This is a genomic window from Streptomyces sp. NPDC053432 (assembly GCF_055585365.1).
The window spans coordinates 226,361-283,629 of sequence record NZ_JBVJKF010000008.1; the positions used below are offsets into that span (position 1 = coordinate 226,361).

At 72.8% G+C, this 57,269-nt stretch carries 44 protein-coding genes and 1 pseudogene (1 of these 45 cut by a window edge); 26 read left to right on the plus strand and 19 right to left on the minus strand.

Annotated elements, in window-relative coordinates; translation table 11 throughout:
• Both pulA and ACZ6Y1_RS16230 read right to left on the minus strand, forming a co-directional pair.
• On the minus strand, nucleotides 1–3,260 hold the 5' portion of the coding sequence (gene pulA / locus ACZ6Y1_RS16225) for a pullulanase-type alpha-1,6-glucosidase (protein ID WP_469628818.1). It extends 2,140 nt beyond the left edge of the window; 3,260 of the gene's 5,400 nt are visible here — the first part of the coding sequence; it begins with the start codon at nucleotides 3,258–3,260; its stop codon lies off the left edge, out of view.
• A 72-nt stretch (nucleotides 3,261–3,332) separates the two neighbouring features.
• Nucleotides 3,333–5,042 carry a carbohydrate-binding module family 20 domain-containing protein gene (locus ACZ6Y1_RS16230; protein ID WP_469628822.1) on the minus strand — a complete coding sequence of 570 codons (1,710 nt, stop codon included), beginning with the start codon at nucleotides 5,040–5,042 and terminating at the stop codon, nucleotides 3,333–3,335.
• 249 nt (nucleotides 5,043–5,291) lie between these two features.
• Between ACZ6Y1_RS16230 and ACZ6Y1_RS16235 the strand changes: the two genes are divergently transcribed.
• Entirely contained in the window at nucleotides 5,292–6,026 is a 735-nt protein-coding gene (locus ACZ6Y1_RS16235; protein ID WP_469628825.1) for a GyrI-like domain-containing protein, read from the plus strand.
• A gap of 332 nt (nucleotides 6,027–6,358) precedes the next feature.
• Here ACZ6Y1_RS16235 and ACZ6Y1_RS16240 read toward each other — a convergent pair whose 3' ends face one another.
• From ACZ6Y1_RS16240 to ACZ6Y1_RS16260, 5 genes are read right to left on the minus strand one after another with little or no spacing between them, the layout of a single operon-like run.
• Entirely contained in the window at nucleotides 6,359–7,381 is a 1,023-nt protein-coding gene (locus ACZ6Y1_RS16240; RefSeq protein WP_469628828.1) for a LacI family DNA-binding transcriptional regulator, read from the minus strand.
• Complete coding sequence (locus ACZ6Y1_RS16245; RefSeq protein WP_469628833.1) at nucleotides 7,369–8,964, minus strand: glycoside hydrolase family 13 protein; 1,596 nt, start codon at nucleotides 8,962–8,964, stop codon at nucleotides 7,369–7,371. The genes ACZ6Y1_RS16240 and ACZ6Y1_RS16245 overlap by 13 nt, the downstream gene beginning before the upstream one ends.
• 46 nt (nucleotides 8,965–9,010) lie before the next feature.
• Entirely contained in the window at nucleotides 9,011–9,982 is a 972-nt protein-coding gene (locus tag ACZ6Y1_RS16250) for a sugar ABC transporter permease (RefSeq protein WP_469628836.1), read from the minus strand.
• A 2-nt stretch (nucleotides 9,983–9,984) separates the two neighbouring features.
• Nucleotides 9,985–11,013, minus strand: coding sequence for a carbohydrate ABC transporter permease (locus tag ACZ6Y1_RS16255; protein ID WP_469628838.1), 1,029 nt, complete (start codon nucleotides 11,011–11,013; stop codon nucleotides 9,985–9,987).
• 9 nt (nucleotides 11,014–11,022) lie between these two features.
• Nucleotides 11,023–12,297, minus strand: coding sequence for an extracellular solute-binding protein (locus ACZ6Y1_RS16260; RefSeq protein WP_469628841.1), 1,275 nt, complete (start codon nucleotides 12,295–12,297; stop codon nucleotides 11,023–11,025).
• 223 nt (nucleotides 12,298–12,520) lie between these two features.
• Here ACZ6Y1_RS16260 and ACZ6Y1_RS16265 point away from each other — a divergent pair, with 223 nt between their 5' ends.
• From ACZ6Y1_RS16265 to ACZ6Y1_RS16275, 3 genes are all read left to right on the plus strand, one after another.
• Entirely contained in the window at nucleotides 12,521–14,332 is a 1,812-nt protein-coding gene (locus tag ACZ6Y1_RS16265; protein WP_469628844.1) for a glycoside hydrolase family 13 protein, read from the plus strand.
• A 26-nt stretch (nucleotides 14,333–14,358) separates the two neighbouring features.
• Nucleotides 14,359–15,399 (plus strand): LacI family DNA-binding transcriptional regulator, encoded by a 1,041-nt coding sequence (locus tag ACZ6Y1_RS16270; RefSeq protein ID WP_469628847.1) that lies wholly within the window; start codon nucleotides 14,359–14,361, stop codon nucleotides 15,397–15,399.
• Between the two features lie 102 nt (nucleotides 15,400–15,501).
• Nucleotides 15,502–16,392, plus strand: coding sequence for a phosphatase PAP2 family protein (locus ACZ6Y1_RS16275; RefSeq protein WP_469628851.1), 891 nt, complete (start codon nucleotides 15,502–15,504; stop codon nucleotides 16,390–16,392).
• Nucleotides 16,393–16,515: 123 nt separating this feature from the next.
• Here ACZ6Y1_RS16275 and ACZ6Y1_RS16280 read toward each other — a convergent pair whose 3' ends face one another.
• Nucleotides 16,516–17,391 (minus strand): hypothetical protein, encoded by an 876-nt coding sequence (locus ACZ6Y1_RS16280; protein WP_469628854.1) that lies wholly within the window; start codon nucleotides 17,389–17,391, stop codon nucleotides 16,516–16,518.
• 279 nt (nucleotides 17,392–17,670) lie between these two features.
• Here ACZ6Y1_RS16280 and ACZ6Y1_RS16285 point away from each other — a divergent pair.
• Nucleotides 17,671–18,005, plus strand: a pseudogene (locus ACZ6Y1_RS16285) (DUF3626 domain-containing protein); the annotation flags it as partial.
• 410 nt (nucleotides 18,006–18,415) lie between these two features.
• The gene (locus ACZ6Y1_RS16290; protein ID WP_469628857.1) at nucleotides 18,416–19,177 is read left to right on the plus strand and encodes a CAP domain-containing protein; all 762 of its coding nucleotides are present in this window, start codon (nucleotides 18,416–18,418) and stop codon (nucleotides 19,175–19,177) included.
• A gap of 3 nt (nucleotides 19,178–19,180) precedes the next feature.
• Here the strand turns inward: ACZ6Y1_RS16290 and ACZ6Y1_RS16295 are convergent, their stop codons facing one another.
• Nucleotides 19,181–20,755 carry an amidohydrolase gene (locus ACZ6Y1_RS16295; RefSeq protein ID WP_469628860.1) on the minus strand — a complete coding sequence of 525 codons (1,575 nt, stop codon included), beginning with the start codon at nucleotides 20,753–20,755 and terminating at the stop codon, nucleotides 19,181–19,183.
• Nucleotides 20,677–22,200 carry an APC family permease gene (locus tag ACZ6Y1_RS16300; RefSeq protein ID WP_469628863.1) on the minus strand — a complete coding sequence of 508 codons (1,524 nt, stop codon included), beginning with the start codon at nucleotides 22,198–22,200 and terminating at the stop codon, nucleotides 20,677–20,679. Before ACZ6Y1_RS16300 ends, ACZ6Y1_RS16295 begins: the two co-directional genes overlap by 79 nt.
• A gap of 115 nt (nucleotides 22,201–22,315) precedes the next feature.
• Here ACZ6Y1_RS16300 and ACZ6Y1_RS16305 point away from each other — a divergent pair, with 115 nt between their 5' ends.
• The 5 genes from ACZ6Y1_RS16305 (at nucleotide 22,316) to ACZ6Y1_RS16325 (ending at nucleotide 24,486) form a co-directional block, all read left to right on the plus strand.
• A complete protein-coding gene (locus ACZ6Y1_RS16305; RefSeq protein WP_469628866.1) occupies nucleotides 22,316–22,936 on the plus strand; it encodes a TetR/AcrR family transcriptional regulator in 621 nt (206 codons plus the stop codon).
• Between the two features lie 44 nt (nucleotides 22,937–22,980).
• Nucleotides 22,981–23,547, plus strand: coding sequence for a maltokinase N-terminal cap-like domain-containing protein (locus ACZ6Y1_RS16310; protein WP_469628868.1), 567 nt, complete (start codon nucleotides 22,981–22,983; stop codon nucleotides 23,545–23,547).
• Nucleotides 23,548–23,613: 66 nt separating this feature from the next.
• Entirely contained in the window at nucleotides 23,614–23,823 is a 210-nt protein-coding gene (locus ACZ6Y1_RS16315; protein WP_469628871.1) for a hypothetical protein, read from the plus strand.
• Nucleotides 23,824–24,041: 218 nt separating this feature from the next.
• Nucleotides 24,042–24,185, plus strand: a complete 144-nt coding sequence (locus ACZ6Y1_RS16320) for a hypothetical protein (RefSeq protein ID WP_469628874.1) — start codon at nucleotides 24,042–24,044, stop codon at nucleotides 24,183–24,185.
• Nucleotide 24,186: 1 nt separating this feature from the next.
• On the plus strand, nucleotides 24,187–24,486 hold the full coding sequence (locus ACZ6Y1_RS16325) for a DUF998 domain-containing protein (RefSeq protein ID WP_469628877.1): 300 nt from the start codon (nucleotides 24,187–24,189) through the stop codon (nucleotides 24,484–24,486).
• Here the strand turns inward: ACZ6Y1_RS16325 and ACZ6Y1_RS16330 are convergent.
• On the minus strand, nucleotides 24,450–25,253 hold the full coding sequence (locus tag ACZ6Y1_RS16330) for an LppU/SCO3897 family protein (protein ID WP_469628880.1): 804 nt from the start codon (nucleotides 25,251–25,253) through the stop codon (nucleotides 24,450–24,452). The two genes, ACZ6Y1_RS16325 and ACZ6Y1_RS16330, sit on opposite strands and share 37 nt — an antisense overlap.
• A gap of 155 nt (nucleotides 25,254–25,408) precedes the next feature.
• On the opposite strand from ACZ6Y1_RS16330, the gene ACZ6Y1_RS16335 reads away from it, so the two are divergent.
• A complete protein-coding gene (locus ACZ6Y1_RS16335; RefSeq protein WP_469628883.1) occupies nucleotides 25,409–25,954 on the plus strand; it encodes a SigE family RNA polymerase sigma factor in 546 nt (181 codons plus the stop codon).
• Entirely contained in the window at nucleotides 25,951–26,865 is a 915-nt protein-coding gene (locus tag ACZ6Y1_RS16340) for a hypothetical protein (RefSeq protein ID WP_469628886.1), read from the plus strand. Before ACZ6Y1_RS16335 ends, ACZ6Y1_RS16340 begins: the two co-directional genes overlap by 4 nt.
• A 90-nt stretch (nucleotides 26,866–26,955) precedes the next feature.
• On the opposite strand, the gene ACZ6Y1_RS16345 is transcribed toward ACZ6Y1_RS16340, so the two are convergent.
• Nucleotides 26,956–28,380, minus strand: coding sequence for an acyltransferase family protein (locus ACZ6Y1_RS16345; RefSeq protein WP_469628889.1), 1,425 nt, complete (start codon nucleotides 28,378–28,380; stop codon nucleotides 26,956–26,958).
• 57 nt (nucleotides 28,381–28,437) lie between these two features.
• Nucleotides 28,438–31,425, minus strand: a complete 2,988-nt coding sequence (locus tag ACZ6Y1_RS16350) for a bifunctional [glutamine synthetase] adenylyltransferase/[glutamine synthetase]-adenylyl-L-tyrosine phosphorylase (protein WP_469628892.1) — start codon at nucleotides 31,423–31,425, stop codon at nucleotides 28,438–28,440.
• Between the two features lie 183 nt (nucleotides 31,426–31,608).
• Here ACZ6Y1_RS16350 and ACZ6Y1_RS16355 point away from each other — a divergent pair, with 183 nt between their 5' ends.
• Together ACZ6Y1_RS16355 and ACZ6Y1_RS16360 are read left to right on the plus strand one after the other, a co-directional pair.
• A complete protein-coding gene (locus ACZ6Y1_RS16355) occupies nucleotides 31,609–34,395 on the plus strand; it encodes a PIG-L family deacetylase (RefSeq protein WP_469628895.1) in 2,787 nt (928 codons plus the stop codon).
• A 281-nt stretch (nucleotides 34,396–34,676) separates the two neighbouring features.
• On the plus strand, nucleotides 34,677–36,731 hold the full coding sequence (locus ACZ6Y1_RS16360; protein ID WP_469628898.1) for a PIG-L family deacetylase: 2,055 nt from the start codon (nucleotides 34,677–34,679) through the stop codon (nucleotides 36,729–36,731).
• A 71-nt stretch (nucleotides 36,732–36,802) separates the two neighbouring features.
• Here ACZ6Y1_RS16360 and ACZ6Y1_RS16365 read toward each other — a convergent pair whose 3' ends face one another.
• Nucleotides 36,803–38,164, minus strand: a complete 1,362-nt coding sequence (locus ACZ6Y1_RS16365; RefSeq protein ID WP_376658930.1) for a glutamine synthetase family protein — start codon at nucleotides 38,162–38,164, stop codon at nucleotides 36,803–36,805.
• Between the two features lie 268 nt (nucleotides 38,165–38,432).
• Here ACZ6Y1_RS16365 and ACZ6Y1_RS16370 point away from each other — a divergent pair, with 268 nt between their 5' ends.
• The 4 genes from ACZ6Y1_RS16370 (at nucleotide 38,433) to ACZ6Y1_RS16385 (ending at nucleotide 40,797) form a co-directional block, all read left to right on the plus strand.
• Nucleotides 38,433–38,759 (plus strand): hypothetical protein, encoded by a 327-nt coding sequence (locus ACZ6Y1_RS16370; protein WP_469628901.1) that lies wholly within the window; start codon nucleotides 38,433–38,435, stop codon nucleotides 38,757–38,759.
• A 55-nt stretch (nucleotides 38,760–38,814) separates the two neighbouring features.
• Entirely contained in the window at nucleotides 38,815–39,504 is a 690-nt protein-coding gene (locus tag ACZ6Y1_RS16375) for a DUF3105 domain-containing protein (RefSeq protein WP_469628903.1), read from the plus strand.
• A complete protein-coding gene (locus ACZ6Y1_RS16380; RefSeq protein ID WP_469628906.1) occupies nucleotides 39,501–40,217 on the plus strand; it encodes a DUF305 domain-containing protein in 717 nt (238 codons plus the stop codon). The genes ACZ6Y1_RS16375 and ACZ6Y1_RS16380 overlap by 4 nt, the downstream gene beginning before the upstream one ends.
• 160 nt (nucleotides 40,218–40,377) lie before the next feature.
• Complete coding sequence (locus ACZ6Y1_RS16385) at nucleotides 40,378–40,797, plus strand: CBS domain-containing protein (protein ID WP_469628909.1); 420 nt, start codon at nucleotides 40,378–40,380, stop codon at nucleotides 40,795–40,797.
• Here the strand turns inward: ACZ6Y1_RS16385 and ACZ6Y1_RS16390 are convergent.
• Both ACZ6Y1_RS16390 and ACZ6Y1_RS16395 read right to left on the minus strand, forming a co-directional pair.
• On the minus strand, nucleotides 40,782–41,696 hold the full coding sequence (locus ACZ6Y1_RS16390; protein WP_469628913.1) for an alpha/beta fold hydrolase: 915 nt from the start codon (nucleotides 41,694–41,696) through the stop codon (nucleotides 40,782–40,784). The two genes, ACZ6Y1_RS16385 and ACZ6Y1_RS16390, sit on opposite strands and share 16 nt — an antisense overlap.
• Nucleotides 41,693–42,346 carry a DUF998 domain-containing protein gene (locus ACZ6Y1_RS16395; protein WP_469629129.1) on the minus strand — a complete coding sequence of 218 codons (654 nt, stop codon included), beginning with the start codon at nucleotides 42,344–42,346 and terminating at the stop codon, nucleotides 41,693–41,695. Before ACZ6Y1_RS16395 ends, ACZ6Y1_RS16390 begins: the two co-directional genes overlap by 4 nt.
• Before the next feature lie 759 nt (nucleotides 42,347–43,105).
• Here ACZ6Y1_RS16395 and ACZ6Y1_RS16400 point away from each other — a divergent pair.
• The 3 genes from ACZ6Y1_RS16400 (at nucleotide 43,106) to ACZ6Y1_RS16410 (ending at nucleotide 48,061) form a co-directional block, all read left to right on the plus strand.
• Nucleotides 43,106–44,746: a multicopper oxidase family protein gene (locus tag ACZ6Y1_RS16400; protein WP_469628916.1), complete on the plus strand. Its 1,641-nt coding sequence runs from the start codon at nucleotides 43,106–43,108 to the stop codon at nucleotides 44,744–44,746.
• 103 nt (nucleotides 44,747–44,849) lie between these two features.
• Nucleotides 44,850–46,187, plus strand: coding sequence for a DUF4352 domain-containing protein (locus ACZ6Y1_RS16405; RefSeq protein WP_469628919.1), 1,338 nt, complete (start codon nucleotides 44,850–44,852; stop codon nucleotides 46,185–46,187).
• A gap of 119 nt (nucleotides 46,188–46,306) precedes the next feature.
• Nucleotides 46,307–48,061: an NAD+ synthase gene (locus ACZ6Y1_RS16410; RefSeq protein ID WP_469628922.1), complete on the plus strand. Its 1,755-nt coding sequence runs from the start codon at nucleotides 46,307–46,309 to the stop codon at nucleotides 48,059–48,061.
• 150 nt (nucleotides 48,062–48,211) lie between these two features.
• Here ACZ6Y1_RS16410 and ACZ6Y1_RS16415 read toward each other — a convergent pair whose 3' ends face one another.
• Nucleotides 48,212–49,237, minus strand: coding sequence for an endonuclease/exonuclease/phosphatase family protein (locus ACZ6Y1_RS16415; RefSeq protein ID WP_469628925.1), 1,026 nt, complete (start codon nucleotides 49,235–49,237; stop codon nucleotides 48,212–48,214).
• 298 nt (nucleotides 49,238–49,535) lie between these two features.
• Between ACZ6Y1_RS16415 and panB the strand changes: the two genes are divergently transcribed.
• The 3 genes from panB to ACZ6Y1_RS16430 all read left to right on the plus strand — a co-directional run bounded on the left by panB (nucleotide 49,536) and on the right by ACZ6Y1_RS16430 (nucleotide 52,397).
• Nucleotides 49,536–50,405: a 3-methyl-2-oxobutanoate hydroxymethyltransferase gene (gene panB / locus ACZ6Y1_RS16420; RefSeq protein WP_469628928.1), complete on the plus strand. Its 870-nt coding sequence runs from the start codon at nucleotides 49,536–49,538 to the stop codon at nucleotides 50,403–50,405.
• Nucleotides 50,406–50,535: 130 nt separating this feature from the next.
• Nucleotides 50,536–51,546 (plus strand): ATP-binding cassette domain-containing protein, encoded by a 1,011-nt coding sequence (locus tag ACZ6Y1_RS16425; RefSeq protein WP_469628930.1) that lies wholly within the window; start codon nucleotides 50,536–50,538, stop codon nucleotides 51,544–51,546.
• Complete coding sequence (locus tag ACZ6Y1_RS16430; protein WP_469628932.1) at nucleotides 51,543–52,397, plus strand: ABC transporter permease; 855 nt, start codon at nucleotides 51,543–51,545, stop codon at nucleotides 52,395–52,397. Before ACZ6Y1_RS16425 ends, ACZ6Y1_RS16430 begins: the two co-directional genes overlap by 4 nt.
• A gap of 59 nt (nucleotides 52,398–52,456) precedes the next feature.
• Here ACZ6Y1_RS16430 and ACZ6Y1_RS16435 read toward each other — a convergent pair whose 3' ends face one another.
• Complete coding sequence (locus tag ACZ6Y1_RS16435; RefSeq protein WP_469628935.1) at nucleotides 52,457–56,140, minus strand: AfsR/SARP family transcriptional regulator; 3,684 nt, start codon at nucleotides 56,138–56,140, stop codon at nucleotides 52,457–52,459.
• A 73-nt stretch (nucleotides 56,141–56,213) separates the two neighbouring features.
• Here ACZ6Y1_RS16435 and ACZ6Y1_RS16440 point away from each other — a divergent pair, with 73 nt between their 5' ends.
• Nucleotides 56,214–57,011 carry a site-2 protease family protein gene (locus tag ACZ6Y1_RS16440; RefSeq protein WP_469628938.1) on the plus strand — a complete coding sequence of 266 codons (798 nt, stop codon included), beginning with the start codon at nucleotides 56,214–56,216 and terminating at the stop codon, nucleotides 57,009–57,011.
• Between the two features lies 1 nt (nucleotide 57,012).
• On the opposite strand, the gene ACZ6Y1_RS16445 is transcribed toward ACZ6Y1_RS16440, so the two are convergent.
• A complete protein-coding gene (locus tag ACZ6Y1_RS16445) occupies nucleotides 57,013–57,195 on the minus strand; it encodes a hypothetical protein (RefSeq protein WP_469628941.1) in 183 nt (60 codons plus the stop codon).
• Nucleotides 57,196–57,269 lie beyond the last annotated feature (74 nt).

The following is a 57,269-nucleotide window of genomic DNA, read 5'->3' on the forward strand; positions in this document are numbered from 1 at the left end:
GCCCACACGGAGAGGGTGGGCCGCCCGTCCTTGAAGACCGGGCCGAGGGGGGCCGTGTTCGCGTACAGGTCGTCCAGCACCCCGGCGAGCTGCACGCCGGTCGCGGCCAGCACGGCCCCGTTCGCGGCGCGGGCGCTCGCGACGAGCTGCCCGCGCAGGGCCTCGCGTACGCGGCCCCGGTCACGGGGGTCGACGGTGAAGGCGGCGTACGAGGCCAGGTGCGGGAACTTCTGCTTCTGCGCGGCGGTGAGCTCTGCCTTGGTGAGGCGCAGCCACTGGGCGCCGCCCTCGTCGAGGGTGCCGTTCGCGGCCTTGACCGCGCCTGCGCGGGAGGCCAGGAGCTGCACGGAGGCGGCGGAGGCGGGGGCGTCCCAGGCGAGGGTGTCGCGGTCGATCCACACGGCCCGGGCCTTGGTGAGGTCCAGGGCGGCGGAGGAGCCGGCGGGCTGCGGGAGGAGGTACTTCTCCTTGCCGCCGAGCATCCAGACCTCGTGGCCGGTGGCCTTCAGGTCGAGGGACTGGTCGGAGGGCAGGTCCTTCTCGTCGCCCTTGTGGAGGATGTAGCTCAGGGAGGTCGCTCCGGCCCCGAGCGGGACCTCGTACACCGCGCCGTAGGCATCGGTGCGGACGGGCATCAGCGGCTTGGACCAGTCGGTGGGGTTCGCGGCGCCCGTCCAGACGTGCAGGCCCCAGCCGTCGTAGGCGCCGTCGGGGCGCTGGTAGTGCAGGACTGCCTTGGACGTGTCCTGCGGCGGGTAGCCGGGCCGGTCGGTGCGGGCTGCTTCCGTGCCCTGCTCCAGCCAGATCTCGCCGGTCTTCGTGACGTCGATGGTGCGGTCGGCGGAGACGTCCTTGTTGCCGTCCTTGTCGATGACGAGGTAGCCGACGGAGGAGGCGCCGGGCTTCAGGCGGACGTAGGCGAAGGCGCCGTAGGCGTCGCGGCCGGTGAAGCCGTGGCCGGCGGGCCAGGGCGTCTGCTCGCCGTCGGCGATGTCGCCCCAGGCGTAGAGCCGCCAGTCGGTGTAGTCGCCGCCGGGCCGGTTGTAGTGGACGACGGCGTAGTCGCGCTGGGTGGCGGTGGGGATCGGGGCCGGCGGGGCCTGGCCGGTGACGGACTCGGCGAGGGCGCTCGCGGTGCGGCCCGCGGAGTCGACGACGACGGCCTTGTAACGCAGGGCGGTGCCGGCGGGGGTGGTGGCGTCGAGGTGCTGGGTGACCTTGTAGGGGGCGTGGTCGGCGGAGCCGAGGACCTGCCAGGGGCCGTTTCCGGTCTGGGCTGCGAAGACCACCCGGCCGAGGGCGCCGGTGACGTCGGCGGAGAGCTCGACGGTTCCGGTGGCGCCGGGGGCCGGGGCCTTGAGGGTGAGGGCGGGCTTGGCGGTGGGGGCGGGGAGGGGCGCGGCGCCCTGGAGCACGACGGAACCGGAGGCGGGGACGGAGACGGTGAGCTTGCCGGTGGACGAGGCCCAGGTGAGGGAGGTGCCGGTGGCGCCGTAGAGGGTGCGGTAGAGGGCGCCGGCCGGGGCGTCGAGTTCCACGGTCCTGGCCTCGGGGGCGTTGTTGGCGGCGACGAGGTACTCGGTGCGGCTGCGTGCGTCGGTCCGGGCGAAGGCGTAGACCGAGGCGTCGGCGAGGCGCTCGCTCTGGATGCCGTCGCGCAGGGCGGGGTGCTCCTTCACCAGCTTCGAGAGAGCACTGATCTGCTTGTAGAGCGGGTGTCCTTGATCGTAGGCATCGCTCGCGTGCGTGCGCGCCGTTCCGAGCTGGTCGTCGTCGAGGTAGTCGGCGACCTTCGACGCGAACAGCGGCTGGCGGGCGTCCTTGTCGCCTCCGGCGCCCGTGAAGCCCTGCTCGTCACCGGAGTAGATCACCGGGTTGCCCCGGGAGAAGAACATCAGCTCGTTGGCGAGCCGGTACCGGTCGAGCAGCTCCTGCTCCCCCGCCCCCGGCCGATCCTGCTTCAGGAAGGTCCCGAAGCGGCCCATGTCGTGGTTGCCGAGGAAGGTCACCTGCTCGTAGGCGTTGGCCTTGTCGGAGGTGTACTTGTAGTCGTCCGCGAGCACGGCGGCCAGCCGCCCGGCGCCCGCGCCCTGGGAGGCGTACGCGCGGATCGCGTCCTGGAGCGGGAAGTCGAGGGTGGCGTCGAGCCGGCCGCGCGTGACGTACGGGGAGGTGACGGCCGTGTCGGCGGAGTAGACCTCACCGAACATGAAGAAGTTCTTGCGCCCGCGCTGGGCGGCGTACTTGTCGAGGGCCGTGGCCCACTGCGTCCAGAAGCCGGTGTTGACGTGCTTGACCGTGTCGATCCGGAAGCCGTCGATCGCGAAGTCCTCGACCCACTTCTCGTAGATCTTCTCCATCCCGCTGACGACCTCGGGCCGTTCGGTCCACAGGTCGTCGAGGCCGAAGAAGTCGCCCTGCTCGGAGGACTCCCCGGCGAAGGTGGAGTCGCCCCGGTTGTGGTACATCGTCGGATCGTTGAGCCAGGCCGGCGCCTTCAGGTTCTTCTTCGCGTCGGGCACGAAGGGGGTCCGCGGGAAGGACCCGGTGCCGACGGCCGGGAACTTCCGCTTCCCGTCGGCGTAGTCGGAGTCGTCGAACGGCACCCCGTCCTTCGTCAGGTACGGGAAGGCGCCCTTCGACAGGTACGAGTACGAGGCCTCCCGGTAGTCGACCACGTCGGCGGTGTGGTTGGTGATGACGTCGAAGAAGACCTTCATCCCCTTGCGGTGGGCCTTGTCGATCAGCTTCTCCAGATCGGCGTTGGTGCCGAAATGCGGGTCGACCTGGGTGAAGTCCGTGATCCAGTACCCGTGGTAGCCGGCGGAGACGTCGGCCCCCTTGCCCTGCACCGGCTGGTTCTTGAAGATCGGCGCCATCCAGATGGCGGTCGTCCCGAGCCCCTTGATGTAGTCGAGCCGGTCGGTGAGGCCCTTGAGGTCGCCGCCCTGGTAGAAGCCCTTGTCCGTCGGGTCCAGCCCGGTCTCCAGGCGGCCGCCGGTCAGTCCGCCGCGGTCGTTGCGCGGGTCGCCGTTCGCGAACCGGTCCGGCAGGACGAAGTAGAACTGCTCCCGGGTCAGGTCGTGGCGGGCCGGCTCGGCGGCGAGTTTCGCGTCCGAGGGCGGGGCGGGAGGCCGTACGGCGGCGGCCGCGGCCGGGAGCGCGGGCAGGAGGGTCACGGCCAGGGCGGCGGCGAGGGCTCCTGCGGCTGGGCGTATCAAGGCGGATCTCCTTGTGTACGGATCACATGGACAGCGCATGGACGAGGGCCGCCCGGCGGTGGCGGGGAGGATGGTGCCGGGCGGCCCTGGTTTGTGGGGGGGGCGGGCGGGTCAGCTGCGCCAGGTGTCGTTCAGCGTGACCTTGCCGCTCGCGGGGACGGTGGCCGTGCGGTTGGCGCCGCTCTCCCAGGTGACGTTGCCGGAGGCGTCCTTGCGGACGTACTTGTACGCGAAGGACGTGCCGGCCGGGAGCGTGACGTCGAGCTTCCAGACCGGGTAGGCGGCCGGGTCGAGCTTGAGCGCGCTGCCGGTGTTCCAGGCACCGAGCTCGGCGCGGTCGCCGACGACGTAGATGTCCTGGCCGGGGACGGTGGTGGCGTTCACGGCGAAGGCGGCGCCGGAGGCGGTGGTAGCGGCGGAGCAGCTACGGGCGTTCACGTGCAGCGCGACGGCGGTCCCCGCCCCGAGCGTGGCGGTGAACCGGCCGCCGGAATCGACGGTGACGGCCCGTCCGCTCTGCACGTCGCAGTAGTCGCCGGCCGGGAGGGAGGTCTGGAAGGTCCGGGTCAGGCTGCTCGTCTCGTGGTTGATCGCCACGTACGCCTTGGAGCCGCGCCCGAAGGCGATCTGGTCGCCGCCGTTGTCCCACCAGTCGGTGACGGCCTGCCCGCGGGCGGTGTTGCGGAAGGCGACCATGGAGGAGATCTCCCGCCAGGCGTGCTGGCACTTCCACCCGTCGGAGTAACAGGTGGTCACCGCGCCCCCGTTGGGCGGTCCGGCGTCCTTGTCGGTCCACTCGTAGCCGGAGTGCACGTCCGGGGAGCCGTAGGGCCAGGCCAGCATGAACACGCTGGCGAGGGTGTAGGCGGAGCCGTCCTTGTAGGTGAGGGTGTCGCCGCCGCGCTCGGTGTCGTGGTTGTCGACGAAGACGCCGGACTGCCCGCTCGGCATGTACCCCCAGGCCTCGCCGAAGTTCTTCAGGTAGGCGAGGTTCTCGTTCTGGAAGACGCGCTTGAGGTCGCGGGCGTACCGGAACTCCTGCACGTCGCCGTTGCCGAGGTACTCGGAGGGCGAGACGGCCTCACCGGCGCCGTGGATCGCCTCCTGCTTCCAGTACACCGACGGATTCGCCAGCCGGGACTTGATGTTCGCCAGGTCGGCGGCGGGCATGTGCTTGGCGGCGTCGATCCGCAGGCCGTCCACCCCGAGGGACAGCAGGTCGTTCAGATAGGCGGCGATCCGCCCCCGCACGTACTCCTCACCGGTGTCGAGGTCGGCGAGCTGCACGAGCTCGCAGTTCTGGACGTTCGCCTTGTCCTGGTAGTTGGAGATCGTCGCCCGGCAGTCGTCCATGTCGGAGCCGGAGTAGGTGCCCGGGTAGCTGTACTTCGTATACGTGGAGCCGCCGGTTCCCGTGTAGGTGGCGTTCGCGTCCGCCGGGCCGGCCATGTGGTTGATCACCGAGTCGGCGACGACCTTCACGCCGGCGGCGTGGCAGGTGTCGACCATGTTCTTGAAGGCCGTCCGGTCGCCCAGCCGCCCGGCGATCTTGTAGCTGACGGGCTGGTACGAGGTCCACCACTGGGCGCCCTGGACGTGCTCCTGGGGCGGCGACACCTGCACGTAGCCGTATCCGGCAGGGCCGAGGGAGTCGGTGCAGGCCTTGGCCACGGAGTCGAAGCGCCACTCGAAGAGAACGGCGGTGACGTCCTTCTGGCCGGGGGGCGCGGCGGCGGCCTGCGGCCCGATGCCGGTGAGGGTGGCGGCGGCGAGCGCGGTGGTGGCGCAAAGAGTTGCAGCTCTGACGGCTCTGGCAGGCATGCGGGGGCCTCCTGGCGGAAGAGGTGGGGATGGGAGCGACCGTAGGGGCCGCACACAAGCCCTGCAAGACCTTGCGCAAGAGATTGCAGAATTGTTTCCGAGGCGTGTCCTGCCGCCCGGCCCCGAACTCCGGCCACGGACAGGCCCAGTTCACCCCGCCCGCGCTCCCCGTGTGGAGAGCGAGCTGGACAACTTCATCGCGGCAGGCCGCCGGGCTCCGGAAGCCGAGGGCGGCGGCGTCCTCAGCTGGTGACGGAGTACGTCCGACGCCGTCGGCTCACCGTCGCGGGGGCCGAAGTCCTGGCCGGGCAGCCCACGTTGCTGGAGGTCGCGATCCGCTACGGCTACACCTCCGGGGAGGCCTTCGCCCGGGCGTTCCGCGCCGTGCACGGCATCGGCCCCGGCGAGGCCCGGCGCACCGGCGCGGCTCTGACCTCGCAACCCCGGTTGTCCTTCCGCCTCACCGTCGAAGGGACCAGCACCATGCGCTACCGCATCGTGGAGAAGGAAGCTTTCCGGGTCGTGGGCAAGAGGGCCCGCGTCCCACTGATCTACCAGGGCGTCAACCCGCACATCGCCGAGCACGTCCGGAGCATCCCGCCGGAGAAGACACGGGAGATCGCCGGCCTCTCGGACCAGGACCCGGGCGGCCTGGTGTCGGCGACCGTGCGCCTGTCGGACGGCTTCGAGGAAGGCAGCGAACTCGACTACTACCACGCCGTGGCGACCACCGCCCCCGAGTGGCCCGAGGACCTCGACGTCCTGGACTGCCCGGCGGGCACCTGGGCGGTCTTCGAGAACACCGGCCCGTTCCCGCAGGCCCTGCAGCAGATGTGGGGCGAGGTGGCCGCCCAGTGGATCCCGTCCAATCCGTACGAGTACCGTCCGGGCCCGGAGATCCTGCGGACCCGCCCGTCCCAGGACGACCCGACGCAGTCCCACGCCCAGCTGTGGATCCCGGTGACCCGGACCGGACCCTCTTGATGCGGACATCCGCCCAGGCGGCCGGCAGCCGCTGAGCAATGAGGAGCGCGCGGCGATCTGGGGCGAGACCAGCCCCGGACGGGTCGCAGTCGCCCTCGTGGAGGAGCGCGTAGCGATCTGACGCGCCCATCCCCCCCGCCGGGCTCTTGCGGCCGAGGTGGGGACAGGTCTCGGCCGCCTGCCCGGCCCGGAGGCCGGACGGGCGGTCCGAGGGGCGGCGCGCCCGGCCGCCACACCCCACCCGCATCCGAGGGGGCGGGTGGGCAGGCGCCGACCCCGGGGCGCGGCTCCAGGGGGGTGAAGTCCCGATCGGGCGTGAACCCGTACACCCCCTACGGCGCCTGCCCCGTAGAGCCCCGCACCACCAGCTCCGGCTGGAAGACGTACTCCGTGCGCTGTACCGGGGTGCCCGAGACCGCCTCCAGCAGGGCGCCCACCGCGGCCGTGGCCATCGCGCGGACCGGCTGGCGGACCGTGGTCAGCGGGGGGTCCGTGAAGGCGATCAGCGGGGAGTCGTCGAAGCCGACCACCGAGACGTCCTCCGGGACCCGCAGGCCGCGTTCGCGGGCCGCCCGGATGACGCCGAGGGCCATCGGGTCGCTGCCGCAGACGATGCCCGTGCAGCCCCGTTCCAGCAGGGCCATGCCCGCCGCGTGGCCGCCCTCGACCGTGAACAGGGTTCGCTGGACGAGGCCTTCGGCGGCGGCGCCGGGCAATGCCGACAGGAAGCCCTGTTCCTTGCGCGCCGACGGGACGTAGCGCGTCGGGCCTATCGCGAGGCCGATCCGCCGGTGGCCCAGGTCCTCCAGGTGCCGTACGGCCATCTCGGCCGCCGCCCGGTCGTCCGGGGAGATGAAGGGCGCGTTGACGGCTTCGTTGAAACCGTTGATCAGGACGAAGGGAACACCACGGGCCGCGAGCCGCTGGTAGCGCGCCGGATCCGCGGCCGAGTCCGCGTGGAGGCCCGACAGGAACACGATGCCCGTGACCCCGCGCTCCTCCAGCTGCTCGACCAGCTCGTCCTCCGTCGCCCCGCCCGGGGTCTGCGTGCACAGCACCGGCGTGTACCCGTGCCCGGCCAGCGCCTGCTCGATGACCTGGGCGAACGCCGGGAAGATCGGGTTGGTCAGCTCCGGGATCAGCAGCCCGACCAGGCCGTTGCTGCGCCGCTTGAGCCGTACGGGCCGCTCGTAGCCCAGCAGGTCGAGCGCGGCCAGCACCTTGTGACGGGTGCCGGCCGCGACGCCCGCCTTGCCGTTGAGCACGCGGCTGACGGTCGCCTCGCTGACCTGGGCCTGCGAGGCGATGTCCGTCAGCCGCAGTGGGGAGCCCGAAGGGGAGGTCACACCTCCCACCACACCGTGCTGTCGGCGGGGAGCACGTCGGTGTCGGCCACCTGGGTGCTGGCCAGCAGCACACGCCCACCACCCGGCGCCGGCACGCGGACGTCCGCGGCCGTCGTGTTGGCCGTGCAGACGAAGTCCCCCCGGCGGAAGGCCAGTACGCCCTCCGGGGCCTCCAGCCACTCCACGCCCTCGCCCGCGCCCAGCTCCGGGCGCTCGCGCCGCAGCCGCAGGGCCGCGCGGTAGAGCTCCAGGGTGGAGTCCGGGTCGCCGGTCTGGGCGGCCACGCTCAGGCCGGCCCACTCGGCCGGCTGGGGCAGCCAGCTGCCGCCGGTGCCGAAGCCGTACGGCGCCTGGTCGCCGGACCACGGGATCGGCACGCGGCAGCCGTCGCGCAGCCCGTCCTGGCCGTTGGCCTTGAAGAAGGAGGGGTCCTGGCGCACCTCGTCCGGGAGGTCGGTGACCTCCGGCAGGCCCAGCTCCTCGCCCTGGTAGACGTAGGCCGATCCCGGCAGGGCGAGCATCAGCAGGGCGGCGGCCCGGGCCCGGTCGAGGCTGCCGAAGCGGGTGCGGTGGCGTACGACGTCGTGGTTGGACAGCACCCAGGTGGTCGGGGCGCCGACGGGGCGCATCGCGTCGAGGGACTCGTCGATGGTGGCGCGCAGCGCCTCCGCGTCCCAGCCGGTGTTCAGGTAGTGGAAGTTGAAGGCCTGGTGCAGTTCGTCGGGGCGCAGGTACATGGCGGTGCGGTCGGCGCTGGGGGTCCAGGCCTCGGCGACGCCGATGCGGTCGCCGGCGTACTCGTCCAGGACCTTGCGCCACGACCGGTAGATCTCGTGGACGCCGTCCTGGTCGAAGAAGGGCAGCACCTGGTTGCCGAGGAGCTTGAGCTGCTCGCCGCGGCCGAGGTCGGGCAGGCCGGGCGCCTTGACGAGGCCGTGGGCGACGTCGATGCGGAAGCCGTCGGCGCCGAGGTCGAGCCAGAACCGCAGGATGGAGCGGAACTCGTCCTGGACGGCGGGGTGTTCCCAGTTGAAGTCGGGCTGTTCGGGGGCGAAGAGGTGCAGGTACCACTCCCCGTCGGCAACGCGCGTCCATGCCGGGCCGCCGAAGATGGATTCCCAGTCGTTCGGGGGTTCGCTGCCGTCGGCGCCCCGGCCCGGGCGGAAGTGGAAGCGCTCGCGCAGCGGCGTGCCGGGTCCTTCCCGCAGCGCCTGCTTGAACCATTCGTGCTGGTCGGAGCAGTGGTTGGGGACGAGGTCGACGATGATCCGCAGGCCCAGTGCGTGGGCTTCGCGGATCACGGCGTCGGCGTCGTGCAGGGTGCCGAACATGGGGTCGATGGCCCGGTAGTCGGCGACGTCGTAGCCGGCGTCGGCCTGCGGGGAGGCGTAGAAGGGGCTGAGCCAGACGGCGTCGACGCCCAGGTCCTTCAGGTAGGGCAGTCGGCTGCGAATGCCTTCGAGGTCCCCCATGCCGTCCCCGTTGGAGTCGGCGAAGCTGCGCGGATAGACCTGGTAGATCACCGCTTCTCTCCACCAGCCGGGCAGGGTGCCGGTGGAGGTGGGGAGCGCGTCGGCGAGGTGCTGGGTCATGGTGTCCTTGAAGAGATCGGGCCGGAACGACGGGCGGGCAGGGTGGTCAGCCCTTGGTGGCGCCCGCCGTCATCCCGGCGACGAGGTGACGCTGGGCGAAGACGAAGAAGATCGCTGCGGGGATGGCGATGAGCACGGAGGCCGCGCTCATGGCGCCCCAGTTGGAGGTGTACTGCGTGACGAAGGTCTGCAGTCCGCCGGCCAGGGTGAGGTTCTCGTCGCCGACCATGAAGGCGGAGGCGTACGCGACCTCGCCCCAGGCGGTGATGAAGGCGTAGAAGCCGGTGACGGCGAGGCCGGGCTTGGCGAGCGGCAGGATGAGGCGCCAGAAGGTGCCGAAGGGGTTGAGTCCGTCGACGCGGCCGGATTCGTCGATCTCGACCGGGATGGTGTCGAAGAACCCCTTCATCATCCAGGCGCAGAACGGCACGGCGATGGTGAGGTACGTGATGATCAGGCCGAGGGGCTGGTTGAGCAGCCCGAGGTCGCCCATCAGGTTGTAGAGCGGGACGATGAGGATCGCCATCGGGAACATCTGCGTGATGAGCAGGGTCCACATCAGGGGCTTCATGCCGGGGAACTTGAACCGGCTGACCGCGTACCCGGTGGTGGCGGCGATGAACACGCCGAGGACGGTGGTGACGCCGGCGACCAGGACGGAGTTCCCGAACCAGCTGAGGAAGTGGCTCGACTCCAGCAGGTAGCGGTAGTTGGCGAGCGTGGGTTCCTTGACGAAGTCGGTGGTGATCGCGTACTCGGCCGGCTTGAGCGAGGTCAGCAGGATCCAGAGCACGGGGAAGACGGCGATGACGGACGCGACGACGAGGGTCGCGTGCAGGCCGGCGGAGGCCAGCGGGGACCGGCGGCCCCGGCCCCGCGCGGTGCGGTCCTTCGCCACGGACTTCCCCGGTGCGCTCTTGGTCGCGTCGGACTTCGCCGCTGCTGCCGCGGCGGAGCCAGCGGTCCCGGCCGTGCCGGCCGCCCCGGCCTCGTGTCCGGCGGTGGGCTTCGTGGTCATGGTCACCACACCTCTCCCTGCTTGCGCAGCGAGCGCCGGTAGACCAGCGCGAAGATCATGAGCAGCAGGAGGATCAGCACGCCCCACGTCGCGGAGACGGCGAAGTCGCGCGGGCTTGTGATGAAGGCCTCGCGGAAGGCCTGGGTCACCAGGATCTCGGTGGAGTCGCCCGGCCCGCCGCGCGTGAGCAGGAAGATCACCGGGAACATGTTGAAGGTCCAGATGGTGGAGAGCAGGATCACCGTCATGCTCACGGCCCGCAGCCCGGGCAGGGTGATGTGGCGGAACCGCTGCCAGGCGGAGGCCCCGTCCATCTCGGCGGCCTCGTACAGCTCGCCGGGGATGGACTGCAGGCCGCCGAGGAGGGCGACCATCATGAAGGGGACGCCCAGCCAGACGTTGACGGCGATGACGGAGAACTTGGCCCAGGTCGGGTCGTCGAGCCACGGGATCGCGGCGATGCCGCCGCCGTCCAGGACCTTGTTGAGGATGCCGTTGTCGCGGTTGAAGAGGAACCGCCAGGCGAAGACGGAGACGAAGCCGGGGACGGCCCAGGGCAGGATCAGGGCCATCCGGTAGGCGGCGCGGCCGCGGAACTCCCGGTTGAGCATGTTGGCCAGCGCCAGGCCGAGCGTGAAGGTGACCGACACGCAGCCGACGGTCCACAGCACCGTCCACACCAGCCGCTGCAGGAACACCGGGTCGCTGAGAACGGCCGTGTAGTTGTCGAGGCCGACGAACTCGTACGTGGCCTCGATGTGGCGGACGCCGATCGTGCGGGAGACGTTGCGCTCGGTGGCGTTGGTCAGCGACAGGTAGATGCCCTTGACCAGCGGCCAGCCGATGATCACGCCGAGGACGAGCACCACCGGGGCGACCATGGCCCAGGCGTACCAGTGGGTGGCGAGGGCGCGCCTCAGCCCTCCCGTGTTCCTGCTGTCAGTCCTGCGGCTCCGGCCGCGGGCGACGTCGGTGTTCCCGATCTCGTCGCCCGCGGCCTTCGCCACCGACTGGCTGGTGTGAGCAGCCATCTGTATCTACTACTTCCAACCCTTGAGGATCTTGCGGAACTCGACGCCGGCCGCCTTGGCCGCGTCCTCCGGGCTGGACGCCCCGGTGATCGCCTTGGTGTATTCGACCTTCAGCGGCTCGAAGAGGGAGCCGTTCTCCGGGATCCAGGCGCGCTCGACGGCCTTGTCCACGGCCGGCTTGAAGAACGCGACCATCTCGCTGCTCTTCACGTCCGGCTGGTCGTAGGCGGCGGTGCGGGTGGGGAGCAGGCTGAGCTCCTTGGCGGACTGCACCTGCACGTCCTGCGAGGTCATGTACTCGACGAAGGCGTGCGCGGCCTCGCGGTTCTTGGAGCCGGCGTAGACGGCGAGGTCGTGGCCGCCCTGCGGGGCGCCGGCCTTGACGGAGCCGGCCGGGACGGCGGCGATGCCGAGGTTGGCCTTGTCCTTGAACTGGTCGCCCGCGTAGGTGTCGGCGACGGCCCACGGACCGTTGATCATCATCGCCACCTCCCCGGACTTGAAGGCGGTCTGCATGTTGGTCCAGCCGTCCGTGGCGTTGGTGAGCGCCGCGCCGGAGCTGACCAGGTCGCGGGCGGTCTTGAAGGCCTTGACGCCCGCCGCGTTGTCGACCGTGACGGTCTTGTTCTTGGCGTCGACGAGGTCGCCGCCCTCGCCGTAGATCAGCGGGAGGAACCAGTAGGAGTCGTCGCCGCGCAGGTAGAGGCCGGCCTTGCCGGTCTTGCCCTTGATCGCGGCGGCGGCGGTCTTCAGCTCCTCCAGGGTGGTGGGGGGCTGGACGCCGGCGTCGGCGAGCATCTTCTTGTTGTAGAAGAGGCCGAGGGTGTCGATGACCTGCGGCACGGCGTAGGTCTTGCCCTCGAACTTGCCGCTGGCCGCGGCCTGCTTCAGGAACTCGGCGTCGACCTTCTTCGCGGTGTCGGCCGGGACCTCGTCGAGGTAGCCGAGGGAGGCGAAGTCGGCGACCCAGCCGACGTCGGCGCGGATCACGTCAGGGGCGTCGGAACCGCTGCTGAAGGCGTTCTTGACCTTGTTCTGCGCGTCGCCGTAGGGAACGTTGACGTACTTGACGGTGACCTTCGGGTGCTTCGCGGTGAACGCCTCGGCGATCTTCTGGAAGCTGGCCTTCTCGGCGTCGTTCGACGTGTCCCACCACGTGACCGTGCCGGAGAGCTCGCCGCCGGCCTTCGTCTCGCCACCGTCGCCCTTGGTGTCACCGCCGCAAGCCGTCGCCGCGAGCGCCAGGGTCGCGACCAGCGCGGTGGCCGCTATGCCACGCCGCATATGAACTCCTTCGATGGATCCCGGCCGCGCCCGTGCGGTCCCGAGTTGCAGGGAACGTAACAAGCCTGAAAGCCGTCCGAAAGAGCTTGCGGCAATTTTCTGCAAGACGAGCTGATCGTTACATCCGTGTGTCCGTACGGTTGCCGCAGCTTGCTGTTAGTTCGAGTCACCTTCGAGCCTCCGGGGCCGCAACCATGGGGCGTGTACTCGCGTTGACCCCGATATGACCCATGAGCTGACCGCCTCCCGGCTTGCAAGCGCTTCCAGCAACGCGACCGCGAGTACGGCCGCGAGCGGCGGCTGGTGGCGCGATGCCGTCATCTACCAGGTCTACGTGCGCTCCTTCGCGGACAGCGACGGGGACGGCGTCGGGGACCTGCGCGGGGTGCGCGAGCGCCTCCCGCACCTGGCCCGCCTCGGCGTCGACGCGGTGTGGCTGACCCCCTTCTACGTCTCCCCGCAGGCGGACGGCGGCTACGACGTCGCCGACTACCGGGCCGTCGACCCGCTCTTCGGGGACCTCTCCGACGCCGACGACCTCATCGCGGCCGCGCACGCCCTCGGGCTGCGGGTGATCGTCGACGTGGTCCCGAACCACACCTCCGCCGAGCACCCCTGGTTCCGGGAGGCCCTGCGCGCCGGGCCGGGGGACGGCGCCCGCGCCCGCTACCACTTCCGCCCGGGCCGCGGCGACCGCGGCGAGCTCCCGCCCAACGACTGGGAGTCCGTCTTCGGCGGCCCCGCCTGGACCCGGCTGCCCGACGGCGACTGGTACCTGCACCTCTTCGCCCCCGAGCAGCCCGACCTGAACTGGGAGCACCCCGAGGTCGCGGAGGAGTTCGACTCGGTGCTGCGCTTCTGGCTCGACCTCGGCATCGACGGCTTCCGCATCGACGTCGCCCACGGCATGGTCAAGGCCCCGGGGATGCCCGACATCGGCCGGGGCGCCCAGGCCACCCTCATCGGCACCGAGCCGCTCCCCTTCTTCGACCAGGACGGGGTCCACGAGATCCACCGCTCCTGGCGTCGCCTGCTCGACTCCTACGAGGGCGGGCGCATCGGGGTCGCCGAGGCCTGGGCCCCCACCTCCGAGCGGCTCGCCCTCTACGTCCGCCCCGACGAGCTGCACCAGGCCTTCAACTTCCGCTTCCTCAAGTGCCCGTGGGACCCGGCCGAGCTGCGCACCGTCATCGACGAGTCACTGGCCGCCACCACCTCGGTCGGCGCCCCGACCACCTGGGTGCTGTCCAACCACGACGTCGTACGCCACCGCACCCGCTTCGGCAGCCTCGACCGGGCCCGGGCCGCCGCCCTGCTGATGCTGGCCCTGCCGGGATCGGCGTACGTCTACCAGGGCGAGGAGCTGGGCCTGCCGGAGGTCACCGACCTCCCGGACGGCGCCCGCCGTGACCCGGCCTTCCGCCGGTTCCCCTCCGGGGCGGGCGCGGGAGTTCCGGCCCCTCCGGCGTTTGAGGAGCGGGGTCCGGGGCGGAGCCCAGGGAAACCCGGCTCCGCCGGGCACCGGGCTCTGCCCGGACCCTCCTCCAGCTACCGCGGGGAGGTGCCCCCTTCTCAAACGCCGGAGGGGCTGGAATGTCCCGCGGACAACGCGGCCGGGCAGGACGGGCTGCGTGACGGCTGCCGGGTGCCGCTGCCGTGGGCCGGCTCGGAGCCCCCGTACGGCTTCGGGCCCGGCGGCACCTGGCTCCCGCAGCCCGACGGCTGGGGCGAGCTCGGCGTGGCCGCCCAGACCGGCGACCCGCACTCCACCCTGGAGCTCTACCGCGCCGCCCTCGAACTGCGCCGGGCCATGCCGGGGCTGGGCGCACCGGAGGCCGGCCCGCTGACCTGGCATCCCGCGCCGGAAGGCGTTCTCCTCTTCACCCGGCCCGGCTTCGCGTGCACCCTCAACACCCGCCCGGCGCCGGTGGAACTGCCGGCGCCCGGCCGCCCCGTACTGTCCAGCGCCCCGGTCGAGACGGACGGCCGTACCGTCCGTCTTCCCATGGATTCGTGCACGTGGTGGGCTTTGTGAGGTGGGAGCCGGTACAGTCCAATCCCGTGACCGCACGGCTAGCCGACATCGCAGCCCAGGCGGGGGTCAGCGAAGCCACAGTCAGCCGCGTGCTCAACGGCAAGCCCGGTGTGGCCGCGGGCACCCGTGAGTCCGTGCTGGCCGCGCTCGACGTGCTCGGCTACGAGCGGCCCGTGAAGCTGCGCCAGCGCAGCGCGGGGCTGGTCGGGCTGATAACCCCCGAGCTGGACAACCCCATCTTCCCGGCGCTCGCCCAGGTCATCGGGCAGGCCCTGACCCGGCAGGGATACACGCCCGTCCTCGCCACGCAGACGCCCGGAGGCTCCACCGAGGACGAACTGACCGAGATGCTCGTCGACCGGGGGGTCTCGGGGATCATCTTCGTCTCCGGTCTGCACGCCGACACCACCGCCGACATGGGTCGTTACGACCAACTGCGCGGGCAGGGCGTCCCGTACGTCCTCATCAACGGCTTCTCCGACAAGGTGCAGGCGCCCTTCGTCTCCCCCGACGACCGGGCCGCGATGCAGCTCGCCGTCACCCACCTCACCGCGCTCGGCCACACCCGGATCGGGCTGGCGGTGGGCCCGAAGCGGTTCGTGCCGGTGCTCCGCAAGATCGAGGGCTTCCGGACGGGGATGAAGGAGCGGCTCGGGCTCGACGAGGCCGAGGTGGAGGAGCTGATCCAGCACTCCCTCTACACCCTGGAGGGCGGCCAGGCCGCCGCCTCCGCGCTGATCTCGCGGGGCTGCACGGCGGTGGTGTGCGCGAGCGACATGATGGCGCTCGGCGCGATCCGGGCCGCGCGGCAACAGGGCCTGCGGGTCCCGCAGGACGTTTCGGTGGTCGGCTTCGACGACTCCCCGCTCATAGCGTTCACGGATCCGCCGCTGACCACCATCCGGCAGCCCGTGCAGGCCATGGGACAGGCCGCCGTCCGGACGCTGCTGGAGGAGATCGGCGGGACACCGGCCCCGCACAGCGAATTCGTCTTCCTCCCGGAGCTGGTCGTACGCGGCTCCACCGCCTCCGGTCCCGGGCAGGCGCGGGGGCGGAGCCGCCCCTAGGGATCCCGGGTGGCGGGGTCGTCCCCAGGGCGGAGAGGCTGCGGCCAAGACCGTCCCGAGGGATGATCGGAGGCGAGAACGCATCTGGCAGACTCTTTTCCCATGGGTGAAGCGAGCGTGAAGACACTGGAAACCCGGACGGATGTCTCGTCACCCACCGTGACCGAGAGCGAGACCCGCCCGGGGTCCGATCGCGCTCTGATCTCCCGGCTGCGTTCGCCCCGCCGGCCGCGGATCTGGTTCGAGGTCCTGCTCATCGCGGTCAGCTACTGGACGTACTCGCTGATCCGCAACGCGGTGCCCGAACAGAAGGCGGCCGCCCTCACGAACGCCGACTGGATCTGGCGCGTCGAGCACGATCTCGGCATCGCCGTGGAGAGGTCCGTCAACCACGCCGTCGATTCGGTGACGTGGCTGATCGTGGGCATGAACTACTACTACGCCACGCTCCACTTCATCGTGACCATCGGCGTACTGGTGTGGATCTACCGCTTCCATCCGGGGCGCTACGCGGCCACGCGCCTGGTCCTCTTCGCCACCACGGGCGTGGCCCTGCTCGGCTACTACTTCTTCCCGCTCGCGCCGCCCCGGCTGATGAACGGACAGGACTTCGTCGACACCGTGCTGGTGCACCACACCTGGGGCTCCATGGCCTCCGGCAACCTCAAGCAGATGTCGAACCAGTACGCGGCCATGCCCTCGATGCACATAGGGTGGTCGCTCTGGTGCGGCCTGACGATCTTCGCCGTCGCCTCGGCCCCCTGGGCCCGGATCCTGGGCCTGCTCTACCCGGCGGCGACGCTCGTCGTCATCGTGGCCACCGCCAACCACTTCTGGCTCGACGCGGCGGGCGGCATGCTCTGCCTCGCCTTCGGCTACGCGGTCTCGCGGACGTGGTACGGCTCGATGCCCCACCGCCTCCCCCGCCACCCGGAGCACGCGGGCCCGCACCCGGCCTCGGAACTCCTGAACCGCTTCCGCACCCGCGCCTGAGCATCCAGGGCGGGACGGGGCCGGGCCGGGTCAGGAGGCCGCGGCAACCGGATTCGAACCGTGCGACCGCGTGCGACCGCGTGCGGCCGCGCTTCGAGCCCGGTCAGGATCGGCCCGACCGAGTCAGCGGGAATCCGTCGCGTCGTCCTCGTCCGGGCCGGGAGCTGCCGTGCCGCCGGCGGCCTGGCGGGCGGCTCGTTCCGCGCGGAGTTCCTCGGCGACCTCGTGGGCACGGCCCGGGTCGTAGACGGTGACCGAAGTGCCGGGGCTGTACATCGCGGATGCCCGGGGCGTGTACGCGTAGCTCTCGACGCGGCGCCGGGCGGCGATGCGGTCGACCTCGCCGATGGGCACCCGCCACAGCTCGGCGGTGCGGGACGGGGTCCACCACTCGTCCGGACGCACGAAGTCTCGCTTGACGTCCGTCCGACGCTCCACCGCCACCTGGGCCGGGACGAGTTGCTCGGTCAACCAGCTGGTCAGCGCCTGTGCATCGACCCGAGAGAGCGGTGCGAAGGTCTCGGGTTCGCACTCCACCGTCTCGTCGCGGGTATGCAGCATCACTTTGATCGACTGTCGCTGCCCGAGACTGAGTCGCTCGATGACGACGACTCGCTGCAGATCAGCCAACGCCATGGTCGACGAACGCAGAAAGCGGGCGATGACGACCTGGGCCGGAGTTTCCCGGGGGCGGAACTCGACCCACCGCACCGTGGTGGACACCGTGACGCACACCGTGGCCACGATGAGCAGGATCATTCCGACGACCGTGAGCGCCACGAAGAGCCACAGAAGGCCCCAGGCGACGGAACTCCCCGAGATCACGGCGGCCACAAGACCACCCAGCAGCAGGGGGGCGGCGACCACCGCCGGGACCATGATGCTCGCGCCGAACTCGAACGCCAGCCGGCGGACCCGGCTGGGGACGAACAGCAGCCGCCATCCGTCCGTCACGGGTAACACGACTTTCGCCAGCGGGCCCGAACGCTGAGATCTCATGGCTCAAAGGTAGGACCGTGCAAAGGAGTTGGTAAGGCCACTGCGAGCCGCACCTTCTCGGGGGCCGGGAACCTCAGGCGGCAGCACGTCAGCCGGTCAGGAGGGGTGCAGAGGCCGGTCACGGCTGGGGGTCCGGGTGGGCCGCGAGCCGTTCCAGGGGCAGCGGCCGGCCGGCGGGGTCCGGCCGAGTCGCCGAGGGCGGCGACGGCCGAGAAGCGGCCACCGGGAGGGTGGCGGCGCGAACCGCCGGACGGGCCTCAATCCGGGTGCACTGGTCCGCACGGACCGGTCCGGCTGCACCGTCATGTGGAGGCGCTGGTCCTGGATCCCTGCTACCGGGGCACGGCCGTCGAGTCCGCTGCCCTGCGTCTCGGCTGCCCGGTGGAGTGGCACGGCGGTTTCCGGCTCGCAGTCGAGGAACTCCGCCGTCACCCGGACTACCGCGGCCGGGAATACGCCGACTTGGGCACCGGCATCGCCGTCGACGGGGTGCTCGATCCCCGCATCAAATCGGGGATGCCGCACGGGGCGGTCTCCATGACCCGCAGGCGGTCAAGAAGGTGTGGCACCACCTCGCGCGCTTCGGGGCGCCCGGGAAGGCCGCAGACCGGCCGGCCGCTCCGGCACCGGTGCAGGGAGCCGTGTTCGACGGCCTTCGCCCGCGGGCCGGTTCCAGCCCGCCACGTGACATGCGTCACGGCGTGCATCTCGACCCGGCGCGGTCAGGGGGGATTTCAGGCCGCCGACATTTCGCCGTTTGTCCCGTTTGAGATCGACTTTCCCCTCTCCTGCGGGAACGGAATCCGCGATACCGGTGGGCCGGCCCCGACCTGCCTGGTCACGGGCATTTCTGAGAACGCATCAGGCAGTCGCGGCAGTGATCAGATCGTGACCATGCACGATCACCGGCCCGTTTCAAGCCGGGATTCGCATGCCCCGGGGGACGGGGGAACGGAAACTTGCCAGGCCGTTGGAGGCCTTTTAAGAATGGCGGCTCCTCCGGCACCCCGAGTGAGGTCACGGCATGCAGAAGCATCGGAAGAAGAAGCCCTACAGGAAAATAGTCATCGGCGTCGGTGTTCTGGGAATCGTGGGTGTTCCCACTGTCGCCTTCGCCTGCTGGGACGCGCAGGACTCCGGCCGGACGCGGGCCGAGAGCCGCCACGACCAGCGCCCGGGGCAGTACGCGACGCCCTCGGCCACCCCCGGCTCCGCCGCACCTGTGGACCTTCCGATCCCGAGCAGCCCCCCGCCCGCGACCGCCTCCCCCAGCGCCACGGCGTCCGCGCAACCCGTCGTACGGACGACCCCGCCCGCGGCCCCGAAGCCGCAGCCGCAGCCGACGAAGCCGCCCACCGTGACCCGGCAGCCGGCGCCCGCGCCTGCGAAGACCTCCGCCCCGGCTCCTTCCGGCGCCACCGCGCAGGTCCTCGCGCTCGTCAACCAGGAGCGCGCCGCCGCCGGGTGTCCGGCCCTCACCCTCAACGCGAAGCTCACGCGGGCCGCGCAGGACCACAGCGCGGACATGGCCGCCCACAGCACCATGTCCCACACCGGCTCGGACGGTTCGGATCCGGGCCAGCGCATCACCCGCGCCGGATACGCGTGGAGTTCGTACGGCGAGAACGTCGCCTACGGCTACAGCACCCCCGAGAAGGTCATGGAGGGCTGGATGAACAGCCCCGGCCACCGGGCGAACATCCTGAACTGTTCCTTCAAGGAGATAGGCATCGGCCTGTCCCAGCCGAACTCCTACTGGACCCAGGACTTCGGAACGGCCCGCTGACCCTCAGCGGTGGGTGACGCGCCCGCCGGACATCGTGAGCCGGATCGGCGTCTCCGCCAGCTCCTGCGGGGTCGCGGTGACCGGGTCCAGCCAGAACGCCGTCAGGTCGGCCCGGAAGCCGGGGGCGATCCGGCCCGCCACCTCCTCCTCCCCCGCCGCGAGCGCCGCGTGCGAGGTCATGCCCTCCAGGGCCATGAGGCCGGTCAGGGCCCGGCCCGTCGAGGCCGCGCCGCGCGGGCTGCGGGCGGCGGCCAGCACCTGTCGGGCGTCGTAGTCGGCGATGGGCCAGTCGGAGCCCAGCGCGAGGACGGCCCCCGCGTCGCGCAGGTCGCGGCAGCGCCAGGCCCGGGCGGCCCGCTCCTCCCCCAACCGCCTGGACCACTCGTCGGTGTGGTCGGCGCGGGTGTAGGCGGCGTGCGGCGGCTGCATCGAGGCGATGACCCCCAACTCCGCGAACCGCCCCAGCTGGTCGTCGGGGACGGTCTCGATGTGCTCGATCCGGTGCCGCATCCGGGCCCGGGCCCCGATGCCCGCCACGGTGTCCAGGACGTGGCGGACCGCCGCGTCGCCGATGGCGTGGGTGGCCGTGCGCACCCCGGCCGCGTCCAGCACCCGTACCGCGCGGGCGTAGGCCTCGGGGTCGGGCCAGAAGGCCTCGGTGCCCTGGCCGTGGCAGTCGGCGTGCTCCAGCCAGGCGGTGCCTCCCTCGACGGTGCCGTCCATGAAGAACTTCACCCCGTCGACCTGCCAGTTGCGGCCGCCCAGGCGCTGGAGGCCGACCAGCTCGGCGAGTTCGTCGTCGTCGGCGCCCGGCATGCACCAGGGGGCCAGCTTCAGGCGCAGCGGCAGGTGGCCCTCGTACTCGACGGTCGACAGGAGGGCGGGGACGTCCCCGTCGCCCAGGTCCATGACGTGGGTGCCGGTGAGACCGGTGGCGGCCATGTCGCGCAGCAGCCCGACCAGGCCGGCCCGGCGCCGGGCGGCGGAGGGCTTGGGCACCAGCGGGCCGACCAGGCCCATCGCGGCGTGCTCGACCAGGTGGCCGGTGGGGCGGCCCGCGCCGTCGCAGACGATCTCGGAGCGCTGGTTGAAGGTGCGGGGCCCGGTGATGCCGGCGGCGGCGAGTGCCGCGCCGGATACGAGGGCGGAATGGCCGTCGTACAGGCGCAGGAAGGCGGGGGCACCGTCCAGGGCGTCCTCGATCAGGGTCCGGTCGACGGGGCGGCCGCCGAAGGCGTTGTGGTCGAGGCCGTGGCCGACGACCCAGCCCTTGGTGCGTTCGGCGCCGCGCAGGGCGGCGCGGAGCTGGTCGAGGTCCCGTACGGAGGACAGGTCGGTGCCGGTCGCCATCTCGATGCCCCACACGGGGTGGCTGTGGGCGTCGGTGAGACCGGGGGTGAGGGTGGCGCCGCCGAGGTCGATCACCTCGGTGCCGGGGCCGCGCCAGTCCCGTACGTCGGACTCCTCGCCGACGGCGACGATCTCGCCGCCGAGGACGGCTACCGCACCGGCTTCGGGGTGGGCGGGGTCGAGGGTGCGGACGCGGGCTCCGGTGAGGACGGTGTCGGCAGCGGGCACTGCTCTGCTCCTTGGGTGGTGGGGGGTTCTTCGGCGAAGCGGGCGTAGACCTCGGGGCGGCGGGTCTTCAGCCGCTGGGCGAGGGCCAGTCCGAGGAGGAAGACGGCGGGGACGAGGGCGACGAGGACGGTGTTGACGGTGGTGGAGGCCGTGGTGAAGAGCCCCACGTGGGAGACGACCAGGAAGATCGCCACGGCGAGGAGTACGGCTGCTGCGAGGGGCGCGACCACCGTCCGCCAGGGCCCTTCGGTGTGCGCGGTGCGGCGGAACCAGACCGGTACGGCGAGGGCCGCGAGCAGCATCAGCGCCATGAGGGCGATCATGCCGGGGGTGTTCACCCAGAGCAGGAGCTGCTGGTACGGGTCGGCTCCGGCGAGCGCGAACCCGAGGACGACCGCCGCCCCGAGGGCGGTCTGCGCGATGCCCGCCCGGTACGGGGAGCGGTGGCGGGGGTGGACGCGGCCGAGTGCGGCGGGCAGGACGCCCTCTTCGGCGAGGGCGAGGGCGTAGCGGTTGATGGCGTTGTGGAAGGCGAGGAGGGAGGCGATGACGCTGGTGACGATGAAGACGTGCATCAGGTCCGCCGCCCAGGGGCCGACGTAGGTGGTGATCGCGGCGAAGAACAGCCCGCCGGGGTCGGCGGTGGCGGCGGCGACGACCTCGGCGTCGCCGAAGGCCTGGATGACCGTCCAGACGACGAAGGCGTAGAAGAGCCCGAGGAAGGCGACGGCGAGGTAGGTGGCGCGCGGGACGGTCCGGTCGGGGTCGCGGGCCTCGCGGCGGTAGATGACGGTGGACTCGAAGCCGGTGAAGGCGGCGAAGGCGAAGGCCAGCACGGCGGGGGTGCCGGGCACGAGGACGGCGCCGGGGGTGAAGCCGGCCAGGGACAGGCCGTGGGCCCCGCCCCCGAGGAGCACGCCGGCGGCCAGCAGGACGAGTATCCCGGTCTCGGCGACGAGCAGGATCCCGAGCAGCTTCGCGCCGAAGTCGATGGAGCGGAAGCCGCCGTACCAGATGAGCGCGAGCCCGGCGAGGGACACGGGCAGCCACGGGACGTCGAGGCCGAACAGGGCGCGGCCGGTGTCGGCGGTGGTCGTGCCGAGGAGGCCGTAGACGCCGATCTCCATGCCGTTGTAGCCGATGAGAGCGAGCAGGGCGGCGCCGATGCCGACGCGCTTGCCGAGGCCGCGGGTGATGTACGCGTAGAAGGCGCCGCCGCTGCGGACGTGGCGGCTCATGGTGGTGAAGCCCACGGCGAAGACGGCGAGGGTGATCCCGGCGAGGAGGTATCCGGCGGGGGCGCCGATGCCGCCGAGGAGGATCGCGACGGGCGCCACGCCGGCCATGACGGTGAGCGGGGCGGCGGCGGAGACGACGAAGAAGGAGATGTCGGCGGTACCGAGCGCGGCGCGGCGGAGCTCGGGTGGGGAGGTGCTTTCGGGCAAGGCGGGGGCCCTTCTGCTGGGGAGGCAGAAACCTAAAGGCTTTCGGTTTGCGGCAATGTAGCCTCCGTTTCCTGAGTACGGGAAGACCTGACGACCTCACGGCGGGAGAAAACCGATGGCACGGCCGCGCACCCCCCTCCTCGACCGGCAGCGGATCGCCTCGACGGCTCTGCAACTGGTCGCGGAGCAGGGCGAGTTCAGCGTTCCGCAGATCGCGCGGGCGCTCGGCGTGCAGACGGGCTCGGTGTACCACCACGTGGACGGCCGGGCGGGGGTGATCGAGCTGATACGGGAGCTGGTCTGCGAGCGGATCGCCGGCGAGGCGCTCACCCGGGACCCGGCCGCCTGGGACCGCGCCCTGGAGGAGTGGGCCCGCTCCTACCGGGCCGCCTTCGCCGCCTGCCCGCGGGCCATCCCGCTGCTGATGACCAACCCGGTGCGCGCCCCGAGGGTGCTGGCCCAGTACGAGCACGCGGTGGGCCTGCTGCGGCAGGCGGGATTCGCCGAGCCGGACGTGATGCCGCTCCTCACCGCGCTGGAGAACCTGATCCTGGGCTCGGCGCTGGACCTCGCGGCCCCCGAGACCATGTGGGAGCCGAACCCGCAGACCCCGCTGCTGGCCGGGGCGCTGGCGGCGGTGGGCCCGGGGCGTCGGGCGGACGCGGCCTTCGAACTCGGCCTGGCGGCGTTCCTCTCGTACGCGCGGACCCTGCGCGGCGGGGGCCCGGAGTCGTAGGCTGCGGGAAACGATCTTTCCGGTACCCCTGGAGGCCCGTCCGCATGGCTGTCGTCCACCGCACCACCATGACCCCCGGCAAGCTGGAGCTCGTGGCCTCCTGGCTCCCGTCGCAGCCCTGGTACGAGGGGCCCTCGGGCCGTGCGCCGGAGCTGGCGAAGGCGGGCGGGTTCCGGCTGGACGACCCCGAGGGCGAGGTGGGCATCGAGTTCATGGTGCTCACCGACACCACGGACGGCGTGACCTACCACGTCCCCCTGACCTACCGCGGCGCCCCGCTGCCCGGCGGCGAAGCGGCCCTCGTGGGCACCTCGGAGCACGGCGTACTGGGCACCCGGTGGGTCTACGACGGCACCCTGGACCCGGTTCTGCGGGCCCAGCTCCGCGCGCTGCTACGGGGCGAAGCGGTCGCCCAGGACCAGAACGCGAGCGACGCACCGGACCCCACCGTCCTGGTGGTCCCGGGCGAGGACGGCCCGGAGCTCGCCGTCACCCGCGTCCTGCACCCACACGCCCAGGCGGTCCCGGCCACCACCCACGTCACGGCCCCGTGGCGGGATCCGGCCGGCAACCCGGTCCGGGCGGTCTTCGCGGCGCTGCGTACCGAGTAGGACGTGTCGGGATCTCCGGGGCGGGGCAGGGTGCTGGGAACTCCCGAACCCGCCCTGGAGGCCGGCATGACCCTGCGGACGAAGAAGACCGTCACGTTGACCGTCGTCGGGGTGGCCGCGGGCGTCGCCGCCTTCGTCGCGGCGTCCGGCAGGGACCGCGCCGCCGCCGACCGGCGGCTCGGCTGGGGCAGCTCCGACAGCAACGCCTGTGACAGCAGCGGAGGTTGCGGCACCGGGAGCGGCTGCGGCAACGCCGGCTGCGGCAACGGCCTCTGAGGCAAAGGCCTCGGATGCCGGCCTCCCGCACAGCGCCACCGACCGCCGGGCCGGGATGTCGTTAACCCCTGCCTTAACCGGCGTTGCGCGATCGGTCGTTGATCAGGCACTCGTCCACAGCGGATGCTCGGTAGATGAACGCCTGGGCCAGCAGGGCTTCGGCGCTCCCCAGTACGTCCCGTGCAACGCTGCAACTACGCGAAGGGTGTGCGTCTTCCGTGGACGAGACAGTCGAGTCCCGGCGCGACGACGATCCGAACCGCCCGATCGTCCTGGCCGTCGAGAACACCACCCTCGCGGAGGCGGCCGCGCAGGGGACCACCGCGGTGCAGGACCTGTTCGCCCTGACCAACGGAGCCTGACGTGACCCGCGTCACTTCCTCGGGCGGACCGGGCTGGATCCAGGTCGCCGACTTCGTCGTCACGGGCGCCCTGCTGATCGCCGGCGCGGTCGGGATGCGGCGCGCGCCGGCGATGGGTCCCGGCCGTCGCGCGGCGCCCTGGCCGGTCGGGGTGTTCGGCGCGCCGTTCCTGGTCAGCGCGGTGTTCCCGGCCGACCCCGGGGCCGGCTTCCCGGCCAGGACGCCCGACTCCGCGACGGCCGAGCCAGCAAGTGGGCGCGCCGGTCAGCGGGCGTACGAGCCGATCCCGACGAGGCAGTAGACGTACTGGTTGATGACGCTGCCGTTGAGGGTGTAGCGGTACGAGAACGCGTACTCCGTCTTCGGGTTGTCGTTGCAGCGGTTCAGGTCCGAGGTCATCGGAATGCTCTCGATGACCCGGTAGTGGGCGTCGGACGCCGAGCAGGACACCTCGTCGACGCCGGTGACCCGCTGGGCCGTCGTCGAGTCCGGCAGCTCCCCGTTGAGGCAGGTGCCCCGGTCGAAGGGGCTGGGGGCGGCCTCGGTCGGGGAGGCGGGGACGGCGGGCACGGTCGCCTGGTAGGTGGGGGTCTCGGAGTAGCTGGGGTAGGGGCTCGCCGAATAGGAGGAGGAGGGCGAGTACGAAGGTGAATACGAGGACGAGGACGAGGAGGAAGGCGTCCCGGTACCGGAGGCCGTTTTGCTGTCGTCCCCGTCCCCGCTGCTGAGCAGGGCGAAGCCGACGAGCAGCGCGGCCGCGACTCCCAACGCCACCAGACACCCCCGCGCCCCGGATCCGGTGCTCTGCCCGGGCGGTGCGGCGGGCGGCCCGACGACCGTCGCCGCCCCGCCGGTCCCGGCCGCCGCCCCCGCCGCCCCCGCCACCCGGATCCGCAGCAGCACCTCCTCGGTCCCGACCCGGGCCCGGACGAGGTCGCCGTCCCGGCAGGGCGGGATACGGAGGCGCGCCGGGCCGCTCGCCAGGTCGTGCTTGAGGATCACGCCGAAGGCGGCCTGCTGCGCGGTGATCGTTATCTCGATTTCCTGCGACGACACCAACTGCTCCATGGGGTGAGGGTGGTGCGGAGGCTGTCCAGCGGTCAGCAGGAATTGTGCCCGGGACACCCAGGCTGACGCAGACGTTCCGCCAGAGCCGTCACGGTCCCCTCCCCCGGGCAACCGAATCCGAGCAGGAGGTGGTCAAGAGGGCGAAGGGGGTGGCGATGCACGCCGAGCAAGAAGCTCATTTCCAGTCATTCGTGGCCGCGCGCTGGACTCACCTGGTACGCACCGCGTACCTGCTGACCGGCGATCCGCACGACGCGGAGGACGTGACCCAGACCGCGCTCGCGAAGGCGTACCGATCGTGGCGGCGGGTGTCGCGCATGGACAGTCCGGAGGCGTACGTGCGCCGGATGCTGGTGAGCTGCAACAGCGACCGGTTCCGCAAGCGCCGGGTGAAGGAGCGGCTGACGGACGCCGTTCCGGACACCTCCGTACGCGACAACGCCGTGGCCTGGGCCGACGAACGCAGCGTACTGATGGACGCACTGGCGGGGCTGCCCGCCCGGCAGCGGGCGGTGGTGGTGATGCGGTACTGGGAGGACCTCTCCGAGGCCGAGACCGCGGACGTCCTGGGGTGCTCCCCCGGCACCGTGAAGAGCCAGGCCTCCAAGGCGCTGGCCAAACTGCGCGCCTGTCCCGGCCTGGACCAGTTCGCGAGGACCACGACGCGCACCACCACGACGACAGAGAGAGCGGTCCTGTGAACAGGCGCCGAGACGACTTCGAACTGAACCTGCGCGACCTGCTCACCCAGGACGCGCACACCGTGCGACCCGCCCCCCTGCCCTATCCGGAGATCGTCCGGCAGGGCCGCGCGGAGCAGCGGCGGCGCAGGCTGACGGTGGCCGGGGCGGCACTGGTCGTCCTGGCCCTCGTACCGGCGACGGCCATCGCCCTCTCCGGCGGCGAACCGTCGAGCCGCGTATCGGCGGCGGACTCCGGCCCGGCCCCGGTCACTGCGCCCGCAGCCCCTGCCCGGCCCACCGGGCCGGCCGCTCCCGCGACCCCGGGCCAGCTCGCCGACGGCATCACCCTCCAGGCGGCGGCCACGGGGCTGGAGCAGTGCCTCGCCATGGACGCGGAACAGCGCAGCGCGGAGGGGACCCCGCCGCGGCAGGACCTGGGCAAGGCCTCCGACTACCGGATCCTGCTCGCGCAGCGCAGCACCGGCAACGACAACAGCCCCGGCGACGGCCGCTTCGTCGTCGCCGTCAAGGACACCCCGGTGCCGATCCGCCTGATCTGCACCGTCAAGAACGACAGGGCGAGCGGCCTGAACACCTCCGTCGGCAAGGACGACGTCCCCGGCGACCGTCCCGTCGCCCCCGACATCAACGGCGGCAAGCTCTACCTCCAGCGCCTGACCACGGAGGGCCCCTGGAAGCTCCCCTACCGCTGGGGCAGCATCGGCACGGTGGACCCCCGCGTCGCCCGCGTCACGGTGACGTACGGCGAGGCCACGGCGGAAGCCGCCCTGGACCACGGCTGGTTCGCCGCCACGGGCATCCTGGAACAACGCGTCACACAGGCCCCCCGCATCAAGGGCTACGACGGCCAGGGCAAGCAGATCTACGACTCCGACACCGACAAGTACTACGACAAGCCCATCCCGTAGCCGGACCCACAGCCATGACTCGGGCCCCCGCCGCCGCACAGGGGTCGGCGGCGGGGGTCCGTCCCGGCCCGCCCCGCGCCCGCGTCCCGGTCAGTCCCGTCCGGAGAGGACCGGCTCGTTCTCGCTCACCCGTGGGTTCTGGGCGGGCACACCGGCCAGTGCGGTGCTGGACCGTTCCGGGGAGGGCGCGGGTTCAGGTGACTCCAGCGGGAGCCGGCGCGCCACGGCCTTCAGTGCGCGGCGGCCGAGGTTCTGGAAGGGCAGCTCCACCAGGCGGTAGGTGAGCCAGCTCGCCCCCGTCAGTACGGCCATGAACGCGGCGAACAGCAGGGCGCGTCCGGTCCAGCTCTCGATCTCGAGGGGGTCGCGTCCGTCCAGCGCCCAGAAGATGCCGAAGATCACCACGTTGTGCAGGAGGTAGAGGGAGAAGCTGATCGCGCCGAACCAGCTGAGCCAGCGCGGGAACCGGCGCCTGCGCAGCAGCATGCCCGCGGCGAAGACCGCCCACGCGGCGAGGTAGGCGAACGACCACGCCATCCAGGAGCCGGTCCAGGTGTGCCAGAGCGTGGTGCCGTGGTTGTACATGTAGCCGGTGAGGAAGCCGCAGACGACGACGAAGCCGCAGGAAAGGAAGGCCTGGGCCCGTCCGATCTGGCCGTGCTCCAGCCGGTACAGGACGGTGCCGGAGAACATCGTCGCGAAGATCATCATGGTCTCGAACGCCGCGGACCGGCTGTTGAGGGTGATCAGTACCAGCCCCAGGCCGCCCAGCAGCAGCCCGCCGCCCTTGATCAGGGCCTGCTTGCCGGTCAGGATGCACGCCATCGCCATCACGACGACGACGCCGCAGGCGAGGACCAGGTTCCGGGTGGCCGGCAGGTCGACGGAGAGCGTGCCGAGGGTGATCCACCCGCCGAGCACCAGCGCCACGGCGGCGAAACCGACGGCGATCGGCGCACTCTTGCGGTGCCAGCCGCAGACGAACAACGCCGTGACGAAGTAGTAGAAGACCATCTCGTAGGCGAGGGTCCACAGCACGCCGAGGGCGTTGGGGACGCCCATCAGGTCCTGCAGCATGAGCCCGTTGCCCGCGAGCGAGAGCAGCGGATGCTCGAAGGCCCAGGCCGCCACCACCCCTCTGCCGGGCAGGATCAGCAGCGAGGCGGCGAAGGTGACGATGACGGCCGGGTAGATCCGGAAGGCCCGGCCCACCCAGAAGGCCCGCACGTCACCGCGCCGCTCCAGCGAGGCGGGGATGATGTAGCCGCTGACCAGGAAGAAGAGCAGGACGCCGAAGACGCCGGGGTCCAGGTAGTACGGCACCTGGGTGCCGTGGGGCACCCAGTGGAACGGCAGCCGGAGGTGGTGCATCGCGACGGACAGCGCCGCGAAGCCCCGCAGGGCGTCCAGCCAGCCGAGCCGCGACGCGGCGGCGGCGGCCTTCGCGGTGGCGGCGCCGCCCTTCGCGGCGGTCGACGCCCGACGCCTGTCGGCTGCGCGTTCGATCAATTTCATCCGTGGAGGTTACACGGGGTGGCGCACCCCGGAACGCCCCCGGGCACGTGACCTCGGCTACGCCCCGTAGAAGAGTTCGTCGACCACCGCGCGGGCCCGGCGGGTGATGCGGCGGTAGTCGTCCAGCATCTCGCCCACCGTGCCCTCCGCGTAGCCGAGGTAGCGGCCGACCGCCGAGAGTTCGCGGGCCTCCGAGGGGAAGGTGTCCCCCGCGCGGCCGCGGACCAGCATGACGGCGTTGCGGACGCGGGTGGCCAGGACCCAGGCCTCGTCGAGGATCTGGGCCTCCTCGGCCGGGATCAGGCCGGCCGCGTGGGCCGCGGCCAGGGCCTGGCGGGTGCGGGTGGTGCGCAGGCCCGGTTCGGACCAGGCGTGCCGCATCTGGATGAGCTGCACGGTCCACTCGACGTCGCTGAGGCCGCCGCGGCCGAGTTTGGTGTGGAGGGTGGGGTCGGCGCCGCGCGGCAGCCGTTCCGATTCCATGCGGGCCTTGAGGCGGCGGATCTCGCGGACGGCGTCCTCGCCGAGGCCCTCCATCGGGTAGCGCAGCGGGTCGATGAGCTCGATGAAGCGGTTGCCGAGGTCGGCGTCACCGGCGACCGGCTCGGCCCGGAGGAGGGCCTGGCTCTCCCAGGTCAGGGACCAGCGGCGGTAGTAGGCGGCGTACGAGGCCAGGGCGCGGACCAGCGGGCCCGAGCGGCCCTCGGGGCGCAGGTCCGCGTCGATGAGGAGGGGTGGGTCGGCGGTGGGCAGCTGGAGGAGCCTGCGCATTTCGGCGATGACGCTCTGGGCGGCCTTCGCCGCTTCCTGCTCGTCGACGCCGTCGCGCGGTTCGTGGACGAAGAGGACGTCGGCGTCGGAGCCGTAGCCCAGTTCGTGCCCGCCGAAGCGGCCGACGCCGATGACGGCGAAGCGGGTGGGCAGGGTGTCCCCCCACTGGTCCTGGACGGCGGCGCGCAGGGCGCCGGCGATGGTGGCCGCGGTGAGGTCGGAGACGGCTCCGCCGACCCGGTCGACGAGGGCACCGTGGTCCTCCTCGGCCGGGCTGTCCTCCGTACCGTACGAGCCGATGATGTCGGCGGCGGCGGTACGGAACAGCTCGCGGCGGCGGACCCCGCGCACGGCGGTGACGGCGGCCTCGGCGCTGTCGGCGCGGCCCACGGCGGCCATGACCTCCTGCTCCAGGGCCTCGCGGGTACGGGGTTGCAGTCCTTCGGGGTCGCCGAGCAGGGCGACGGCCTCGGGGGCGCGCATGAGCAGGTCGGGGGCGAGGCGTCCGGCGGACAGGACGCGGGCGAGGTTCTCGGCGGCGGCTCCCTCGTCGCGCAGGAGGCGCAGGTACCAGGGGGTCTTGCCGAGGGCGTCGGAGACCTTGCGGAAGCCGAGGAGGCCGGCGTCCGGGTCGGCGGAGTCGGCGAACCAGCCGAGCAGCACCGGCAGGAGGGTGCGCTGGATGGCGGCCTTGCGGGTGACGCCGGAGGCGAGGGCCTCCAGGTGGCGCAGGGCGGCGGCCGGATCCGCGTACCCGAGGGCTTCGAGGCGCTGGCCGGCGGCGAGCGGGGAGAGCCTGGCCTCGCCGGGGGCGAGCTGGGCGACGGCGTCGAGCAGCGGCCGGTAGAAGAGCTTCTCGTGCAGGCGGCGGACCACGGAGGCGTGCCGGCGCCAGGCCTTGTTGAGCTCGGCGACGGGTTCGGTGCGCAGGCCGAGCGAGCGGCCGAGGCGGCGCAGGTCGGCCTCGTCCTCGGGGACGAGGTGGGTGCGGCGCAGCCGGTAGAGCTGGATGCGGTGCTCCATGGCGCGCAGGAAGCGGTAGGCGTCGTGCAGTTGGGCGGCGTCGGCGCGGCCGACGTAGCCGCCGGCGGCGAGGGCGTGGAGCGCGTCGAGGGTGGTGCCGGAGTGGAGGCTGGCGTCGTGGCGGCCGTGCACGAGCTGGAGCAGCTGGACGGCGAACTCGACGTCGCGCAGGCCGCCGGGGCCGAGTTTGAGCTCGCGGTCGACCTGGGCGGCGGGGATGTTGTCGACGACGCGGCGGCGCATCTTCTGGACGTCGGCGACGAAGTTCTCGCGTTCGGCGGCCTGCCAGACCAGGGGGCTTATGGCGTCGACGTACTCGGCGCCGAGGTCGGGGTCGCCGGCGACGGCGCGGGCCTTGAGGAGGGCCTGGAACTCCCAGGTCTTGGCCCAGCGCTGGTAGTAGGCCAGGTGGGAGGAGAGGGTGCGGACGAGGGGGCCGTTGCGGCCCTCGGGGCGGAGGTTGGCGTCGACGGGCCAGATGGTGCCCTCGACGGTGGTCTCGGAGCAGATCCGCATGAGGTGGGAGGCGAGGCGGGTGGCGGCCTGGAGGGCCTTGTGCTCATCGGTGCCGTTGACGGCCTCGCCGACGAAGATCACGTCGACGTCGGAGACGTAGTTGAGCTCGTTGCCGCCGCACTTGCCCATCGCGATGACGGCCAGGCGGCACTGGGCGGCGTCCTCGGGGGCGGCGGCGCTCGCGATGCGCAGGGCCGCGCGGAGGGTGGCGGTGGCGAGGTCGGCGAGTTCGGCGGCGGTCTCGGCGACGTCGATGGTGCCGCATACGTCGCGGGCGGCGATGGAGAGCAGGCACCGGCGGTAGGCCACGCGCAGGCCCACGGGGTCGTGGGCCTCGGCCAGTCCGCGCTCGAAGTCGGCGAGCCCGGGGTGCAGGTCGGCGGCCTCGTACGTGACCAGGGCCTGCCAGTCCCGGGGGTGGCGGGCGAGGTGGTCGCCGAGTGCCTCGGAGGCGCCGAGTACGCCGAGGAGCCGGTCGCGCAGGGGTTTCGCGGCGACGAGGGTGTCGAGGAGGAGGGGCCGCTCCTGCGGGGTCTGCGCCTCGGCGAGCCGTACGAGCCCGAGGAGCGCGAGGTCGGGGTCGGCGGTCGCTCCCAGGGCGTCGAGGAGCACCGGATCGGTGCGTACGGACGACAGCGCGTCGTTCTCCAGCAGCCGGGCGGCGCTCTGGGGGTCGGTGAAACCGCTGCGGAGCAGCTGGATGAAGGTGCTGCTCCTGCGTCCCGGGACCGTCATCCCGTCGCCTCCTGGGTGTCGCTGCCGCTGCCGCTTGCCGCCGTCTGCCTGGGGCGAGCCTAGCCGGAGCGGGGTTCGGGGCACGGGATGATCAGGGACGTATCATGAGGCGACTTATCTGATTATCTGAATGTTTAGTTCCACTTGGGGCCCGCTCCCCGCCGCTTGGCCAGGAGGAGCCCCATGTACGAGCGTCCGGCCGCGGGCCCCCACCCCGAATACGACGCGGAGGCGGCGGCCGGTTCCCGGTCCCGGGAGGAAGCGCCGGACCGCGGGCGCCGGCGCCGGTCCCGCCGCGCGGGAGCAGACGATACCGAGCGGGGCCGCGGCCGCCGGGCCAGGCCGAGGACGTCCGCCCCCCGCTCCCGCCGGGCCGGGGACGCGCCCCCGTACGACGAGGACCGCGCCACCGAACTCCGCGGCTCCCAGCGGGAAACCGGCCGCGGCGACGGCGACGGCACGGCCAACCCGCGGCGGGCGGGCAGGCAGAGCGCCGACAGCGGCCCCCGGCGCGGTCGACGGCGCGGGAACGAGGCCGCGCGCAGCGGCGGAGGCGGCCCGGAGCACAACGACGACCGCCCCGGCACCGGTGCCGACGGCGGAGCCGAGCACGGATACGGACACGGAGGGCACGGCCCCGGGCACGGCGTGCCCGGAGACGGAGGGCGCGGACACGGGCACGGCGCGCCCGGGAACGGCGTGCACGGAGACGGAGGACGCGGACGCGGGAACGGCGAGCGCGGACGCGGGAACGACGAGCGCGGACGCGGGAACGGCGAGCGCGGACGCGGGAACGGCGGGCGCCGGCGCGGGAACGGCGGGCGCGGGGACGGACGGCGCGGCTCCGGCGGACACGGACCCGGACCCGGACCCGGCGCGGAGCGCCACCGTCACCGGGCCGCCCTCGTCAAGGTCGTCGCGTTCGTCGCCGCCACCCTCGCCGGCAGCATGCTCGTGCTCCGCGGCAACGACGCCCTCGACCGCCTGGGCCACCCCGCCCCGCCCGACGGCAGGGCCGTCGCCCCCGCGGCCCCGGCCGAGGCGCCCGATCCCGGGCGGGTGCTCCAGATCGTCGCCCACCCCGACGACGACCTGTACTTCATGAACCCGGACCTGCGCTATTCCATAGCCGCCGGCCACCCCGTCACCTCGGTCTACCTCACCTCCGGCGAAGCCGACGGCATCAACGCGGGCGCCGCCAAGGAGAAGGTCACCCGTGCCGACAAGCCCGCCTACGCCGAGGCCCGCCAGAACGGCATCCGCTCCGCCTACGCCCAGATGGCCACCGGCGACCGGGCCGCCGCCTGGAAGCGCACCGTCGTGCCCACCAGGGGCGGCGGCCAGGCCGAGGTCGACGTGCTCGTCGCCAAGCCCCAGATCAACCTCGTCTGGCTGCAGATGCGCGAGGCGGGCAACGTCTACGATCCCGTCGCCGACAGCCTGCACGGCCTGTGGGACGGCAAGGTCGCCCGCCTGGAGTCGGTGCTCGCCTCCGGCACCCCCGTCAAGCAGCGGTTCACGTACACGAAGGAGCAGGTCGTCCAGACCCTCGTCGGCGTACTGGAGCAGTACAAACCGACGACCGTCCGCTCCCAGGACCCCACCCCCGGCCGCTTCCCGGACACCAAGCGGTACACCGACCACCAGGACCATTTCTACGGCGCCCGCTTCGTCCAGCTGGCCACCGCCGCGTACGCGAAGGAGGTCAAGGACCGCCCGCACTTCGCGCTGCAGAACTACGTCGGCTACTTCAACGGCTCCCTCCCCAGCGCCCTGGACCCGGGCGAGGCGAAGGAGAAGCTGGACATCCTGGACACCTACGCCTGGCTCGACCGGCAGAACCACTGCGGCAGCGCCGCCGGCTGCGGCGACCTCAAGGTCGCCGACCACCCGGCCGGCAACCGGTGGACCGACACCGTCAACTACGCCCGCGGCAACAGCACCTCCTGGCTGACCTCCGACGAGGACCACGGACTGTGGGCCTTCAAGGTGCTCGACGGCCAGGTCGCCGTCTGGCACCGCGCCGGCCTCGTCGGCCCCTGGACCGGCCCCAGCCTGCTGCCCGGCACCGGCATGGACCCGGGCATGTCCACCCTCACGCTGCGGGACGGCCGGATAGCCGCCTTCGGCACCCGCACCTCCTTCGGCGCCCGGCCCGCCGACTACAGGCGCGAGGTCGTGTACGCCGTCCAGCGCGCCCCCGGCTCGCGGGAGTTCGGGGACTGGCAGTCACTCGGTACGCCCGAGACCGCCGACGAGACGTGGACCTCCGACATCAGCGCCCCCGCCGTCTCGCTCGACGGCACCGGGCAGCCGGCCGCGTACGTCCGCGACGGCGCGGGCACCCTGCGCGGCACGCTGCAGCGGGCGGACGGCAGTTGGGGCCCGTGGGAGAGGTACGGCGGCACCGACCTGCACGGCACCCCGGCCACCGCGACCGACGGCGCCGGGCGGCGCATGGTGTTCTGCACCACGTCCAGGACGGTGCTGGGCTGGACGCAGCCCGGGCCGGGCGCGCCGCTGGGCCCGGCCACGGCCACCGGCCTGCCCGACACCACGCTCCCGCTGACGGCGGCGGGCCGTGAGGGCGGGGTGCGGCTGTGGTTCCGCAAGCCCGGCTCGGGCAACGTCCGCACCGCGCTCGTCACGGGGGACGGCGGGCTGAAGGTGAACAACCTCACCGACCTCGGCGGCCTCCAGGGCTTCGGCGCGGTGACGGCGAGCGGGCACGTGCTGGCGGGCCGCTCGGCGGGCGGGCAGCTGGGCTCGGACCTCGGGTCGGGCCGGCCGTGGGAGCGGTCGCCGCTGATGTTCGTGGGCGCGCCGTCCTCGACGACGACCGGCCGGAGCATGGTGAGCCTGGCGGTGGTGGGGCTCGACGCGCGGCTGTACGTGACCTCGTCGGCGGACACCCCGGACGCCCGGCTGGCGCCGTGGCAGGCGGTGGGCCCGCGCAACACGGCTCCGTAGAACCGCCCGTCCGGAACACATCCGCACCCATCGCCCACACCCGACCGAACCCGCACCAACAGTGCACACCAGCCACTTCGTTGACCCGTACGCCGGAGCAAAGGCCTCCACATCACGGGCACATATCGGCCCCAAAGCCTGCACAGGGCATCATCACGTCCGGTCGTTCTCGGAAAGTGGCGATCATCGGTGAAATCGGTGAACCAAGTCCGCGGATTTGGCCTCTCTCTGACTGAACAGCGGTTCTTCCCGCCCGGACCTGACCCCCCAAGGCGTGACCGATGCCACTCACCCGTCGCCGTTTCGCGGCCCTGCTCACGGTGCTCACCGCGGGCACCACCGGCGTGTTCGCCGTGGCCGCCGCCCAGCAGACGCCGGCCGAGGCCACCCAGGACAAGGGGCCTGCCGCCGTGCTGCCCGCGAGCGTGACCGCCGGATCGGTGGTGCAGATCGTCGCCCACCCCGACGACGACCTGTTCTTCATGAACCCCGACCTCGTCCGCTCGCTGCTCTCCGGCACGCCGGTCACCACCGCCTACATGACCTCCGGCGAGGCCGACGGCGTCAACCGGGCCAACGGCGGCGCCGCCAAGGACCCTGACCAGCCCGCCGACCGCGCCCACTACGCGGAGGCCCGGCAGAACGGCATACGCTCCGCCTACGCCCAGATGGCCACCGGCGACCGCACCAGCGCGTGGCGCCGTACGGTCATACCCACGGCCGGCGGCGGACAGGCCGAGCTCGACGTCCTCATAGCGAAGCCGCAGGTCAACCTGGTGTGGCTGCAGATGCGCGAGGCGCGCAGCACCGGCGGGGACAACCCGGACAGCCTGCGCGGCCTGTGGAACGGGCGGATACCGGCCCTGGCGTCCCAGCTGACCTCCGGAACCCCGGTCAAGCAGCAGTTCACGTACAGCAGGGACCAGCTGATACAGACGATATCCGGGGTCCTGGAGCGCTACCGCCCGACGACGATACGGATGCAGGACCCGACGCCGGGACGCTACGCGGACACCGGCAAGTACACCGACCACCAGGACCACATGTACGGCGCCCGCTTCGTGCAGGCCGCCGCGGCCGCCTACGCCGAGCGGGTCAAGGACCGTCCGCACTTCTCCGTGCAGAACTACCTCGGCTACCACAACGGCACCCTCCCGCACGCGCTGGACCCGCAGACCGCCGACGCCAAGACCGGCTTCCTGAAGACCTATGCCTGGCAGGACGGCGAGAACTACTGCGGCAGCCCCTCCGGCTGCGGCGACCGCAAGGTCGCGGGCAATCCGACCGGCAAGAACTGGGCGCAGTCGCTGCGCTACAGCCGCGGCGACCTCACCTCCTGGGTGACCGAGGGCACCCCCGGCCGGCTCTGGGCCTTCGCCACCCTCGACGGGCAGACCGCGTACTGGACCCGGACCCCGGCGGGAGCATGGACGGGCCCCGCGCTGCTCCCCGGCACGGGCATCGACCCGGGCGCCACCACCGTCCGCCTTCCCGACGGGCGCGTCGCGGTCCTCGCGACCCGCACGACCCTCGGTCCCTCACCCGTCGAGTACCGGCGCGAGGTCGTGTACGCGGTCCAGTCCGCGCCCGACGGGCCGTTCGGGCCGTGGCAGTCACTGGGCACCCCCGAGCGGGCCGACGAGGAGGGCACCTCCTCGATCAGCTCCCCCTCGGCCGCCGTCGACGCGAACGGCCGCGTCACCGTCTACCTCCGCGACTCCCACCGCACCCTGCGCGCGACCGTGCAGCAGGCGGACGGCGGCTTCTCCGAGTGGCACCGGCTGGGCGGCGCGGACCTGCAGAGCGACCCGGTGACGGCGGTCGACGCCGCCGGGCGGCGCCACGTGTACGCCACCACCACGAAGTCGGTACTGGCCTGGACCCAGTCCACCCCGACCGCCCCCCTGGCCGGCCCCTTCGAGACGGGCCTGCCCGCCACGACGGTCCCGCTGACCGCGGCCCCGGACGGCGCGGGCGTCCGCCTGTACTTCCGCCGCCCGGACTCGGGGGTCGTGCGTACGGCCCTGGTCACGGCCACCTCCGCCAAGCCCCAGGTCTCCAGCGTCGCGGAGGCCGGCGGCCGGGCCGGCTACGGCGCCGTCGGCGTCGCGGGCCGCCTCGTCTCGGGCCGCGCGGACACCGGCACGATCAGCACCACGGGCCTGGGCGGCCCCCCGGCGTGGACGGAGTCCGCGATGCTCTACGCGGGCGCCCCGGGCGCGGTCCTGGAACTCTCCGGCACGACGACGGCCGTCCTGGGCCTGGACGCGACCCTCCACGTCACCACCACCCCCGGCGCCCAGACCACCCCCACCTGGCACCGCGCGGTCCGCTGAGGCCCGTACGACACACGACGACGGGGCCGGCGGTCGGATGACCGCCGGCCCCGTCGCTCCGTCCGCGCGGGCTACAGCACCGGGAGGTTCTTGCGCAGCTCGAAGGCGGTGACCTCCGAGCGGTACTCCTCCCACTCCTGCTTCTTGTTGCGCAGGAAGAAGTCGAAGACGTGCTCGCCGAGGGTTTCGGCGACCAGTTCGCTGCGCTCCATCAGGGAGATGGCCTCGCCGAGGTTCTGCGGGAGGGGTTCGATGCCCATCGCGCGGCGTTCGGCGTCGGAGAGGGCCCAGACGTCGTCGTCGGCGCCCGCCGGGAGTTCGTAGCCCTCCTCGATGCCCTTGAGGCCAGCCGCCAGGAGGACGGCGTACGTGAGGTACGGGTTGGCGCCCGAGTCGATCGAGCGGACCTCGACGCGCGAGGAGCCCGTCTTGCCCGGCTTGTACATCGGGACGCGGATCAGGGCCGAGCGGTTGTTGTGGCCCCAGCAGATGTACGAGGGGGCCTCGCCGCCGGAGCCGGCCGTGCGGGAGGAACCGCCCCAGATGCGCTTGTAGGAGTTGACCCACTGGTTGGTGACCGCCGCCGTCTCCGCCGCGTGGCGCAGCAGGCCCGCGATGAAGGAGCGGCCGACCTTCGAGAGCTGGTACTCGGCGCCCGACTCGTAGAAGGCGTTGCGGTCGCCCTCGAAGAGGGAGAGGTGGGTGTGCATGCCGGAGCCCGGGTACTCCGAGAACGGCTTCGGCATGAAGGTGGCCTGGACGCCCTGTTCGAGGGCGACCTGCTTCATGACCAGGCGGAAGGTCATGATGTTGTCGGCGGTCGAGAGGGCGTCGGCATAGCGGAGGTCGATCTCCTGCTGGCCGGGGGCGCCCTCGTGGTGGCTGAACTCCACCGAGATGCCCATGGACTCCAGCATGGTGATCGCCTGGCGGCGGAAGTCCATGCCCACGTTCTGCGGGGTGTGGTCGAAGTAGCCGGAGTTGTCGGCCGGCACGGGGCGGGTGCCGTCCAGGGGCTTGTCCTTCAGCAGGAAGAACTCGATCTCCGGGTGGGTGTAGAAGGTGAAGCCCAGGTCGGACGTCTTGGCCAGGATGCGCTTGAGGACGAAGCGCGGGTCCGCGAAGGACGGGGAGCCGTCCGGCATCAGGATGTCGCAGAACATCCGGGCGGTCCCGGGGGCCTCGGCGCGCCACGGCAGTATCTGGAACGTGCTCGGGTCCGGCTTGGCGATCATGTCGGACTCGTAGACCCGCGCGAAGCCCTCGATGGCGGAGCCGTCGAAGCCGATGCCCTCGTCGAAGGCCTGCTCCAGCTCGGCGGGGGCGACCGCGACGGACTTCAGGAAGCCCAGTACGTCGGTGAACCACAGGCGCACGAAGCGGATGTCGCGCTCCTCAAGCGTCCGGAGGACGAATTCCTGCTGCTTGTCCATGCTTTCATCCTCGCAGTTCAGACGGCCTGTGCACCACCTCCCCGAGGGGCGGGCCACAGTCGGGCCGGGCCAGTATCGCCAGCGGTGGTTTCCGCCACATTACGCACCCCCGAAAGGTCGTGGCACCCCCGCACTGACCTCCGGCCCGACATGAGCATTACCATCTGCGCCCATGGGGGGCCGGCAGTACACGCAGCGGGGGCGTCGTGGACGTCCGCCGCTTCGGCGTGCCGCGCTTCCCGCGGGGCCTTCGGCGGCGTTCCGGGCGGTGTCCGGGGCACTGGTCGCGGCGCTGGGCGCAGTGGTGGTCGCCGTGCTGGTGGGGGGTCTCTTCCTCTGCTCGCGGCCCGGCGGGGCCGGTCCTGCGGCCGAGGCGCGGACGCACGCCGTCTGCGTGTCCCCGTACGACCTGCCCGGCTGCTCCCCCCTCGCGCACGCGGTGCCGGCCGTGCTGCCCGCGCCGCAGCCCGCCGCGGTGCCGGCCGGCGGCGAGCCGCAGACCCCCGTACGGGGCGCCGGGGCGGGGCGGACGCGGCCGCCCGAGCCGCTCGCGCGCGCCCCCGGCCTGCATGTGCTCCAGGTGCTGCGGACCTGACGGGTCCGGTTTTCTCGCGCTCATCCACCCCCCTCAGCCAAAGGAACCAGGGCACATGGCCAGCAGGACCACCCACAGCACCGACCCGAACTCCCGCCAGGCGCGGATAGCCGAGATGCGCCGCGCCGAGAAGGCCCGCGAGCGGCGCAACAAGGCCGTCGCGATCACCGTCTCCACCGTCATCGTCGCCGGACTCGTCGGCTTCGGCGCCTGGGTGCTGATCGACCAGAAGCAGACCGAGAAGCGCAAGGCGCAGGCCGCGGAGAAGCTCCTCAAGGAGCAGCAGGAGATCCGCAAGAAGCCCGTCGAGGGCGAGCAGGTCTGGGACGCCAAGAAGCTGGGCCGCACCCACGTCGAGACCCCGGTGAAGTACGAGATGAACCCGCCGGTCGGCGGCGACCACCACCCCCGCTGGATGAACTGCAACGGCGACGTCTACAAGGCCGCCGTCCCCGACGTGAACGCGGTGCACTCCATGGAGCACGGCGCGGTCTGGGTGACGTACAACGAGAAGGCCGCCCAGGCCGACCTCGACAAGCTCACCGCGCGCGTGGAGAAGACCCCGTACTCGCTGATGAGCCCGGTCAAGGAGCAGGCCGGGGCGATCATGCTCAGCGCCTGGGGCAAGCAGCTGACGGTGGACAGCGCGGACGACCCGCGGGTGGCGCAGTTCTTCACCAAGTACGTGCAGGGCGAGCAGACCCCCGAGCCGGGCGCCGCCTGCACGAACGGCCTGACCAAGTGACCGGCGCGGCTGGCGGCAGGGCCCGGATCCCCCGTACGTACTGGGTTTCGGGCACGGCCGTGCTGCTGGCGCTGCTGTTCGCGGCCGTGGCCACCATGGCCGCCGCCGCGAACGGCGACGACCGGCCCGCCGCGCAGGCTGCCGCCGTGCCCGGGCTGCGCTCGCCCGACGCCGGCTTCGCCCGGGACATGGCGGTGCATCACCAGCAGGCGGTGGAGATGTCCTTCGTCGTGCGCGACCGGACCCAGGACGAGCCCGTGCGCACCCTCGCGTACGACATCGCCAACACCCAGGCCAACCAGCGGGGCATGCTCCTCGGCTGGCTGGACCTGTGGGGGCTGCCGAAGGTGCTCGCCGACGAGCCCGCGATGTCCTGGACGGGTGACGCCGGTGACGGTCACGGCGGCGGCCACGGCGACGTGCACTCGGGGCACGCGGCCGTGCCGCCCGGCGGGGCGCTCATGCCCGGGATGGCCACCAAGGAGGAGCTCGCGCGGCTGGGCGCCGCCGAGGGCCGGGACGCCGAGGTGCTCTACCTGCAGCTGATGACCGACCACCACAAGGGCGGCGTCGCGATGGCCCAGGCCTGCGCGAAGCGGTGCACGACCCCCGTCGAGCGCGACCTGGCGCAGGGCATGGCCGACGCGCAGCAGGCGGAGCTCACCCTCATGGCGGACATGCTGGCGAAGCGCGGGGCCGCGCCGCGCGGGTGACGGGGCACGCTCGTACGGTGGCGGGAGGCGTCCCGTCACCCGTACGGGCGTGTGCTGCCCCGTGCCGGGTCGCGTGGGCCGAACGGCCGAACGACGATGGGGAACGCCGCGGCGGGGCACCCGCGCCCCTGCCGCACACGGCGCTTGGGAGGTTTACGCGATGACGACCGCCGGAGAGATCATGCACGCCGGGGCCCAGTGGATCCCCGCCACCGAGACCCTGGACCGGGCCGCCGAGCTGATGGCCCGCCTCAACGTGGGCGCGCTGCCCATCAGCGACAGGACGGAACGGCTCTGCGGCATTCTGACCGACCGCGACATCGTGGTCGGCTGTGTGGCCAAGGGGCACGACCCCTCGAAGGTCACCGCAGGTGAGATGGCGCAGGGCACACCGCGCTGGATCGACGCGAACGCCGACGTCTCCGAGGTGCTGGAGGAGATGCAGAGCCACCAGATCCGCCGGCTCCCCGTGATCAGGGACAAGAAGCTGGTCGGCATGATCAGCGAGGCGGACCTGGCCAAGCACCTCTCGGAGGAACAGATAGCCGGCTGGGCGGAGAAGGTCTACGCCCGAGGCTGATCCGGCCCCGCCGGGGACTCCAGGACCGCCCGGGCCACCTGGTCCGGGCGGTCCAGCATGACCAGGTGTCCGGCGGGCTCGGCGACCTCGAAACGGGCGCCGAGCCGGCCGGCGAGCTCCGCCTGTCGGGCGAGCCAGCGCAGGGCGCCGCGGCCCGTGCCGCCGCCGTGGCCGGCGAGGACGGTGGCGGGCGCGGTCAGCGGGTGCGTCGCGCGCAGGGCCAGGACCTCTGCGGCGGCTTCGGGGTAGAGGGAGTTCTCCAGCAGCGCCCCCCGCCAGACCCGGCCGGTGCGGTAGCAGCGCCGTACGAGGTCCCGCGCGGCGGGATCGGCCCCGCCGGTCCGGGACGCCCGTACGACGGCCCGCCGGGCGGCCGGACCAAGTGCGGCGGGCACCCCGGCCGCGGTCACCACCCGCCCGAGGCCCCTGGCCGCGCCGGTGCGCAGCGCCGCGGGCAGCAGGGCACGCGGAGCCTCCTCGACGCTGGAGTCGACCAGCACCAGGGCGGCGGTCCGCCCGGGGTGGAGCCGTGCGAAGGCCTCGGCGTGGAACCCGGCGATGGAATGCCCGACGACGGTGACAGCGCCGGCGCCGACCGGGCCCAGGGCGTCCAGGAGACCCGCGACGCGGTGGGCCTCGCCCGCGGCGGTCGCCGGCTCGCAGGCCGGGGCGCTGAGGCCGTGGCCGGGGCGGTCGAAGCGGACGACGGTGCGGCCCGCGGCGACGAGCAGCGCGGCGACCTCGTCCCAGTCGAACCAGGCCATGGCCAGCCCGGCACTGAGCACGCACACCGGCCCCCGGCCCTCGACCAGCACGTGCAGCGGGACGCCGTCCACCCGTACGAAACGTCCCGGAGCGCCGGGGCCGTGGACTCGCGCGGCGCCCCGCGCGCCGCTCACGTGCGGCGCTCCTGGTACACGGAGCGGGCGAGCAGGCCCAGCCAGAGCGCCACGAGCAGCACCTGGAGCCGCTGCCCGGCGCCCAGGGCCCAGGTGCCGCGGCCTGCCTCGAACAGGGCGATGGCCGTCAGGGTCCACGCGGTGGCGAGCAGTTCCAGGACGACGAGCAGCGGGCCGTGGCGGGCCAGCGGCGCGAGCCGCCCGTAGCGCCGGGCGGCGACGGTCAGGGCCACGATGCCGACGAGTGCGCCGGTCATCGCGAGGCTGCTGCTGACCGCGTGGGCCTGATGGGTGGCCGGGACGAGCCCCGCGGTCTCCCGGGCCGCGCACACCGGGTCCACGGTCGGCGTGCAGCTCAGCGGCAGCCAGGCGTCGGCGGCGGTGGCCGCCCCGAAAAGGGTCACCCCGGCCCAGCCGGCGACCGCCCACGGGCGGCGGGGCTCGATCCCGCGCAGCAGCCGCACCAGCGCGAGCAGCCCTCCGGCGAAGGCGAGCAGACCGGCGCAGAAGTCGGTGGCCCTGAAGAGGCCGCCGAGGGGGCGGTCCTGGGCGGCGAGCTCGCTCACGTACGTCTCGATGGGGTTGAGGCCGGTGGAGAGGACGACTTCGAGCACCCAGGCGGTGTAGGCCGCGGCGCCGAGGCCCACCAGGACGGCCACCGGAGAGGCCGGCGGCCAGGTCCGCCCGGCCGTGCGGAACGAGGAGCCCGGCGTGGGGCCGGGCACGGAGCCGGGCGCGGAGTCGGCCCGAGGGCGCGGAGGGGGGCCATTGGTGGACATAGTGTGACTAATCCTATGCAGATCCGGGGTTCGTTCCAGGGATCGGATACCCACCCGGGGTAGGGTCCCCGGCATGACGAGCAGAGCCCAGCGAGCTGCCCCGTGGCCCCGGCCGCTGCTGCTCGTCACGCTCCTGCTGGGCATCGTGACCATGAACGCCCTGAGCCGTCCGACTGAGTCCCACGCCTCGGAGGACGCACCCGCCGCGCACTCCGTTGCCTCGCCGGGCCCGTCCGGCCCGCCCGGACCACCCGGCCCGCCCGGCCCGCCCACGGACGGTGGGCCCGGCGGCACCCGGGCCGACCCCGGGTCCGACTGCCCCACCGTGCTCACCGGGCCCGCCGCACCGCCCCCCGGCGGCGGACCGGCCGGCTCCTGCGATACCGCGCCGCTCGGGGGCGCGGCCCGCGTGCCGGTCCGGCCCCGCGCAGGACCCGACCCGCCATCGCCCGGCGAACCGGGCTGACCCGCTGACCTCACCGACCCCGCGAACCGCCCGGCCGGCCGCCCCGCGCGCCCGAGCGGAGGACCGCGCCGCGCCGTCGCCCCGGCATGCCCGCACCCCGGGGCGACCGGGCGGCCGCCGACATGCCCGCCCCTCCCCCCACACCACACCCACGAGGTACTTCCGTGCGCTCTCTTCCCTCCCGTCGCGCCGTCCTCGGCGCCTCCGCCGCCTTCGCCGGATCCGGGCTGCTCCCCGCCTGCGCCCGCACCGCCACGGACCGCGGCGTCGCCGGGACCGACGGCGCGAACCGCGCCGCCGCGGGGGCCGCCGCCCCCGCCGACTACGTCGACCCGGCCGGCCCCGAGGTGCAGGCCGCCGAGGCCGCCCGCAACGCCACCGGACCGCTCACCGAGGTCAGGATCACCGCCGCCGCCACCTCCGTCGACCTCGGCGGCGGGCACGTCTTCCGCTCGTGGACGTACGGCGACCAGGTCCCCGGCCCGGAGGTACGGGCCACCGCGGGCGGCACGCTCTCCCTGACCCTCGCCAACAACCTCCCCGAGGCCACCTCCCTGCACTGCCACGGCCTGGCGATGCGCAACGACATGGACGGGGTCCCCGGGGTGACCCAGCGGGACATCGCCCCGGGCGGCTCCTTCACGTACAGGTTCGCCGTACCGACGCCGGGGACGTACCTGTTCCACCCGCACACCGGCGTCCAGCAGGACCGCGGGCTGTACGCGCCGCTGATCGTGGAGGACCCGAAGGAGCCCCTCTCGTACGACAAGGAGTGGGTGGTGGTCCTGGACGACTGGCTCGACGGGGTGGACGGCTCCACCCCCGACGCCGTGCTCGCCCAGCTCCGCGGCGCGAGCGGCCAGTCCACGGGCGGCCACGCGGGCCACGGCACGACACCCGCCGCCCCGCCGTCCGGCTCTCCGTCCGGCTCTCCGTCCGGCTCTCCGTCCGGTGGCGTGGGCACCGGCCCCTCGCGCCTCCGAAAGCTCGGCGAGAGCGACGTCCTCGGCAAGGACGTGGGCAACGTCGCGTACCCGTACTACCTCATCAACGGCAGGGCGGCGGACGACCCGTCCGTCTTCACCGCCCGGCCCGGGGACCGCATCCGGCTGCGCATCATCAACGCGGGCGGGGACACGCCGTTCCGCATCGCCCTCGGCGGCCACGAGCTGACGGTCACCCACACCGACGGATACCCGGTGGAGACCGCGAAGACCGGCTGCCTGCTGCTGGGCATGGGCGAGCGGTACGACGTGCTCGTCACCGCGCAGGACGGGGTCTTCCCGCTCACCGCGCTGGCCGAGGGCAAGGGCGAGTCGGCGTCCGCGCTCGCCGTGCTGCGCACCGGGTCGGGGACGGCGCCCACCGCCGCGACGCGGCCGGCCGAGCTCGCCACCACTCCGCTACTGGCGGACCGGCTCAGGGCCGCCGGGTCGGTGGCGCTGCCGGCGCGCACCCCGGACCGGACGCTCTCGCTCCGGCTGACCGGCACGATGACCCGCTTCAACTGGGCCTTCGACGGCGCCCCGTTCACCCCCGAGCAGCGGCATCCGGTGAAGGCGGGCGAGCGGGTGCGGCTGGAGTTCAGGAACCAGACGCCGATGTGGCATCCGGTCCACCTGCACGGGCACACGTACGCCCTGGGAGGTGGCGCGGGCGCCCGCAAGGACACCGCGATCATCCTGTCGGGCGGCCGGCTGACGGTGGACTTCGACGCGGACAACCCCGGGCTGTGGATGCTGCACTGCCACAACGTGTACCACTCGGAGTCCGGGATGATGACGGTCCTCGGCTACGAACGCTGAGTTCCGCCCGCCGGGAAATGGCGGCGGGGTGGCGGCGGCGCCGTGGCAGGCTTGTGCCGATCACGACACGAGACGCGACGAACAAAAGGACGCCTCAGCCCGTATGAGCACCCCGCCGAACCCGTCCGCCACCCCGACCGAACCGGCCGGAACGCCCATACCCGAGGCGGCCGCGCAGCCGTCACCGTCCCCGCGGAAGCCCCCGCAGCCGGCCCCGTCCCCGGCCGCGGACCCGTCCCCCGAAAACACCCCGGCCCCCAGCCCGTCCCTGCAGAAACCCCCCACCACGGCACCCCCTGCCGAGCAGCCCCCGGCCGCCCTCTCCCTGCAGAAGCCCCCCGCCACGGCGCCCACACCCGAGCAGACCCCGGCCCCCGGCCCGTCCCTGCAGAAACCCCCCACCACGGCACCCTCGCCGGAGCAGACCCCGGCCCCCGGCCCGTCGCCGGAGCAGACCCCGGCCGCCGCCCCGCAGGGACCCGCCTCGTCGTTCGCCCCGCTCGTGCCCGCGCCCGCTCCCCCGGCGGGCCCCGGCTTCGGCGCGCCCGCGGCCCCCGGCGTCCCCGCCAACCCGTGGGCCCAGCACGGCGGTTCCGGGTACGGCGGAGTCGGATACGGCGGAGTCGCATACGGCGGGCCCGGCTACCCGACGTACGCGCAGGCCGGCACCGCCACCAGCAACGGCCTGGCCGTCTCCGCGGCGATCGTCGGCGGCCTCGGCATCCTCATCGGCCTGGTGCCCCTCCTCTTCTGGCTCGGCTTCATCCTCGGCCTGACCGCCATCGGCCTCGGCATCGGCGCCGTCGTCCGCGCCTCCAGGGGCGCCCCCCAGAAGACGCTGTCCATCGTCGGCACCGTCCTCGGCGTGCTCGCCCTCGCCGCCTCGGTCGGCGGCCTGTTCCTCACCGCCCTCGTCTTCGACGGGGCCGCCGACCGCCGGGCGCAGGAACGCCGGCAGCAGCGCGAACGGCTGGACGATCTCCTCCCCAGCCGGCCGCCCTCGGCCTCGGCCCCGCCGAGGCCGGCGAAGCCCTCCCAGGTCCCCGGCCTGACCAGCCCGCTGGCCTTCGGCGAGACCTTCACGTACGACAACGGCGTGAAGGTGAGCCTGTCGGCGCCGAAGGAGTACGAGCCGAAGGGCGTCATCGCCCGCGAGTCCAAGAACCCGATCCAGATCACGGTCACCGTCACCAACGGCTCGGCGGAGCCGTACGAGGTCCTCTTCCCCATGCCCAGCGTCCGCGACGAGCAGGGCGGGACCGCCAAGGTGATCTACGACGGCAGCGCCGGCGTGCCGAAGGTGATCAGGGGCTCCATCATGCCCGGCCAGTCCGCCAGCGGCGTCGTGGCCTTCGACCTGCCCGACGGCACCGAGAACATCACCGCGGACATCTCCCCGGGACTCCTCCCCTCCGTGAAGTACACCGGCCCCGTCGGCTGAGGCGCCGCGCCGAAGCGCTGAGCCGAAGCGCTGAGCCGAAGCGTCGCGCCGAGGCTCTCAACCGCGGAAACACACGGGACCCAGGACATCGCGTCAGAAAGACGATTAGACTGGGTCCCGTGCCTCAACTACGCCTCGCTCTGAATCAGATCGACTCGCACGTCGGCAACATCACCGCCAACGCCGACTCGGTCGTCCACTGGACCCGGCACTCCGCCGAGCAGGGCGCCCACCTGGTGGCGTTCCCGGAGATGATGCTGACCGGGTACCCCGTCGAGGACCTCGCCCTGCGCGAGTCCTTCGTCGAGGCCTCCCGCACCGCCCTGCGCGATCTGGCGGCCCGACTCGCGGACGAGGGCCTCGGGGAGCTCCCCGTCGTCGTCGGCTACCTCGACCGCACCGAGAAGGCCACGCCCCGGCTGGGCCGCCCGGCCGGTTCCCCGGAGAACGCGGCGGCGGTCCTGCACCGCGGCGAGGTCGTGCTCCGCTTCGCCAAGCACCACCTCCCCAACTACGGCGTGTTCGACGAGTTCCGGTACTTCGTGCCGGGCGACACCCAGCCCGTGATCCGGGTGCACGGCGTCGACGTGGCCCTGGCCATCTGCGAGGACCTCTGGCAGGAGGGCGGCCGGGTCCCGGCCACCCACTCCGCCGGGGCCGGGCTGCTGATCTCGGTCAACGCCTCCCCGTACGAGCGCAACAAGGACGACCTCCGCCTCGAACTGGTGCGCAAGCGCGCCCAGGAGGCCGGCTGCACCCTCGCCTACCTGGCCATGATGGGCGGCCAGGACGAGCTGGTCTTCGACGGCGACTCGATCGTCGTCGGGGCCGACGGCGAAGTCCTCGCCCGCGCCCCGCAGTTCTCCGAGGGCTGCGTGCTGATCGACCTCGACCTGCCCGCCGCGCGGGCCGACGCCCCCGAGGGCGTGGTCGACGACGGGCTGCGCATCGACCGCGTGATCCTCTCCGAGGAGCCCGCGGAGGCGCCCGAGGCGGTCGTCACCGGCGGATACGCCGACCGGCTCGACGACGACGAGGAGATCTACGACGCGCTGGTGGTGGGCCTGCGCGCCTACGTCAGGAAGAACGGCTTCCGTTCCGTCCTGATCGGGCTCTCCGGCGGTATCGACTCGGCCCTGGTCGCCGCCATCGCCTGCGACGCGATCGGCGCGCAGAACGTGTACGGCATCTCGATGCCCTCGAAGTACTCCTCGGAGCACTCCCGGGGCGACGCCGCCGACCTGGCCGCCCGGACCGGCCTGAACTTCCGGACCGTGTCGATCGAGCCGATGTTCGACGCGTACATGGGCGCGCTGGGCCTGACCGGCCTGGCGGAGGAGAACCTCCAGTCCCGGCTGCGCGGCACGATGCTGATGGCGGTCTCCAACCAGGAGGGCCACATCGTGCTGGCCCCGGGGAACAAGTCGGAGCTGGCCGTCGGCTACTCCACCCTGTACGGGGACTCGGTGGGCGCGTACGGCCCGATCAAGGACGTGTACAAGTCCGATGTCTTCCGCCTGGCGCGGTACCGCAACCGGGCCGCCGCCGAGCGCGGTGAGACCCCGCCGATCCCGGAGAACTCGATCGCGAAGCCGCCGAGCGCCGAACTGCGCCCGGGGCAGGTGGACACGGACTCCCTGCCGGACTACCCGGTGCTCGACGCGATCCTGGCACTGTACGTGGACCGCGACCAGGGCATCGAGGCGATCGTGGCGGCCGGCTTCGACCGGGAGCTGGTGGCCAGGACCCTGCGGATGGTGGACATGGCGGAGTACAAGCGCCGCCAGTACCCGCCGGGCACGAAGATCTCCGCGAAGGGCTTCGGCAAGGACCGCCGGCTGCCCATCACGAACGGCTGGCGCGAGCACGCGTAGCCGCTGCGCTCGGCGCACGCGGTAAGGGGGCTCCGCCGCATCGGCGGCGAGCCCCCTCCTCACTCCTGCCGGGCGGGCCTCCGGCGTCCCGCGCCGGGACGGCACCGGCGCCCGGCGCGGATGCGCCCGCTCAGGCGGCTGCCCGCGCGGCTACGGGACCGTCACCCGCGCCGCGACCGGGAGGTGGTCGCTGCCCGTGCGCGGCAGGGTCCAGGACGCCTCGGGTTCGATCCCGCGGACCATGATCTGGTCGATCCGGGCCATCGGGAACTGGGCCGGCCAGCTGAAGCCGAACCCGTCGCCCGCCGCGCCCTGCGTGGAGCGCATCTGCGAGGTGACCTCGGACAGCGAGCGGTCGTTCATGGTGCCGTTGAGGTCTCCGAGCAGGATGGCCTTCCTCAGAGGTTCCGCGGCGAGCGCGGCGCCCAGTGCGTCGGCGCTGTTGTCGCGCTGGTTGGCGGTGAAGCCGGCGTTCAGCTTGACCCGGACGGAGGGCAGGTGGGCGACGAAGACGGCCACCTGTCCCTGGGCGGTGTCGACGGTGACGCGCATGGCGCGGGTCCAGCCCAGCTTGATGTCCACCGGCCGGCTGGCGGACAGCGGGTACTTGCTCCACACCCCGACGGTGCCCTCGACCGAGTGGTACTTGTACGTGCCCGCCAGGGCCTTCTCGTAGACGGGGACGACGCTCCCCTTGAGTTCGGTCAGGGCCAGGACGTCGGCCCCGGACTTCGCGATCGATTCGGCGGTGCCGCGCGGGTCCTTGTTGTCGGCGTCGACGTTGTGGGTGGCGACGACGAGGTTGCCGCCGGGGCCGGACTTGTCGGTGACCAGACCGCCGAAGACGTTCACCCAGACCGCGGCCGTCAGCAGTATCGCGATCAGCGCGGTCGCGGACTTCCGCACGACCGCCCCGATCAGCAGCAGCGGGACGGCCAGTCCCAGCCAGGGCAGGAAGGTCTCGGTGAGGCTGCCGAGGTTGCCCACGTCGTTGGGGAGCTCCGCGTGGAACACCATGACCAGGCAGATCAGCACCGCGATCGCGGCCAGCACCAGGCCGCGCCGCCAGATTCCGGGGTCTCTGCGCAGTTCGGCCAGCCGGCGCCGGAAGCGGGAGGCGGAGGGCTCGGGCTCCGAGCCGCCGTTCCCCGACTCCGTCATGTACGCCTGTGCCATGCCACTGCCCTCACTGCCGTGCTCGCGCTCCGTTCCCGCCCCTTGACCCTAGGCGATGACCGGAGCCTTCCGTGTCCTACGTCACGACCGCTCGGAGCGGCCGTACGTCCCGGAGGACGAACGGCCGTGCGGCATGGGTTCCGCTTGCTTCCGCTTGTCACGAAACGCGCACATTGCATCCTGCGCGCCCGGCGCACTCCGCGCAGCACTTCCGCCCTGGGCCACGCGGATGCCACCATGGTGGGTGAGTCCGGGGACGCCGTAAGGGCGCCTCGAGATGACACAAGGAGCAGTTGCAATGACGCACGCCGTTTCGCCTGCCCGCGAACCCGCATCCGCGGCCTCGCCCACCCTGTACGGAGGCACGGGCACCCGGCGCATCACCGTCCGCGACCTGACCCTCGCCAAGGAACGCGGCGAGAAGTGGCCCATGCTCACCGCCTACGACGCGATGACCGCCTCCGTCTTCGACGAGGCCGGGATCCCGGTGATCCTCGTCGGCGACTCCATGGGCAACTGCCACCTGGGCTACGACACCACGGTTCCGGTGACCATGGACCAGATGACGATGCTGTCGGCCGCCGTCGTACGCGGTACGAGCAGGGCACTCGTCGTCGGCGACATGCCGTTCGGGTCCTACCAGGAGGGTCCCGTCCAGGCACTGCGCAGCGCCACCCGCCTCATGAAGGAGGCCGGAGTGGGAGCGGTGAAGCTGGAGGGCGGCGAGCGCTCGCTGGCCCAGACCGAGCTGATCGTGCAGTCGGGCATCCCCGTCATGTCCCACCTCGGGCTGACCCCGCAGTCCGTCAACGCCATGGGCTACCGGGTCCAGGGCCGCGGCGACGAGGCCGCGCACCAGCTGCTGCGCGACGCGAAGGCCGCTCAGGACGCGGGCGCGTTCGCGGTGGTGCTGGAGCTGGTCCCGGCCGAGCTGGCCGCCGAGGTCACCCGGTCCCTGCACATCCCGACGGTCGGCATCGGCGCGGGCGCGGAGTGCGACGCACAGGTGCTGGTGTGGACCGACATGATGGGCCTGACCGGCGGGAGGATGCCGAAGTTCGTCAAGCAGTACGCGAACCTGCGGCAGACCATGAACGACGCGGCGAAGGCCTTCGCCGAGGACGTGGTCGGCGGAACGTTCCCGCAGGCGGAGCACGCCTTCCACTGACGGACGGTCCGGGCCGGCCGCCCGCCGACACCTCGTCGGCGGGCGGCCTGCTGCCTGTCGGCCGTCTGTCGGCCGCCCGTCGGTCGGCTGTCGGTCGGCTGTCGGTGCTTTGTCAGTGACGCCTGGTCCCATGGTGGACATGACGCGAAACGACAAGAACACCAACGCCGTCGAAGTGCGGGGGCTGGTGAAGCACTACGGCGACACCAAGGCGCTCGACGGGGTCGACCTGGACGTCCGCGAGGGCACCGTCCTCGGGGTCCTCGGACCGAACGGCGCCGGCAAGACCACCCTGGTCCGTTGCCTGTCCACCCTGATCACCCCGGACGCCGGCACGGCGACGGTCGCGGGTTACGACGTGGTCCGCCAGCCGCGGCAGCTGCGCCGCACCATCGGCCTCACCGGCCAGTACGCCTCGGTCGACGAGAAGCTGTCCGGCTGGGAGAACCTCTACATGATCGGCCGGCTGCTGGACCTGTCCCGCAAGGACGCCCGGTCCCGCGCCGACGAGCTGCTGGAGCGCTTCTCGCTCACCGAGGCCGCCAAGAAGGCCGCGATGCACTACTCCGGCGGCATGCGCCGGCGGCTCGACCTGGCCGCCTCCATGATCGGCCGCCCGGCTGTGCTGTACCTGGACGAGCCGACCACCGGTCTGGACCCCCGCACCCGCAACGAGGTGTGGGACGAGGTGCAGCGGATGGTCGCCGAGGGGGCCACCGTGCTGCTCACCACCCAGTACATGGAGGAGGCCGAGCAGCTCGCGAGCGAACTGACGGTCATCGACCGCGGCAAGGTCATCGCCAACGGCAAGGTCGACGAACTGAAGGCCCGCGTCGGCGGCCGCACCCTGAGGATCCGTCCCGTCGACGCCTCCGACCTGCCGGGCATGGCCCGTTCGCTGGCCGAGGCCGGTCTGGACGGGGTGGCGGGCACGCAGGCCGTCCCGGACGAGGGCGTCCTGCTGGTCCCGATCCTGAGCGACGAGCAGCTGACCGCGGTCGTCGGCCTGCTGGCCGCCCGCGGGTACGCGATCGCCGACCTCGGCACGTACCTGCCCAGCCTGGACGAGGTGTTCCTGTCGATCACCGGCCAGAAGCCCACCATCGAGACGACCGAGCAGACCGAGGAGGTCGCGGCATGAGCACCGTAACCACGACGAAGCCCGCCGACACCGCGGCCGCCCCGGCGGCCGGTGCGGGCGCCCCGCCCGGGGAGGGCCGGATCGGCCTGCGGGCCAACCTGCGCCACATCGGCGCGCTCGTGCGCCGCAACGCGCTGCAGATCAAGCAGGACCCGGAGTCGATGTTCGACGCCGTGCTCATGCCGATCATCTTCACCCTGCTCTTCGTGTTCGTCTTCGGCGGTGCGATCTCCGGCAAGGGCAACCAGGAGGCGTACGTCAACTACGTCATCCCGGGCCTGATGGCCATGATGGGCATGAACATCTCGATGGCGGTCGGCACCGGCGTCAACGACGACTTCAAGAAGGGCGTCATGGACCGCTTCCGGTCCATGCCGATCGCCCGGTCCTCCGTGCTCCTCGCGAAGATCGTCGTCGAGGTCGGCCGGATGCTGGTCGCCATCGCGATCCTGCTCACCGTGGGCTTCATCCTGGGCCTGTCCATCAAGGGCTCGGTGCTGGACCTCTTCTGCTCCATCGGCCTGTCCGCCGTGTTCGGCGCCTCGCTGATGTGGATCTTCATCCTGCTCGGTCTCACCATGAAGACGGCGCAGGCGGTCCAGGGCATGGCGATGCTGGTCCTGATGCCGCTGCAGTTCGGCAGCTCGATCTTCGCCCCGCCGACCACCATGCCGGGCTGGCTGCAGTCCTTCACCGACTACAACCCGCTGTCGAACCTCGCCGACGCGGCGCGCGCCCTGATCAACGGCACTCCCGTGGGCGACTCCGTGTGGATGACGCTGGGCTGGTCGCTCGCCATCACGGCGGTCACCATGCCCCTCGCGGTCCGCAAGTTCCGCCAGAAGACCTGACCCGGGTCGGCCGGTCCGTTCGGATCGCGTCCCGGACGGGCCCCTGACCGGGGGCCGGGTCAGACCAGGGCGGCGGCCTCCTCCACGGTGAGGCCGCCGCCCTCGGCGTACGCCGCCTCGTACGCGGCGTCACCCAGAGCCGCCCGCGCCAGCTCCTCGGCACGGGCGGCGTCCGCGCGTTCCGTGGTGACGGGGACGTGCGCGGGCGGCAGGTGCGTCCGGTACGCGCCGAGCAGCCGGGCCGCGTCGTACGCCCGCCGCGGGCCGCCGAGCGAGGCCAGGGAGAGGGCCGCGGTCATCAGGTAGACGGCCTGCATCTGCGGGGCGACCATCGCGGCGAGCGGGTCCTGCACCGCGGCCAGGGCCTGCCGGAGCCGGTCGAGCGCCTCCTCGTGGCGGCCGTCCTCGTTGTCCAGCCACGCCATCGTGCCGAGCAGGAAGCCGTCGAAGAGCGCGTACGCGCCGAAGGCGAACTCGTCGCGCAGCGTCTGGAGCTGCACGCGGGCCTCGTCCCTGCGGCCGGTGCGGCCGAGGACGCCGGCGAGGAACATCCGGGCGGCGGGCATGGCCTCGTTGCCGTAGTCCTGCACGGCGGCGACGATCCCGGAGAGCATGGCCTCGGCCTCCTCCAGGCGGCCCATCTCGGCGAGGTTCCCCGCCATGCGCACCCGCAGCACCGTCACCTGGGCCTTGGCCCCGAGCCGTTCGGCGTGCCCGATCGCCGCCCGGTAGTCCTGGGTGGCGAGGTCGTACCGGCCGCGCTTCTCGCGGGCCTCGGCCCGGGCGGACAGCGCCTCGGCGCAGCCCCAGTCGTCGCCGAGCTCCCGGAAGACGGCCAGGCTCTCCTCGGCGTCGCGGGAGGCGTCACCGGCCCAGTCGGCGCGGTTGGCGAGGACGTTGGCGCGCAGTTGGAGGGCTGAGCCGAGCTCCCAGCGGTAGCCGAGTTCGCGGGCGGCGTCGACGGTCTCGTCGACGACCCGTTTGAGCATCCCCGGGTCCCCCAGGATCATGACCGCGTAGATCCAGAGGGAGGCGGGGGTCCGGCAGGTCTGCGGGAGTCCGGGCCGGTAGACGGCGATCACGCCCTCGACCAGGGCCCGCACCTCGGGGGTGTTCCAGTTCTCGTTGGTCTGGTCGCGGGCCGCGAGCCGGACCAGGTGCACCGCCCGCCAGGCCTCGGCGAGCAGCTCGCCGCTGTACGGGGGCGGGCTGTCCACGAGCCGCTCGTACACGGGCTCGGCGGGTACGAAGGGCGGCGTGAAGGGATCGGGCCCGAGGGCCGCGGCGGCCTCGGCCCAGTGCCGGGACTCGGCGCGCAGGTCGTGCATGTGCCAGTACCAGCCGAGGGAGTGGACGAGGCACAGCACCTCGTCGGCGTCCCGGGCGGCCACGGCCCGGCGCAGGGCGGTGCGCAGGTTCTCGTACTCGGAGGCGAGCCGGTCGGCGGCCGCGCGCTGGCCGCGGCCGCGCAGCAGCGGCTCGGAGGTGCGGGCCAGTTCGCGGTAGTGGACGAGGTGGCGGCGCTCGGTGTCCGCGCGGTCGGAGCCGGCCCCGGTGAGCTGCTCGGCGGCGTACTCGCCCACGGTCTCCAGCAGCCGGTAGCGCATGGCGGAACCGTCGGGTCCGGGGGCCGCCACGACGAGGGACTTGTCGACGAGGGAGCCGAGGACGTCCGCGACCTCGTACGAGGGGTCCGCGCAGACGTCCTCGGCGGCGGCGAGGTCGCAGCCGCCCGCGAAGACGGAGAGCCGGCGCAGCACCGTGCGCTCGGGTTCGTCCAGCAGCTCCCAGGACCAGTCGACGACGGCGCGCAGGGTCTGCTGGCGGGGCAGCACGGTACGGGCGCCGCTGGTCAGGAGGCGGAAGCGGTCGTCGAGGCGGTCGGCGATCTGGCGGGGCGTCAGCAGCCGCAGGCGGGCGGCGGCGAGCTCGATGGCGAGCGGCAGTCCGTCGAGGCGGCGGCAGATCTCCGCGGCGGCGGCCGGATCGTCCTCGGCACGGAACCCTGGCCGGGCGGCGGCGCCCCGGTCGCCGAGCAGCCGCAGGGCGACCGGGTCGGGCAGCGGCTCGACGGGCCGCAGGGTCTCCCCGGGTACGCCGAGGGGTTCGCGGCTGGTGGCGAGGATCTGCACGCCGGGGCAGCGGGCGAGGAGCTCCTCGGCGAGCCGGGCGGCGGCGTCGACGACGTGCTCGCAGTTGTCGAGCAGCAGCAGGAGCCGGCGCCGCGCGCAGTGCTCGGCGAGCCGGTCGAGGGGGTCGTCGCCGTGGCGGTCGGTCAGCACCCGCAGTTCCTCGGTGGCGGCGCCGCGCAGCTTGGTCTCGCGGGCGCCGAGCGCGGCGAGCGCGGCCTCGGCGACGTCCTCCGGATCGTCCACCGGGGCCAGCTCCACGAGCCACACCCCGTCGGGCCAGTGCCCGCTGACGGCATGCGCCTCGGCGGCCTCCTGCGACAGCCGCGTCTTCCCGGCCCCGCCGGGCCCGAGCAGGGTGACGAGCCGGGCCCGCGCGAGGTCGTCCCCGATGACCGCGATGTCGTCCTCCCGGCCGACGAAGGTGGTCAGCCGGGCCCGCAGGTTCCCCTGGCGGGGGGCTGGGTACGGGCCGCTGCCGGGGCCGGGATACGGGTCCCCGCCCTGCCCGTCAGCGGCCCCGGCGGGCGCCTGCTCCGGGTGCGCCGGATGCCCGGCGTACGGGTACCCGCCCGGCCCGCCGGCGGGTCCGGCCGCAGCGCCGGCCGGGGCCCGCACTCCGGACCCGCCGACGGCACCTGCGGCGCCCTGCGCCCGGCCCGGATGGGCCGGATGGGCCGGATGGGCCGGATGCCCGGCTCCCGCGGCGGCGGAGGTCCGGGGCGCAGCCCCGGGACCTCCGCCGCCCGGGGGCTGGGCCCCGGACCGGGTGTGGTCCGGATGCCCGGGCGCGCCGGGACCGGGGTACGGGGCCTGGGCGGCGGGGCCGCCCGGGGTCGACGCCGGTGCCCCGGACCAGGCCGGGGCACCGGCGGCGGCCGCCGGCCAGACCTGCGGCGGCGACAGGAGTTCGGCGTGCAGGGCGCGCAGCACCGGGCCCGGGTCCGCGCCCAGGCGGTCGGCGAGCTCCCTGCGCACCGCGTCGTAGGCGGCCAGCGCCTCCGCCGGGCGGCCCGCGTCGCGCAGGGCGCGGATCCGCAGGGCCTGGAGCGGTTCGTCCAGCGGCTGCCGCGCGCACAGGGCGGTCAGCTCCGGCAGCGCCTGCTCGGCCCGGCCCAGGGCGAGGGCCGCGGCGAGCCGGCCCCGGCGCGCGTCGGACCGTACGGCCTCCCAGCGCGCTGCCTCGGCGGCCGGGTCGGGCAGGTCCGTGAGGGCGGGGCCGCGCCACAGGGCGAGGGCCTCGTCGTACAGGGCGGCGGCCTCGGCGGCGTCCCCCGCGGCCAGCGCCCCTTCCCCGCCCCGGGCGAGCCGCTCGAAGCGGTAAAGGTCGACGTCCTCCCGCTCGGCGGCCAGCTGGTAGCCGCCGTCCGCGGAGCGCACGGCCCCGTGCCCCAGCGCCCTCCGCAGCCGCGCGACCAGGGCCTGCAGGGCGGCCACGGCATCGGCCGGCGGGTCGCCGTCCCACACCTGGTCGACCAGGAGGTGCGCCGGCACCACCCGCCCCGGCCGCAGCGCGAGCGCGGTCAGCAGCGCCCGCAGGCGCGCTCCGCCGACGGCGACGGGGGTCCCGTCGCCGCGGATGGCCTGGGTGGTGCCGAGGATCGCGTAATGCACCGGCCCATTGTCCCCGTACCGGCCCCGGGCCCCGACTCCATTTCCGTACGGCCCCCGGGATAGGTTTCGCCGCATGGGTCATCAGGGCAGCCGCGACGAGCGGCGCATCAGTTCCGTGTTCCTCGGCATCGTCGCGGTCATGGCGGTCACCGGCTGGGCGGTGTGGACCCAGTACGCGGCGAGCACCGGTCTCGCCGTCTTCCTCTTCGTGACCTCGGCGTGGATCGTCTCCCTCTGCCTGCACGAGTACGCGCACGCCCGCACCGCCCTGCACGGCGGGGACCTGACGGTCGGGGCCAAGGGCTACCTGACGCTGAACCCGCTCAAGTACACGCACGCCCTGCTGAGCATCATCCTGCCGGTGCTGTTCGTGATCATGGGCGGCCTGGGCCTGCCCGGCGGCGCGGTGTACATCGAGCGCGGCCGGATCCGCGGCCGCTGGAAGCACAGCCTCATCTCGGCGGCGGGCCCGCTGGCCAACGTGGCCTTCGCCGTCGTGTGCACGGCCCCGTTCTGGCTGGACGCCCTCGAAGGCGTCCCGTGGCCCTTCCGCTTCGCGCTCGCCTTCCTCGCCCTCCTCCAGGTCTCGGCGGCGATCCTGAACCTCCTGCCGGTACCGGGCCTGGACGGCTACGGAATCATCGAACCGTGGCTCTCGTACGGCGTCCGCCGCCAGGTGGAACCGCTGGCGCCGTTCGGCCTGATCGCCGTCTTCGCCCTCCTGTGGATCCCGGAGGTCAACGCCGTCTTCTTCGACGCGGTGAGCGGCGTGCTGTCCGGGCTCGGCGTCTCGGACCTGGAGACGTACTGCGGCCGCGACCTCTACCGCTTCTGGCAGGACACCAACGGCCTGTGCACGGTCACGGGCTGAGCTACGAGCTGCGCGCGGCCTTCTCGGCCTTGGCCTTGCGCTGGTAGTACCAGGCCATGTTGGACGTGAGACCGGCGAGCAGCACCCACACGATCCCGATGAAGCTGCCCTGGACGAAGGCGACGACGGCCGCGGCGGTCGCGAGGACGCAGACGACGACGGCGAAGACGGCAAGGCGGGGCATGGGGAGAACTCCTCGGGAACACTGAAGGCGGTCGAGCCCCCCCAGTGTCCCCCATGCCCCGCAGTGCTCCCGTA

Bases quoted from the DNA above. Each gene is read 5' to 3' on its own strand.
- ACZ6Y1_RS16230 (WP_469628822.1), bottom strand. From the start codon at position 5,042: ATGCCTGCCAGAGCCGTCAGAGCTGCAACTCTTTGCGCCACCACCGCG.
- ACZ6Y1_RS16245 (WP_469628833.1), bottom strand. From the start codon at position 8,964: ATGACCCAGCACCTCGCCGACGCGCTCCCCACCTCCACCGGCACCCTG.
- ACZ6Y1_RS16250 (WP_469628836.1), bottom strand. From the start codon at position 9,982: ATGACCACGAAGCCCACCGCCGGACACGAGGCCGGGGCGGCCGGCACG.
- ACZ6Y1_RS16255 (WP_469628838.1), bottom strand. From the start codon at position 11,013: ATGGCTGCTCACACCAGCCAGTCGGTGGCGAAGGCCGCGGGCGACGAG.
- ACZ6Y1_RS16260 (WP_469628841.1), bottom strand. From the start codon at position 12,297: ATGCGGCGTGGCATAGCGGCCACCGCGCTGGTCGCGACCCTGGCGCTC.
- ACZ6Y1_RS16265 (WP_469628844.1), top strand. From the start codon at position 12,521: ATGACCCATGAGCTGACCGCCTCCCGGCTTGCAAGCGCTTCCAGCAAC.
- ACZ6Y1_RS16275 (WP_469628851.1), top strand. From the start codon at position 15,502: ATGGGTGAAGCGAGCGTGAAGACACTGGAAACCCGGACGGATGTCTCG.
- ACZ6Y1_RS16280 (WP_469628854.1), bottom strand. From the start codon at position 17,391: ATGAGATCTCAGCGTTCGGGCCCGCTGGCGAAAGTCGTGTTACCCGTG.
- ACZ6Y1_RS16290 (WP_469628857.1), top strand. From the start codon at position 18,416: ATGCAGAAGCATCGGAAGAAGAAGCCCTACAGGAAAATAGTCATCGGC.
- ACZ6Y1_RS16305 (WP_469628866.1), top strand. From the start codon at position 22,316: ATGGCACGGCCGCGCACCCCCCTCCTCGACCGGCAGCGGATCGCCTCG.
- ACZ6Y1_RS16310 (WP_469628868.1), top strand. From the start codon at position 22,981: ATGGCTGTCGTCCACCGCACCACCATGACCCCCGGCAAGCTGGAGCTC.
- ACZ6Y1_RS16315 (WP_469628871.1), top strand. From the start codon at position 23,614: ATGACCCTGCGGACGAAGAAGACCGTCACGTTGACCGTCGTCGGGGTG.
- ACZ6Y1_RS16330 (WP_469628880.1), bottom strand. From the start codon at position 25,253: ATGGAGCAGTTGGTGTCGTCGCAGGAAATCGAGATAACGATCACCGCG.
- ACZ6Y1_RS16335 (WP_469628883.1), top strand. From the start codon at position 25,409: ATGCACGCCGAGCAAGAAGCTCATTTCCAGTCATTCGTGGCCGCGCGC.
- ACZ6Y1_RS16345 (WP_469628889.1), bottom strand. From the start codon at position 28,380: ATGAAATTGATCGAACGCGCAGCCGACAGGCGTCGGGCGTCGACCGCC.
- ACZ6Y1_RS16350 (WP_469628892.1), bottom strand. From the start codon at position 31,425: ATGACGGTCCCGGGACGCAGGAGCAGCACCTTCATCCAGCTGCTCCGC.
- ACZ6Y1_RS16355 (WP_469628895.1), top strand. From the start codon at position 31,609: ATGTACGAGCGTCCGGCCGCGGGCCCCCACCCCGAATACGACGCGGAG.
- ACZ6Y1_RS16360 (WP_469628898.1), top strand. From the start codon at position 34,677: ATGCCACTCACCCGTCGCCGTTTCGCGGCCCTGCTCACGGTGCTCACC.
- ACZ6Y1_RS16365 (WP_376658930.1), bottom strand. From the start codon at position 38,164: ATGGACAAGCAGCAGGAATTCGTCCTCCGGACGCTTGAGGAGCGCGAC.
- ACZ6Y1_RS16375 (WP_469628903.1), top strand. From the start codon at position 38,815: ATGGCCAGCAGGACCACCCACAGCACCGACCCGAACTCCCGCCAGGCG.
- ACZ6Y1_RS16385 (WP_469628909.1), top strand. From the start codon at position 40,378: ATGACGACCGCCGGAGAGATCATGCACGCCGGGGCCCAGTGGATCCCC.
- ACZ6Y1_RS16405 (WP_469628919.1), top strand. From the start codon at position 44,850: ATGAGCACCCCGCCGAACCCGTCCGCCACCCCGACCGAACCGGCCGGA.
- ACZ6Y1_RS16415 (WP_469628925.1), bottom strand. From the start codon at position 49,237: ATGGCACAGGCGTACATGACGGAGTCGGGGAACGGCGGCTCGGAGCCC.
- panB (WP_469628928.1), top strand. From the start codon at position 49,536: ATGACGCACGCCGTTTCGCCTGCCCGCGAACCCGCATCCGCGGCCTCG.
- ACZ6Y1_RS16425 (WP_469628930.1), top strand. From the start codon at position 50,536: ATGGTGGACATGACGCGAAACGACAAGAACACCAACGCCGTCGAAGTG.
- ACZ6Y1_RS16430 (WP_469628932.1), top strand. From the start codon at position 51,543: ATGAGCACCGTAACCACGACGAAGCCCGCCGACACCGCGGCCGCCCCG.
- ACZ6Y1_RS16440 (WP_469628938.1), top strand. From the start codon at position 56,214: ATGGGTCATCAGGGCAGCCGCGACGAGCGGCGCATCAGTTCCGTGTTC.
- ACZ6Y1_RS16445 (WP_469628941.1), bottom strand. From the start codon at position 57,195: ATGCCCCGCCTTGCCGTCTTCGCCGTCGTCGTCTGCGTCCTCGCGACC.